The sequence below is a fragment of the Plantactinospora veratri genome (assembly GCF_036421995.1).
Classification (GTDB): Bacteria; Actinomycetota; Actinomycetes; order Mycobacteriales; family Micromonosporaceae; genus Plantactinospora; species Plantactinospora veratri.
Genome location: NZ_JAZGQL010000001.1, coordinates 114,242 through 171,912 on the forward strand (window position 1 = coordinate 114,242; position 57,671 = coordinate 171,912).

A 57,671-nucleotide genomic window follows, 5' to 3' on the forward strand; every position below is an offset into this window, starting at 1 on the left:
CCGGAGGGCAACTGGATCAGCCGCGCGCCCTCGCTCAAGCGCAAGGCGATCCTGCTCGCCAAGGTGCAGGACGAGGCCGGGCACGGGCTCTACCTCTACGCCGCCGCCGAGACCCTCGGGGTGAGCCGGGACGAACTGGTCGAGCTGCTGCTCGCCGGCCGGCAGAAGTACAGCTCGATCTTCAACTACCCGACGCTGACCTGGGCCGACGTCGGCGCCATCGGCTGGCTGGTGGACGGCGCGGCGATCGTCAACCAGGTACCGCTGTGCCGCTGCTCGTACGGGCCGTACGCCCGGGCGATGATCCGGATCTGCAAGGAGGAGTCCTTCCACCAGCGGCAGGGCTACGAGATCCTGCACACCCTCGCCCACGGCACCCCCGAGCAGCACGCGATGGCCCAGGACGCGGTGGACCGCTGGTGGTACCCGTCGCTGGCGATGTTCGGCCCGCCGGACGGCGACTCGACGCACTCCCGGCAGTCGATGGCCTGGAAGATCAAGCGGTTCTCCAACGACGAGCTGCGGCAGCGCTTCGTCGACATGTGCGTGCAGCAGGCCGGCGTGCTCGGCCTCACCCTGCCCGACCCCGACCTGCGGTGGAACGAGTCCCGGCAGGCGCACGACTACACCCAGCCCGACTACGCCGAGCTGATGCGGGTGATCTCGGGCGACGGGCCGTGCAACCGGCAACGGATCGCGCACCGCCGCCGGGCGGACGCCGACGGTGCCTGGGTACGCGAGGCCGCGCAGGCGTACGCGGCCAAGCGGGCCGCCGAGCGTACGGCGGTGCCGGCGTGACCGCCCCGAGCCAGGGTCGGGCCGGCTGGCCGCTCTGGGAGGTCTTCGTCCGGGCCCGGCGTGGACTGTCGCACACCCACGTCGGCAGCCTGCACGCCCCGGACGCCGAGCTGGCGCTGCGCAACGCCCGGGACCTCTACACCCGGCGACAGGAGGGCGTCTCGATCTGGGTCGTACCGGCCCAGGCGATCACCGCCTCCAGCCCCGACGAGAAGGACGCCTTCTTCGAGCCGGCCGCCGACAAGGTCTACCGGCACCCGACGTTCTATCCGGTACCCGACGGGGCGGCGCACCTGTGAACACCACCGGCGCACCCGCACACACCACCGTGGAGTACCTGCTCGGACTCGGCGACGACGCCCTGGTCGCCGCGCAGCGGCTCGGCGAGTGGGTCACCGCCGCACCGGAGCTGGAGGAGGACGTCGCGCTGGCCAACATCGCCCTGGACCAGCTCGGCGCCGCCCGGCTGCTGCTCAGCTACGCCGGCGAGCTGGAGGGGGTTGGCCGGGACGAGGACGCGCTGGCGTACCTGCGCACCGACCGGGAGTACCGCAACTGCCTGCTGGTCGAGCTGCCCAACGGCGACTTCGCGACGACGATGGCGAAGCTGCTCTTCCTGGCGGCGTACCAGCTCCCGCTCTACACCGCGTTGAGCGGCTGCGCCGACCAACGGCTCGCCGCCATCGCCGGCAAGGCCCGCAAGGAGGTCGCCTACCACCTCGACCACGCCAGCCTCTGGACGGTACGCCTCGGCGACGGCACCGAGGAGTCGCACCGGCGGATGCGGGCGGCGGTGGAGGAGCTGTGGCCGTACACCGGTGAGCTGTTCGTGGCCGACCCGGCCGCGCCGGTCGACCCGGCCGGGCTGCGCTCCGCCTTCCTGGCGAACGTCGAGCCGGTGCTGGAGACCGCGACGCTGCCGCGCCCGGCCGACGGCTGGGGGCCGACCGGCGGCCGGGCCGGGCTGCACACCGAGCACCTCTCCTTCCTGCTCGCCGAGATGCAGGTGCTGCACCGGGCGCATCCGGGAGCCCGTTGGTGAGCGCGGGCGGATCCTCGCCGGCCCGCCGGGCCGCGGCGGCGGTGGTCGACCCCGAGCTGCGGGTGCTGACCATCGAGGACCTCGGCGTGCTGCGGGACGTGACCGAGGACCCGGCGACCGGACGGGTCACCGTGACCATCACCCCGACCTACACCGGTTGCCCGGCGATGGACGTGATCCGGGCCGACATCCGGACCGCGCTGGCCGCCGCCGGGTATCCGGAGGCCGAGATCGTCACCGTCTTCGCCCCGGCCTGGACCACCGACTGGATCTCCGAGGCCGGCCGGGCCAAGCTGGCCGCCGCCGGGATCGCCCCGCCGGGGGTGTTAGGCGGGGGCCCTTCTACCACCGAAAGCGATATGCGGGGGCCCTTCCTTACCGGCCCGGTGGCGGTGGCGTTGAGTGTTCGGTGCCCGCGCTGCGGTGCGGCGGACACCGAACAGGTCAGCCGGTTCGGCTCGACCGCCTGCAAGGCGCTGTGGCGGTGTCGGGCCTGTCGGGAACCCTTCGACCATCTGAGGGCGTTTTGAGCGTAACGATCAACCGGCCGGTCCGTCGCCGGCCGGTCTTCCACCCGCTGCCGGTCCGGGCGGTCGACCGGCTCACCGAGGACGCGGTCGCGGTCACCTTCGAGGTACCGGCCGCGTTGCGGGAGACCTTCGCCTTCCGGGCCGGGCAGCACCTCACGGTACGGCGGGTGCTGACGGACGGGGCCGAGGTGCGGCGGTCGTACTCGATCTGCTCGACCCCGGCGGAGCTGGCCGCGACCGGACGGCTGCGGATCGGGGTACGGGAGGTGCCGGGCGGCGCCTTCTCCAGCTTCGCGGTCTCGGCGCTGCGGGCCGGCGACACGGTGGAGGTGCTGCCGCCGCTCGGGACGTTCGGCACGGCGTTCGCGCCGGACCGGGTCCGGCACTACGCCGGAGTGGTCGCCGGGTCAGGGATCACCCCGGTGCTGTCACTGGTCGCGACCGCGCTCGCCGTGGAACCGGCCAGCACCTTCACCCTGGTGTACGGCAACCGGCACGGCCGCACCGTGATGTTCGTGGAGGAGCTGGCCGACCTGAAGGACCGCTATCCGGAGCGGCTGCACCTGGTGCACGTGCTGTCCCGGGAGCCGGGCGAGGCGCCGTTGCTCTCCGGCCGGGTCGACGCCGAGCGGCTCGGCCGGCTGCTCGACACCATCGTGCCGGCCGAGCGGATCGACGAGTGGTTCCTCTGCGGCCCGTACGGGATGGTGCTCGACGCGCGGCAGGTGCTCACCGGGCGCGGGGTGCCGGAGCGGGCGGTACACGCCGAGCTGTTCCACGTGGACGCCCCGCCCGCGCCGCCGGTCCGGCCCGCCGCCACGGCGACCGACGCCGGCACCGAGGTGACGATCCGGCTGGAGGGCCGGGCGTCGAGTTTCCGGATGGGGCGGGACGAGCGGGTGCTCGACGCGGCCCTGCGGGTCCGGGGCGAGCTGCCGTACGCCTGCAAGGGTGGGGTCTGCTCGACCTGCCGGGCGAGGGTGGTTTCCGGCGAGGTGTCGATGGCCCGCAACTACGCCCTCGAGCCGGACGAGGTGGCCGCCGGGTACGTGCTGACCTGCCAGGCCAGCCCGGTCACCGACACGCTGGAGGTCGACTACGACGGCTGAGGCCGGCTCTCCGGTACCCGCCCGGGTGGGTGAAGAAATTCTTCGATGGCCGTTGCTCCATTGAAGAATGTGTACTACCAAGGTATCCATGAGGATGCTCCGTACACGTCGCGCCCGCGCCGGACTCGCCTCCCTCGCGGCGGTCGGCCTGCTCGCCACCGCCCTGCCCACCCCGCCCGCCGTGGCCGGTGGCGCCACCCCGGCCGACGCCGGTGACGGCGCGGTCACCGCCGCCGACCCCTTTTCGGCGTACACCCGGTTCAACATCCCGGCCGAGGACGGCACCCGGGACCGGACCATCGAGGACGAGCTGGTCCGGCTCGCCGACGGCGCACCGGCCGGCGGCTACATCCGGGGCATCATGTACAGCTGGAGCTCCCCGGTGGTGGCCGAGGCGCTGAAGCGGGCCGCGGCCCGGGGCGTGATCGTCCGGATCGTGCTGGACGAGACCGGCGGCGGGGTCAACACCGGCGCCGACAACGCCGCGATGGCGGTGCTCAACTCGGCCAACCTCGACGACCTGGTGATCTGCGGCAAGACCTCGTCGACGGTCGCCGGCTCGACCGCGTGCATCGGCAACAAGAGCAACTCGATCAACCACAACAAGGTCTTCACGTTCTCCACCAGCGGCACCATGAAGCGGGTCGTCTTCGTCAGCTCGCAGAACCTCACCTTCAGCCAGAACAACCTCTTCAACAGCGCGCTGGTCGTGCACGAGGACTACGACCTGTACGACCACTTCACCGCGTACTTCAACGACATGCGGGCGCAGCGGAAGAACAACGACTACTTCAACGCCGCCAACGGCTACTACAAGTCGCCGAACACCGCCGTCACCGTCTACCACTCGCCCCGGGCCGACAGCGACACCCTGGCGAACCGGCTGGCCGAGGTGAACGCCTTCGCCAGCGGCTGCGCGGTGGACGTGGCGCACGCCCAGTTCACCGACGCCCGCCCGCAGGTCGCCGCCGAGCTGCGCCGGATCGGCCGGATGGGCTGCAGGGTCCGGGTCGTCTACGGCTCGATGGGCAGCACCGCGTACGCCACCCTGAACGGGCAGCCGAACGTCTCGCTGAAGAAGTACCACGACGCCGAGGCGAGCAACTACGACGGCCGGGTGGTGACCGTGCACTCGAAGAACATCATCATCCGGGGTACCTTCGCCGGGGTCGCCGGGCGCAGCGTCGTCTTCACCGGCTCACACAACGTCACCGACCCGGCGCTGACCGATCACGACGAGACCCTGGTGAAGATCGAACACCCGACCGTCTGGAACGACTTCCACAACAACTTCGAGACGCTGTGGAGCCGGGCCAAGTGCGTCAACCCCGACAACGGAAGCTGCACCACCTGAACGCCGTCTCCCGGCGGCGGAGCCGTACCCGGGGTTGTCGGTGCTCACATCTGTGAGCGTGTCTGGGGCGCGCAATTCGGGCGGCGTACCCTCGGGATGTGACGGTGAGCCGGGAAATCGACAGCATCCTGCAACGTGGCGCGGACGGCGGGCGGATCTCGCCCGAGGAGGCGCTGCTGCTCTACACCGACGCGCCGCTGCACCCGCTGGGTGAGGCGGCCGACGCGGTACGGCGGCGGCGTTATCCGGACAACATCGTCACGTACCTGATCGACCGCAACATCAACTACACCAACGTCTGCGTGACCGCCTGCAAGTTCTGCGCCTTCTTCCGGGCACCGAAGCACAAGGAGGGCTGGACGCACCCGACCGAGGAGATCCTGCGCCGCTGTGCCGAGGCGGTCGAGCTGGGTGCGACCCAGGTGATGCTCCAGGGCGGCCACCACCCCGACTACGGCGTGGAGTACTACGAGGAACTCTTCTCCTCGGTCAAGCGGGCGTACCCGCAGCTCGCCATCCACTCCATCGGGCCGAGCGAGATCCTGCACATGGCGAAGGTCTCCGGGGTCAGCCTGGAGGAGGCGATCAGCCGGATCAAGACCGCCGGGCTGGACTCGATCGCCGGTGCCGGCGCCGAGATGCTGCCCGAGCGGCCGCGCAGGGCGATCGCCCCGCTGAAGGAGTCCGGGGCCCGCTGGCTCGAGGTGATGGAACTCGCACACCGGCAGGGCGTCGAGTCGACCGCCACCATGATGATGGGGACCGGGGAGACCAACGCCGAGCGGATCGAGCACATGCGGATGATCCGCGACGTGCAGGACCGTACCCGGGGCTTCCGGTCCTTCATTCCGTGGACGTACCAGCCGGAGAACAACCACCTCAAGGGGCGCACCCAGGCCACCACCCTGGAGTACCTGCGGCTGATCGCGGTGGCCCGGCTCTTCTTCGACACCGTGCCGCACCTCCAGGCGTCCTGGCTGACCACGGGCAAGGACGCCGGACAGCTCGCCCTGCACATGGGGGTGGACGACCTCGGCTCGATCATGCTTGAGGAGAACGTCATCTCCTCGGCCGGTGCCCGGCACCGCTCCAACCTGCACGAGCTGATCTGGATGATCCGTTCGGCCGGCCGGATCCCCGCGCAGCGGGACACCCTCTACCGGCACCTGGCGGTGCACCGCACCCCGGCCGACGACCCGACCGACGACCGGGTGGTGTCGCACTTCTCCTCGATCGCGCTGCCGGGTGGCGGCGCGGGCCGGAGCCTGCCGCTCGTGCAGGCCCGCTGAACTACCCTCGTCCATTCGGCCACCGCCGGCTGGGCGAGGGGCCGGTCCTTGGCTCCGATCCGGCGGCAGAACGTCGAGCACGTCGGATAAATGCCCCTGTGACCAGGACATTCTTGGAATTCTGCCGCCTTCGGGCGGTCATAACGGTTGGATCAAGGGGAGCGCGACCGGGCCCGTCGAACCGATAACGTGCCGGCACACGCACCCGCTGACCGTCGTGGACGGACCGGCCCCCGGGTCGGGACGCGGCGTACCGGGGTCGTCCTCTATCGGTCCAGGAGGGCCGTTCACATAACGCAAGGCATCGCGGGCGGGGTGGGAGACCACCTCGCCCGTGGTGTGTTCCGGCCCCGTGGTGTGTTCCGGACCCGGTTGCGGTGGGTGCCGGGTGGCCGTCGGGAGCCTCCGGTCGTGCTCCGACGGGCTGCCGGCTCGCCCCGGGCCGAGCGGCCTGGCAGGTGGCTGGCAGACTGTTCCGGCGTGAGCCGTACCCCGTCCGGACGCCGGGCCAGCCTGGACAAGCAGCCGCACGAGGTGGCGGCGATGTTCGACGAAGTGGCGTCCCGGTATGACCTGACCAACACCGTGATCTCGTTCGGCCAGGATCGGCGGTGGCGCCGGGCCACCCTGGCCGCCCTCGAACTACACCCCGGCGACCGGGTGCTGGACGTCGGCGCCGGCACCGGGGTCTCCACCGCCGAGCTGGCCACCTCCGGGGCGTACGCGGTGGGCCTGGATCTCTCCATCGGGATGCTCCGGGCCGGTCGACGGAGCCGGCCCGAGGTGCCGTTGCTGGCCGGTGACGCACTCCGGCTGCCGTTCCCGGACCAGACGTTCGACGCGGTCACCATCTCGCTGGCGCTGCGCAACGTCGTCGACACCGAGGCGGCGCTCCGGGAGATGGCCCGGGTCACCCGGCCCGGTGGCCGGCTGGTGGTCTGCGAGTTCAGCACCCCGACCAACCCGGTCTTCCGGACGGTCTACCTCTCCTACCTGATGCGGTCGCTGCCGACGGTGGCCCGGGCGGTGGCGAGCAACCCGGACGCGTACGTCTACCTGGCCGAGTCGATCCGGGCCTGGCCGGACCAGGCAGGGCTGGCCGGGCAGATCGGCCGGTCCGGATGGCACCGGGTCGGCTGGCGGAACCTGACCGGTGGCATCGTCGCGCTACACCGAGCGGTACGTTCCTGATCATCGTTTTCATGGTGCTTTAGTCGGGTTTGATCCGCAAGGCGGCTTTATAGGCCGTAGGCTGCGCCCATGGCGGGGGCAGACCGGCGGGTCGACGGCGACGAGCAGCCGGCCGAGGAGCAGCCGGGGGGCGCGGGCCCGCCGGACGCGCGGCAGCGCAGCGACGACGCTCCGGAGGGCGCTGCCGCCGAGCCGGCCCGGGACGCTCGCACCGGGTCCGACCGCGACGCGACGGGGCCGAACCGCGACACGGCCGAGCCGGCGCCGGAGGCGGGGGATCCGGAGACCGTCGATCCGGAGACCGAGGCGGCCGAGCTGATCGCACAGATCCGGGAGCTGGCCGGGCCCGACCCGGTAGCGGTCCGGACCGTCGTCGCCGACGTACTGGCCGCGCTCGACCGGGTCAGCGGTGGTGCGCTGCGGGAGCAGTTGCCGTACGAGCACGAGCGCGTCCCGGACGACGACCCGGCGGCGGCCGGCGGCTATCCGGTCGAGCCGCATCCGGTCGAGCCGAACCCGCCGGAACCGCATCCGACGCAGCCCCGGCCTGGACCGCCCCAGCCGGGTCGTCCCGGGCCGGCCGATCCGCATCCGCCGGCGCCCGAGCCCGGACAGCCGCATCCGGCCGAGCCGCACCCCACCGACCCGCATCCGGTGCGGCCCCGACCGACCGACCCGCATCCGGCCGAACCCGGGCCGGTCACTCCGGGGCCGATCGAGCGCCGCCCGGTGCAGCGCAGCGGCGAGGACCGGACCTGAGCCGGGCCGTCTGTCGAGCCGGGGTGCGAACGGGACGGCGGGGCGATGCGGCGTCCAGACGGCGCCTGACCGGGCGGGGCGACGGCACGCGACCGGGCCGGTATCGGGCGCGGGAAGGTAGCCAACACCCCTACCTCGACAACTTAGGTTCACCTAACCGGTTGCCGGCCGCTTCGCGGCTCTAGACTCCTCCCCTGACGAGGCTTGTGAAGCATTTCACGAGCGATCGGGAGGGGAGGCGCGGATGACCACCGTCGACAACGACGCGGACGTCATCGTCGTCGGCGCCGGTCCAGGTGGATCGACGACCGCCTATCACCTGGCCCGACACGGCGTACGCGTGCTGCTGCTGGAGAAGACCGAGTTCCCCCGGGAGAAGGTCTGCGGCGACGGGCTCACCCCCCGGGCCGTCAAGCAGCTCGTCAAGCTCGGCATCGACACCTCACCCGAGGCGGGCTGGCTGCACAACCGGGGGCTGCGGGTCATCGGCGGCGGCGTCCGGCTCGAACTCGACTGGCCCGAGCTGGCCAGCTTCCCCAACTACGGTCTGGTCCGGACCCGGCTCGACTTCGACGACCTGCTGGCCAGGCGTGCCGTCGAGGCCGGCGCGCAGCTGCGTACCGGAATGAACGTGACCGGCCCGGTGCTCGACGACGCCGGCCGGGTGGTCGGCGTCACGGCCGAGAGTGGCCCGGACAAGGCCCCGGCGACGTTCCGGGCCCCGCTGGTGATCGCCGCCGACGGCGTCTCCGGGCGGCTCCCGCTGGCGCTCGGCCTCAACAAGCGGGAGGACCGGCCGATCGGCGTCGCCGTCCGCCGCTACTACCGCTCGCCGGCCAAGCACGACGACAACTACCTGGAGTCGTGGCTGGAACTGCGCAGCAAGGAACACCCCGACAAGCTGCTGCCCGGGTACGGCTGGATCTTCGGCATGGGGGACGGCCGGGTCAACGTCGGGCTGGGTGCGCTGAACTCGTCGGCGGCGTTCGGCAAGACCAACTACCGCCGGCTGCTGGTCGACTGGCTCGCCGGCACCCCGGCCGAGTGGGGCATGACCGACGAGACCAACGCGGACGGGCCGATCCTCGGCGCCGCCCTGCCGATGGGCTTCAACCGGGTGCCGCACTACACCCGCGGAGTGCTGCTGGTCGGCGACTCCGGCGGCATGGTCAACCCCTTCAACGGCGAGGGCATCGCGTACGCGATGGAGTCCGGTGAACTCGCCGCCGAGATCGTGGTGCAGGCACTGGCCCGCCCGGCGGGAGCCGAGCGGGAGCGCGCGCTGGCCGGCTACCCCGCCGAACTGAAGGCCCGGTACGGCGGTTACTACCGGCTCGGCAACATCTTCGTGAAGATGATCGGCAATCCGCATGTGATGCGGATCGCCACCAAGCACGGCATGCCGCATCCGACCCTGATGCGGTTCGTGCTCAAGCTGCTGGCGAACCTGACCGATCCGCGCGGCGGGGACGCGATGGACCGGGTCATCAACGCGATGACGAAGGTGGCTCCGGCCGTGTGAGCCGCCGCCGGCCCCGGCAGGGGCACCAGTGGCACCCCGGGCAGCGTCGCCCGGACGACTGTGAATAGTGTGAATTTGGAAATTGACCGAGGGCCGGGAAGGACGAGCAGGGGAAAACGATGTCGCTCTCGCCGTACGTACCCATCATCGGGCTGTTCGCCCTCGCCGCGGGGTTCGCGCTGTTCTCCGTCGCCGCGGCGCGCTTCGCCGGCCCCCGGCGCTACAACAAAGCCAAGCTCGAGGCGTACGAGTGCGGCATCGAGCCGAGCCCGCAGCCGGTCGGCGGCGGTCGGCTCCCGATCAAGTTCTACCTGACGGCGATGCTGTTCATCGTCTTCGACATCGAGATCATCTTCCTGTACCCGTGGGCGGTCAACTTCGACGTCCTCGGGCTGTTCGGCTTCGTGGAGATGGTGCTGTTCATCGTCGCGGTCTTCGTCGCGTACGCCTACGTCTGGCGGCGTGGCGGCCTGGACTGGGACTGAGGGAGGTCGTCAGATGGGTATCGAGGAGAAGCTCCCGTCCGGAATCCTGCTCACCTCGGTGGAGAAGCTGGTCAACTGGTCCCGGAAGTCGTCGTTCTGGGGCGCCACCTTCGGCCTGGCCTGCTGCGCGATCGAGATGATGGCGGCCGGTGGCTCCCACTACGACCTCGGCCGGTGGGGCATGGAGGTGTTCCGCGCCTCGCCGCGACAGGCGGACCTGATGATCGTGGCCGGCCGGGTGAGCCAGAAGATGGCCCCGGTGCTGCGCCAGATCTACGACCAGATGGCCGAGCCCCGCTGGGTGATCTCGATGGGCGTCTGCGCCAGCAGCGGCGGCATGTTCAACAACTACGCGATCGTGCAGGGCGTCGACCACGTCGTACCGGTCGACATGTACCTGCCCGGCTGCCCGCCCCGGCCGGAGATGCTGATCGACGCGATCCTCAAGCTGCGCGAGAAGATCGGCCACGAGCCGCTCGGCCCGAACGGCCGCAAGATGCTGGAGGCCCGCCAGGCACGCGGCGCCGTACCGCTGGTGGCGCCCGGTTCGATGCCCTCGTCCTACCGCAACGACAAGGCGCGGCGGGCCGAGTGGACCCGGGCGGTCGCCGAGGGTCGCGAGGAGCAGCTCCGGATCGAGAACTGGATGAAGGCGCAGAACCACCTGGTGGAGAGGGCTGACCGGTGAGCGAGCCGAACGGCACCGAGCCGAAGAAGAGCCCCAGCGAGCGGCCGGGCGGCGGCGTGCCGGTGGCCCGGCCGCCGGTCGGGGCGACCAGCGGGGCGCCCGCCGAGTACCCGCCGGCCACGGCGGCCGGACGCGGCATGTTCGGCATCCACGGCAGCGGCGACACCTCCGGCTTCGGCGGGCTGGTCCGGCAGCGGGTCGCGGTGGTGAGCAGCCCCCGGCCGTACGGCGGCTACTTCGACGAGGTCACCGACGCGCTGGAGGAGGCGTACCCGGGCTTCGCCGACGCGATCGAGAAGGTCGTGGTCGACCGGGGGGAGCTGACCCTGCACATCCGCCCCGAGCGGATCGCCGAGGTCTGCCAGGTGCTCCGGGACGAGCCGGCGCTCCGCTTCGAACTCTGCTCCTCGGTCTCCGGAGTCGACTACCTCGGCTCCGACGCCCGCCGGCTGCACGTCGTCTACCAGCTCACCTCGATGACCTACCGCCGGCAGCTCCGGCTGGAGGTCGCGGTGACCGCCGAGGAACCCCGGGTGCCGAGCGTCACCTCGGTCTACCCCACGGCGGACTGGCAGGAGCGGGAGACGTACGACATGTTCGGCGTCGTCTTCGACGGCCACCCCGGCATGACCCGGATCCTGATGCCGGACGACTGGGAGGGCCACCCGCAGCGCAAGGACTACCCGCTCGGCGGCGTGCCGGTCGAGTACAAGGGCGCCGTGATCCCACCGCCCGACCAGCGGAGGACGTACCAATGAGCACCTCGACGAACCCGAGCTACGCCGAGTCCCGGGAGACCACCGAGGGCCGGGTCTTCACCGTCACCGGTGGCGACTGGGACCAGGTGGTCAGCGGGCACGACCCGATCAACGACGAGCGGATCATCGTCAACATGGGTCCGCAGCACCCGTCGACGCACGGTGTGCTCCGGCTGATCCTGGAGCTGGAGGGCGAGACCGTCCGGGAGGCCCGGGCGGTGGTCGGCTACCTGCACACCGGGATCGAGAAGAACCTGGAATACCGCAACTGGGTGCAGGGCAGCACGTTCGTCACCCGGATGGACTACCTCTCGCCGCTGTTCAACGAGACGGCGTACAGCCTGGCGGTGGAGAAGCTGCTCGGCATCACCGACGAGGTGACCGAGCGGGCCAACACCATCCGGGTGCTGATGATGGAGCTGAACCGGATCTCCTCGCACCTGGTCTGGATCGCCACCACGGCGATGGAGCTGGGCGCGGTCAACGTGATGCTCTACGGCTTCCGTGAGCGCGAGTACGTGCTGGAGATCTTCGAGCTGATCACCGGCCTGCGGATGAACCACGCGTACGTCCGGCCGGGCGGGGTCGCCCAGGACGTCCCGGACGAGGCGATCGTCAAGATCCGCGAGTTCCTGAAGCTGCTGCCGAAGCGGCTGAAGGAATACGAGGACATGCTCTCCGGCCAGCCGATCTGGCTGGAGCGGACCAAGGACGTCGCCGTGCTCGACGTGACCGGGTGCCTGGCGCTGGGCGTCACCGGTCCGGTGCTCCGCTCGGCCGGGCTGGCCTGGGACCTGCGCAAGACCATGCCGTACTGCGGCTACGAGAACTACGAGTTCGACGTGCCGACCACCGAGAGCGGCGACGTCTGGGGCCGCTACCTGGTCCGGATGGCCGAGATGCGAGAGTCGCTCAAGATCGTCGAGCAGGCCCTCGACCGGCTCCGCCCCGGACCGATCATGGTGGCGGACAAGAAGATCGCCTGGCCGGCGCAGCTCGCCATCGGCGTCGACGGCATGGGCAACTCGCTGGAGCACGTCGCCAAGATCATGGGTCAGTCGATGGAGTCGCTGATCCACCACTTCAAGCTGGTCACCGAGGGCTTCCGGGTGCCACCGGGCCAGGTCTACGTCGGGATCGAGTCGCCCCGTGGCGAGCTGGGCGTGCACGCGGTCTCCGACGGGGGCACCCGGCCGTACCGGGTGCACTACCGCGAGCCCAGCTTCGTCAACCTCCAGGCGCTGCCGGCGATGGCCGAGGGCGGCCTGATCGCGGACGTGATCGCGGGCGGCGCGTCGCTGGACCCGGTGATGGGTGGGTGTGATCGCTAAATGACTCAGTCTCAGTTTGGCAACGCGGCGTCCCGGCTGGACGGTCTGGTGACCGGGCCGGGCGAGGTGCCGACGCAGCGGAACGGCAGTGGTGCGCGCAGCGCCGACCTGCACGCGAAGCTCGACGAGCGGGCGGCCGAGATCGTCGCCCGCTACCCGGCCGACCGGTCCCGTTCGGCGCTGCTGCCGCTGCTGCACCTGGTGCAGTCCGAGGAGGGGTACGTCTCCCCGGCCGGCGTGGAGTTCTGCGCCGACGTCCTCGGGCTGAACAAGGCGCAGGTCGGCGCCGTGGCCACCTTCTACACCATGTACAAGCGCCGGCCCACCGGCGACTGGCTGGTCAGCGTCTGCACCAACACCATGTGCAACGTGCTCGGCGGGCAGCAGGTCTACGACACGCTGACCGAGCACCTCGGGGTCGGGCACGACGAGACCACCCCGGACGGCAAGATCACGCTGGAGCACGCCGAGTGCCTCGCGGCCTGCGACTACGGCCCGGTGATGACCGTCAACTACGACTTCTTCGACCAGGTCGACCCGGACGCGGCGGTCGCGGTCGTCAACGAGCTGCGCGCGGGCGGCCGCCCGCAGCCCAGCCGGGGCGCCCGGCTCTGCACCCTCAAGGAGATGTCGCTGCAACTGGCCGGCTTCGCCGACCCGCGCGAGGAGGCGGTCGCCGACGGGCTGGCCGGCGACCCGACGCTGGCCGGGCTGCGGCTCGCCCAGCAGCACGGCGTCTCGGTGGCCGGCTACGACCCGAACACCCCGATCAAGGGCAGCCAGACCGGTGACAAGCCGGCCCCGGCCACCACCCGGCCGGCCGCCGCCACCGGCAGCACCGCGCCGGACGTGAAGTCGCCGGACGACAAGTCGCCACAGATCCGTACCGCCGAGACCCGGAACCCGGACGCGAAGACCGCTGTCCCGGACGCGCCCGGGACGACGCCGCCGGTCGACGGCGCACCGGCCGGACCGGGCGACGCGAAGTCCGCCGAGGCGGCCGGGACCGCCGCCAACCAGCCGGCCAGCGACGGCAAGCCGGCCGGCGACGGCGGTACGGACGCGCAGGAGCGCTCGCTGAAGTCGGCGACGAGCGAAGAGCAGGCTGCGAGCGCGAGGAGTGAGCCTGCGAGCCCCGCAGTCGCGAGCGAAGAGGAGGCTGAGAAGTGACCACGACGCCTCGGCGGGAGACGCTGGAGAAGCTGACCCCGGTGCTCACCAAGCGCTGGCTGTCGCCGGACGCCTGGCGGCTCGACGTCTACGAGCGGCTGGACGGCTACGCGGCACTGCGCAAGGCGCTCGCCGCGCACCCGGACGACCTGATCCAGCTCGTCAAGGACTCCGGCCTGCGCGGCCGGGGCGGTGCCGGCTTCCCGACCGGACTCAAGTGGGGCTTCATCCCGCAGGGCGACGGCAAGCCGCACTACCTGGTGGTCAACGCCGACGAGGGCGAGCCGGGCACCTGCAAGGACCTGCCGCTGATGACCCACGACCCGCACTCGCTGGTCGAGGGCGTGATCATCGCGTCGTACGCGATCCGGGCCAACCGCGCCTACATCTACATCCGGGGTGAGGCGGTGCACGCGGCCCGGCGGCTGCGCAACGCCGTGCAGGAGGCGTACCGGGCCGGCTACCTCGGCAAGGACATCCTCGGCACCGGCTTCGACCTGGACCTGGTGGTGCACAGCGGGGCCGGGGCGTACATCTGCGGCGAGGAGACGGCACTGCTGGACTCGCTGGAGGGGTTCCGGGGCCAGCCCCGGCTGCGCCCGCCGTTCCCGGCGACCCACGGCCTCTACGCCTGCCCGACCGTGGTCAACAACGTCGGCACCATCGCCAGCGTGCCGTACATCGTGCTGGGCGGGGCCGCCTGGTGGAAGAGCATGGGCACGGAGAAGTCCTCCGGGCCGATGATCTACTCCCTCTCCGGCCGGATCAACAACCCGGGGCAGTACGAAGCCGGGCTCGGCATCACGCTGCGCGAGCTGATCGAGCTGGCCGGCGGCATGCAGGCCGGGCACGAACTGCGGTTCTGGACCCCGGGCGGCTCGTCGACCCCGCTGCTCACCGCCGAGCACCTCGACGTGCCGCTCGACTTCGAGGGGGTGGCGGCGGCCGGCTCGATCCTCGGCACCACCGCGACCCAGATCTTCTCCGACCAGGACTGCCCGGTCTACGCCACCTACCGGTGGCTGGAGTTCTACCACCACGAGTCGTGCGGAAAGTGCACGCCGTGCCGGGAGGGCAACTACTGGATGGTCCGCACCTACCGGCGGATCCTGGCCGGCCAGGGCACCCACGAGGACCTCGCCACCCTGCTGGACACCTGCGACAACATCCTCGGCCGCTCCTTCTGCGGCCTCGGTGACGGCGCGACCAGCCCGGTGACCTCCTCGCTGAAGTACTTCAAGCAGGACTACCTCGACTACATCGAGGGCCGGACGGCTCCCAAGCTGTCGGAGAAGACCCTGGTAGGAGCCCACTGATGAGCGCGAGGAGTGAGCGTCGCGGCGCCCGGCGTGCGTGCGCCGCCGCAGCAGGCGAGCCCCGCAGTCGCGAATGGAAGGCGGCCCGGTCATGACAGATGTGGCCAAGCAGACGGACACCGTCACGCTCACCATCGACGGCATCGAGGTGACCGCGCCGAAGGGCGCGCTGCTGATCCGGGTCGCCGAGAAGCTCGGCATCGAGATCCCCCGGTTCTGTGACCACCCGCTGCTCGCCCCGGCCGGCGCCTGCCGGCAGTGCCTGGTCGAGGTGGAGGGGCAGCGCAAGCCGGTCGCCTCCTGCACCCAGACCGTCGCCGACGGCATGGTGGTACGCACCCAGCTCACCTCCCCGGTCGCCAAGAAGGCGCAGGAGGGGATCATGGAGCTGCTCCTGGTCAACCACCCGCTCGACTGCCCGATGTGCGACAAGGGCGGCGAGTGCCCACTACAGAACCAGGCCATGTCCACCGGCCGCACCGACACCCGCTTCCACGAGCACAAGCGGGAGTACGAGAAGCCGGTCAACATCTCCACCCAGGTCCTGCTGGACCGGGAGCGCTGCGTGCTCTGCCAGCGCTGCACCCGGTTCTCCGAGGAGATCGCCGGGGACAAGTTCATCGACCTGATGGGCCGGTCCAGTGCCGAGGAGATCAACGTCTACCGGGACGAGGTCTACGGCGGCGAGGAGGGCGATGAGGGCGACGTCCCGTTCAACTCGTACTTCTCCGGGAACACGGTGCAGATCTGCCCGGTCGGCGCGCTCACCGGCGCGCAGTACCGGTTCCGGGCCCGCCCGTTCGACCTGGTCTCCACCCCGAGCGTCTGCGAGCACTGCTCGGCCGGCTGCGCCCAGCGCACCGACCACCGGCGCGGCAAGGTGATGCGCCGGCTGGCCGGCGATGACCCGGCGGTGAACGAGGAGTGGAACTGCGACAAGGGCCGCTGGGGCTTCCGGTACGCCTTCGCCAACGAGCGGATCACCAAGCCGATGGTCCGGGACGCCCGGACCGGTGAACTGCGCGAGGCGTCCTGGAGCGAGGCGTTCGCCGTCGCCGCCGACGGGCTGCGCGCGGCCCGGGACGCCGGTTCCGGGGTCGGGGTGCTCACCGGCGGCCGGCTCACCGTCGAGGACGCGTACGCGTACGCCAAGTTCGCCCGGGTGGCGTTGCAGACCAACGACATCGACTTCCGGGCCCGCCCGCTCTCGGCCGAGGAGGCCCAGTTCCTGGCCAGCACGGTGGCCGGGACGACCGAGGTGACCTACGCCGACGTCGAGCGGGCACCGGCCGTGGTGATCGCCGGGCTGGAGCCGGAGGAGGAGTGCCCGATCCTCTTCCTGCGGCTGCGCAAGGCCTACAGCAAGCGTGGGCTGAGGGTGCTGGCGCTGGCCCCGTTCGTGACCCGGGGGCTGGCCAAGCTCGGCGCGACGGTGCTGACCGCCGCCCCCGGCGACGAGGCCGGGCTGCTCGCCGGGAACGCCTCGGTCGCCGAGGCGCTGCGCCAGCCCGGCGCGGTGCTGCTGGTCGGCGAGCGGCTGGCGACGGTGCCGGGTGGCCTCTCCGCCGCCGCCGAGCTGGCCGAGCGTACCGGCGCCAAGCTGGCCTGGGTGCCCCGGCGGGCCGGGGACCGCGGCGCGGTCGACGCCGGCTGCCTGCCGAACCTGCTTCCCGGTGGACGGCCGGTGACCGACGCGGCCGGCCGGGCCGAACTCGCCGGCGCCTGGGACCTGGCCGCCGGGGTCATCCCGAGCCAGCCCGGCCGGGACACCGACGGCATCATCGCGGCGGCCGCCGACGGCTCGCTCGGCGCGCTGGTGGTCTCCGGGGTCGACCCGGCCGACCTGGCCGACCCGAAGCTCGCCGACGCGGCACTGGAGAAGGTGCCGTTCCTGGTCAGCCTGGAGCTGCGGCACAACGCGGTCACCCGCCGCGCCGACGTGGTCTTCCCGGTCGCCCCGGTGGTGGAGAAGGCCGGCAGCTTCCTCGACTGGGAGGGCCGGCTGCGCACCTTCGAGGCGGTGCTGGACACGGCCGCGATGTCCGACGCCCGGGTGCTGGACGCGATCGCCGCCCAGCTCGACGTGCGGCTCGGCACCGGCGACGTGAACAGCATCCGCCGCGAGCTGGGCGGGCTCCCGGCGACCCAGGCCAACCGGACCGCCGCCCCGGCCGTCGAGCCGGCCCCGCCGGTCCGGCCCGGCCCGGGCGAGGCGATCCTGGCCACCTGGCACCACCTGATCGACGCCGGCACCCTGACCGAGGGCGACCCGGCGCTCGGTGGCACGGCCCGGCCGCCGGTGGTCCGGCTCGGCAAGGCCACCGCCGAGGCACTGGGGGTGGCCGAGGGAGACGCGGTGACGGTCGGCACCGACCGGGGCGCGCTGACCCTGCCGGCGGCGATCACCGACCTGCCGGACGACGTCGTCTGGCTGCCGACCAACTCGCCCGGCGCGAGCGTGCGGCGCAGTCTCGGTGTCACCTCCGGTGCGGTCGTCCGGCTCTCCGCCGGCCCGGCCACCCCGGTCGCCGCCGACGCCGCGGGCCAGCCGGGACCGCTGTTGAACAGCGCTGGAGGTACCCGATGAAGTTGGTGTATCTGGCCCAGGATCCGACCTTGCAGGACTTCGGCAAGGACACCTGGTGGCTGGTCCTGATCAAGATCGTGGCGGCGTTCGTCTTCGCGGTCCTGGCGACGCTGCTCGGTGTCTGGTTCGAGCGCCGGGTGGTGGCCCGGATGGCGCAGCGGCCCGGCCTGAACCAGATCGGCCCGTTCGGTCTGCTCCAGACCCTCGCCGACGGCCTCAAGATGGCCTTCAAGGAGGACATCCTGCCCCGGGCGGCCGACAAGGTCGTCTACTTCTTCGCGCCGACCATCTCGGTGATCTGCGCGGTGACCGCGCTGTCGGTGGTGCCGTTCGGCCCGATGGTGAGCATCTTCGGCGAGCGGACGCCGCTCCAGGTCACCGACGTCTCGGTCGCCGTACTGGTGCTGCTGGCCTGCTCCTCGATGGGCGTCTACGGCATCGTGCTCGGCGGCTGGGCCTCCGGCTCGACGTACCCGCTGCTCGGCGGGCTGCGCTCCACCGCCCAGATGATCTCGTACGAGGTGGCGATGGGTCTCTCCATCGTCGCGGTCTTCATGACCGCCGGCACGATGTCGACCAGCGGCATCGTCAGCGCCCAGGCCGACGGCACCCGGCTCAACCTCTTCGGCGTGGTCGACCTGCCCGCACCGGGCTGGTACGCGATCCTGCTGCTGCCGAGCTTCATCATCTTCTTCATCTCCACCGTCGGTGAGACCAACCGGGCGCCGTTCGACCTGCCCGAGGCGGAGTCGGAGCTGGTCGCCGGCTACATGACGGAGTACAGCTCGCTGAAGTTCGCGCTCTTCATGCTCAGCGAGTACGTCGCCATGGTGACGATGTCGGCGGTCACCACGACGCTCTTCCTCGGCGGTTGGCGGGCTCCCTGGCCGATCACGCTCTGGGAGGGCGCGAACTCCGGCTGGTGGCCGCTGCTCTGGTTCATGGGCAAGGTCATCGGTCTGGTCTTCATCTTCATCTGGCTGCGCGGCACGCTGCCCCGGCTCCGCTACGACCAGTTCATGCGGCTGGGCTGGAAGGTGCTGCTGCCGATCAACCTGGTCTGGATCCTGGTCCTGGCCGGCATCCGCACCCTCCAGAAGGAGGACCTCGGCGACTCCACCCGCTATTCGGTGATCGCCGGTGCGGTACTGGTCGTCCTGCTGGTGACGCTCCTCTGGCCGAGCAAGAAGCGGCCGCCGCAGCGCACCCTCCAGGAGAAGGTCAACCGGCGGCCCGCCGGCAGCTTCCCGCTGCCGCCGATGGATCTCCAGGTGCCACCGAGCCCCCGGATGAGACGGACGGTCGCCGAGCGGGAGCCGGCGAACGTGGGAGCCGGACAGCCGGCGGGAGCCGGACAGCCGGTCGACGCCGGACACGACGAGAAGGAGGTGTGACGTGGGCGCGATCACCGGATCGTTCAAGGGTTTCGGGGTCACCTTCTCGCACATGTTCAAGAAGGTCGTCACCACCGACTACCCGTTCAAGCCGCCGGTCTCGGCTCCGCGCTACCACGGGCGGCACATCCTCAACCGGCACCCGGACGGGCTGGAGAAGTGCATCGGCTGCGAGCTGTGCGCCTGGGCCTGCCCGGCCGACGCGATCTACGTCGAGGGTGGCGACAACACCGAGGAGCAGCGCTTCTCGCCGGGTGAGCGGTACGCCAGCACGTACCAGATCAACTACGCCCGCTGCATCTTCTGCGGGCTCTGCATCGAGGCCTGCCCGACCCGTTCGCTGACCATGAGCAACGAGTACGAGCTGGCCCGGGACAACCGGCAGGACCTGATCTTCACCAAGGAGCAGCTGCTGGCGCCGCTGCTGCCGGGGATGGAGCAGCCGCCGCACCCGATGCGGCTCGGTGACACCGAGAAGGACTACTACGTCGGCGCGCTGACCAACCCGGGCACCTCGGCCGGCGCGGAGCGGGCGCCCTGGTCCGAGACCGGCACGGTCGACGGCTCCGGTACGACGGGAGAACAGCCGTGACGACATCAGCGGTGCTCGCCGCCGCCGGTGGGGTGACCGGCGGGGAACAGGTGACCTTCTGGATCCTGGCCCCGGTCGCCCTGATCGGCGCGATCGGCACGGTCTGGGCGCGCAACGCGGTGCACTCCGCGCTCTGGCTGGTGCTGACCATGCTCTGCCTGGGCGTCTTCTACGTGCTCCAGTCAGGGCCGTTCATCGGCATGGTGCAGATCATCGTCTACACCGGCGCCATCATGATGCTCTTCCTCTTCGTGCTGATGCTGGTCGGCCGGGACGCCTCGGACTCGCTGATCGAGACGTTGCGCGGCCAGCGGATCGCCGCGATCCTGCTCGGCCTCGGCTTCGGCGCGCTGCTCGCCAGCGGGATGTGGCGGGCACTCGGCCAGGCGGACGCGGCCGGCCTGGAGCAGGCCAACGCGAACGGCAACGTGCAGGGCATCGCCGCGCTGCTCTTCACCAGGTACGTCTTCGCCTTCGAGGTCACCTCGGCGCTGCTGATCACCGCGGCGGTCGGCGCGATGGTGCTGGCCCACGTCGAGCGGCGCCGTGAGGACCGGATGGACCAGATCGCCACGATGAAGGCCCGGTTCCGCCCCGGCAACTACCCGGGACCGAAGCCCGGCCCCGGCGTGTACGCCACCTCGTCCTCGGTCGCCACCCCGGCCCGGCTGCCGGACGGCGGGCTGACCGAGCGGAGCGTTCCGCAGATCCTGCCGCAGCGCGAACTCTCCGCCGAGGAGAGGGCGCTGAAGGGGACGGAGAAATAAGATGTCGGACTTCCTGTCGGTGTCGCCGAACCACTACCTCATCCTCGCCTGCCTGCTCTTCACGGTCGGCGCGGTCGGGGTGCTGATCCGGCGCAACGCGATCGTCCTCTTCATGTGCATCGAGCTGATGCTCAACGCGGCCAACCTCGCGCTGGTCACGTTCAGCCGGATCAACGGCGACCTGAACGGTCAGATCATGGCGTTCTTCGTCATGGTGGTGGCCGCCGCCGAGGTCGTGGTCGGACTGGCCATCATCATGACGATCTTCCGGACTCGACGCTCGGCGAGCGTCGACGACGCCAACCTGTTGAAGTACTAAGAGGGGCCCACCAGTGGAACATTCTGTGGAGTACGCCCACGCCACGGGGTTGCTGGGCAGCGTGTGGCTGCTGGTGGCCATCCCGCTGGTCAGCGCGGCGATCCTCCTGCTGCTCGGCCGGCGTGCCGACCGGTGGGGGCACTGGCTCGGCGTGGCCAGCGTCGGCGCCATCTTCGTGCTCGGTCTGACCTACTTCTTCTCGCTGCGGGGCCTTGCGAACCGCTCGGTCGAACTGAGCCTCTGGGATTTCATCGCGGTCGGTGACCTGCACGTCGACTTCGGACTGCTCTTCGACCCGCTGGCCGCGGTCTTCGTACTGCTGATCACCGGCGTGGGCTTCCTGATCCACGTGTACGCGGTCGGCTACATGGCGCACGACGCCGGCCGGCGGAAGTTCTTCGGCTACTTCAACCTCTTCGTCGCGGCGATGTTGCTGCTGGTACTCGGCAACAACTACGTGATGCTCTACGTCGGCTGGGAGGGCGTCGGTCTGGCGTCGTACCTGCTGATCTCGTTCTGGACCGACCGGCCGAGCGCGGCCACCGCCGGCAAGAAGGCGTTCCTGATGAACCGGGTCGGCGACGCCGGCCTGGCGATCGCGATCTTCATCATGTTCGCCACCCTCGGCAGCACCCAGTACGTCGACGTCTTCAACGGCGCCGGGGCGCTCGCCGGTGGCACGGTGCTGGCGATCGGCCTGCTGCTGCTGCTCGGCGCGACCGGCAAGTCCGGCCAGTTCCCGCTCCAGGCCTGGCTGCCGGACGCGATGGAGGGCCCGACCCCGGTCTCCGCGCTGATCCACGCCGCCACGATGGTGACCGCCGGCGTCTACCTGATCGCCCGGTCCAACCCGATCTTCTCGCTCGACCCGACGTTGCAGACCGTGGTGGTCAGCGTCGGCGCGCTCACCCTGCTGATGGGCTGCATCATCGGTGCGGCGAAGGACGACATCAAGCGGGTCCTGGCCTGGTCGACGGTGAGCCAGATCGGCTACATGTTCCTCGGCGTCGGGCTCGGCGGCGGGGCGTACGCGCTGGCCATCATCCACCTGCTCGCGCACGGCTTCTTCAAGGCCAACATGTTCCTCGGGGCCGGCTCGGTGATGCACGGCATGAAGGACCAGGTCGACATCCGCCGGTTCGGCGGGCTGTCGAAGTACATGAAGATCACCTGGATCACGTTCGGGCTCGGCTGGCTGGCGATCATCGGCATGTGGCCGTTCTCCGGCTTCTTCACCAAGGAGCCGATCATCGTCGAGGCGTTCGCCCGCGACGACTGGACCGCCTGGCTCTACGGCGGTGCCGCGCTGCTCGGCGCCGGGCTGACCGCCTTCTACATGACCCGGCTCTTCGTGCTCACCTTCCACGGGCCGAAGCGCTGGACGGAGGACATCGAGCACCCGCACGAGTCGCCGCCGGTGATGACCGTGCCGCTGATCCTGCTCGGTCTCGGCTCGGTGGTCGCCGGTGGCCTGATGGCGACCCCGGTCGCCGACTGGCTGACCCCGGTCCTCGGGCACGGCGAGCACCACGAGCCGGTGCTCTCGCACACCGTGATCACCGTGCTCTCGCTCGGCCTGACCGTGCTCGGCGCCGGCCTCGCCTGGCTGCTGTTCCGCAACGGCACCGCGCTCGCGGAGCAGCCGGCCGGCCCGGTGGTCCGGGCGGCCCGGCGCAACCTCTACACCGACGCGTTCAACGAGGCGGTCTTCGAGAAGCCGGGCATCTTCCTCACCCGGGCACTGGTCTTCCTGGACAACCGGGGCATCGACGGGCTGGTCAACGCGCTCGCCGCCGCGGTCGGCGGTGGATCGGGCCGGTTGCGCCGGCTCCAGACCGGCTACGTCCGGTCGTACGCGATGTCCATCATGACCGGCGCGGTACTGGTGGTGGCGGCGTTCCTGGCGGTCCAACTGGGGTGGTTCGCGTGATCCACCACAACGCACCGGTCGCACCGAACCGGCCGGGCGACCTCGACCGGCCGGGCACTGACGACGGAGGTAAGGCCGAATAATGTCCGACTTCCCCTTCCTCTCGGTGCTCACCGTCGCGCCGCTGGTCGGCGCGCTGGTGGTGGTCTTCCTGCCGGCCAGCCGTGGCGAGCTGGCCAAGCGGATCGCCCTCGGCTGGTCGCTGGCCGTGCTGGTGCTCTCCGTCTTCATGTGGATCGCCTTCGAAGCCGGCGGCGACCGGCTCCAGCTCCGCGAGTCGTACTCGTGGATCCCGCGCTGGGGGGTGAACTTCACCTTCGCCGCCGACGGCATCGCGCTGGTCATGCTGATGCTGATCGCCCTGCTGGTACCGCTGGTGATCCTCGCCTCCTGGCACGACGCGGAGAAGTCGAAGCGCTCCGTGCCGGTCTACTTCGCGCTGCTGCTCTTCCTCGAGTGCACGATGATCGGCGTCTTCGCCGCCGCCGACGTCTTCCTCTTCTACGTGTTCTTCGAGGTCATGCTCGTCCCGATGTACTTCCTGATCGGCAGCTACGGCGGCCACCAGCGGCAGTACGCGGCGGTGAAGTTCTTCCTCTACTCGCTGGTCGGCGGGCTCTTCATGCTCGCCGCGGTGATCGGGCTCTGGGTGGTCGGCGGCAAGACCTTCGACTGGCAGGCGCTGACCCAGGTGGACATCTCCACCGGCACCGAGCGTTGGCTCTTCCTCGGCTTCTTCCTCGCCTTCGCGATCAAGGCGCCGTTCTTCCCGTTCCACACCTGGCTGCCGGACGCCGGTGGCGCCGCGCCGGCCGGAGCCGCCGCACTGCTGGTCGGGGTACTCGACAAGGTCGGCACCTTCGGCATCCTGCGGTACTGCCTGCCGCTCTTCCCCGAGGCGTCGAAGTGGTTCGCCCCGTACGCGATCGCGCTGGCGCTGATCGGGATCATCTACGCGGCGCTGCTGGCGGTCGGGCAGAACGACCTGAAGCGGCTCGTCTCCTACACCTCGATCGCGCACTTCGGCTTCATCGGCGTCGGGCTCTTCGCCTTCACCACCCAGGCCGGCACCGGCGCGGTGCTCTACATGGTCAACCACGGCCTCGCCACCGGCCTGCTCTTCCTGGTGGTCGGCATGCTGGTCGCCCGGCGGGGCTCCGCGCTGATCACCGACTTCGGTGGCGCCGGCAAGCTGGTACCGCTGCTCGCCGGGGTGTTCTTCTTCGCCGGTCTCGCCTCGCTGGCGCTGCCCGGCACGGCACCGTTCATCTCCGAGTTCCTGGTGCTGATCGGCACCTACACGGTGAACAAGCCGGTCGCGATCATCGCCACCGTCGGGATCATCCTGGCCGCCGCGTACGTGCTCTGGATGATCCAGCGGACCACCCAGGGCACGCTGAACCCGGCGCTGTCCGGGGTGGAGGGGATGCGGCGGGACCTGTCGGTGCGGGAGAAGGTCGTGGTCGCCCCGCTGATCGCGTTGCTGCTGCTGCTCGGCTTCTACCCGAAGCCGGTCACCGACGTCATCAACCCCGCCGTCCAGGCCACCATGGAGCAGGACCTCGGCAAGCAGGACCCGGCGCCGACGGTGGGCACCGTCCAGGAGGCACACCGGTGAGCCGGCTGCCAGTCGCGTACGTAAGGAAGGTCCGATAATGGATCTCAAGCTGCCGGACATCGACTACGCGGCTCTGGCACCGATCCTGGTGCTGTTCGGAGCCTCCGTGCTCGGCATCCTGGTCGAGGCGTTCGTACCCCGGAAGAGCCGGCACCTGACCCAGCTCGTCCTCGGCCTGCTGGCCGTGACCGGCGCGCTGGTCGCGGTGGTGCTCAACGCGCACGACCGGCTGGTCACCGCCGGCTCGGCGGTCGCGGTCGACGGCCCGACGCTCTTCCTCCAGGGCTCGATCCTGGTGCTCGCCGGGATGGCGCTGCTGCTGATCGGCGAGCGCACGGTGCAGCGCGGCGGCGCGTTCGCGGCGCACGCCGCGATTCCGGTCGGGTCGCCGGAGGACCATCGGCAGGCCGCCGACTCCGAGGGTGCGACGGAGGTCTACCCGCTGACCCTCTTCGCCGTCTCCGGCATGCTGCTCTTCGTCGCCGCGAACGACCTGCTGACGATGTTCATCGCGCTGGAGGCGTTCTCGCTGCCGCTCTACCTGCTCTGCGCGCTGGCCCGGCGCCGGCGGCTGCTGAGCCAGGAGGCGGCGCTGAAGTACTTCCTGCTCGGCTCGTACGCCTCGGCGTTCTTCCTCTTCGGCATGGCGCTGATCTACGGCTTCACCGTCGGTGCCGGCGGCACCGGCTCCGGTGGCGGGGTCGACTTCGGCACCATCCGGACCGCGGTCACCGACTCGGCCGCCAGCGAGGTACTGCTCTTCGGTGGGCTCGCGCTGCTCTCCATCGGGTTGCTGTTCAAGATCGCGGCGGCGCCGTTCCACGTCTGGACCCCGGACGTCTACCAGGGCGCCCCGACCCCGATCACCGGCTTCATGGCCGCCTGCACCAAGGTCGCCGCGTTCGGCGGTCTGCTCCGGGTGCTGCACGTGGCGTTCTCCGGTGCGAGTTGGGACTTCACCCCGGTACTCGGCGTCATCGCGGTACTGACCATGCTGGTCGGGGCGGTCCTCGCGGTCACCCAGACCGACATCAAGCGGCTGCTCGCGTACTCCTCGGTGGCGAACGCCGGCTACCTGCTGGTCGGTGCCCTGGTGCTCTCCAGGGACGGACTGTCCAGCACGATGTTCTACCTCGTCGCGTACGGCTTCACGGTGCTCGCCGCGTTCGGCGTGGTGACGCTGGTCCGGGACTCGGACGGCGAGGCGACCCACCTGTCCCGGTGGGCCGGGCTGGGCCGGCGCTCGCCGCTCTATGCCGGGATCTTCACCTTCCTGCTGCTCGCCTTCGCCGGTATCCCGGCGACCAGCGGTTTCACCAGCAAGTTCGCGGTCTTCGGGGCGGCTCTCGACGCCGGCCAGGTCTGGCTGGTGATCGCGGGCGTGCTGACCAGCATGATCCTCGCCTTCCCGTACCTGCGGGTGGTGGTGCTGATGTGGCTCTCCGAGCCGGGCGAGTCGACTCCGACGGTGTCGCTGCCGGGCGGGCTGACCGCTGCGGCCCTGATGATCGGGGTCGTCGCCACGCTGGTCCTGGGGGTCGCGCCGGCACCACTGCTGGATCTCGCCAACGGCGCCGCCGAATTCGTCCGATGACCGGTGACCCCCACGCCCCTTCCGAGGTCGACCGCCCCCGACCAGGGGTTGGCCGGCGGGTGTGGCATGGTTGAAGGCGTGGGGGGAACGGCTGGCGGCATGGCGGCCCTCGGGCTCGACACGATCGGGCTCGAGTTCGCGGATGCCCGCGTGGAAGCATCGGTGGCCAGTGTGCTGGCCAGGGTGGAGTCGGAGCTGCGCGACAACGTCGCCAGCGCCGACCCGATGGTGGACGAGGCGGCCCGGCACCTGATGGATGCCGGCGGCAAGCGGTTCCGGCCCCTGCTGGTGGCGCTCGGCGCCCAGTTCGGTGATCCGGTCGCGCCGCACGTCGTACCGGCGGCGGTGGTGATAGAACTCACTCACCTCGCCACGCTCTACCACGACGACGTGATGGACGAGGCGCCGGTGCGCCGGGGTGCGCCGAGTGCGAACTCCCGCTGGGGCAACTCGGTGGCGATCCTGGTCGGCGACTATCTCTTCGCCCGGGCCGCGGACCTCGCCGCCGACCTCGGCACCGAGGCGGTCCGGTTGCAGGCCCGGACGTTCGCCCGGCTGGTGCACGGGCAGATCGCCGAGACCGTCGGCCCGCGCGACGCCGACCCGGTGGCGCACTACCTGCACGTGATCGCCGAGAAGACCGGTTCCCTGATCGCCACCTCGGCCCGGTTCGGCGGCATGTTCGGCGGCGCCCCGGCCGCACACATCGAGGCGCTGGCCGGTTACGGCGAGACCATCGGGGTCGCCTTTCAGCTCTCCGACGACCTGCTCGACATCTCCTCCGAGTCGGTGCAGTCCGGCAAGACTCCCGGCACCGACCTGCGGGAGGGCGTGCCGACCCTGCCGGTGCTCTACGCGCTCGGCACGGACGACGGCGACGCCGCCTCGGTACGCCTGCGGGAGATTCTCGCGCTCGGCCCGATCACCGACGACGCGCTGCATGCCGAGGCGCTCGGTCTGCTCCGCGAGTCCCCGGCGCTGAAGCGGGCCCGGGAGACGGTCCGCAGCTATGCCGAGGAGGCCCGCTCCTGCCTCGCCCCGCTGCCCGACAGCGCACCCCGGCAGGCCCTTGAGTCGCTCTGCGACTTCATCGCCGACCGCACCGGCTGAGGACGCCGATTCCCTGGCTTCAGGGCGCCGCTCTCCGGCTCGGGACGCGGTCCCGGGGTGCGAGGCACCGGCGGCCCGGTTCCGCGGGCTCAGGCGACGGCGGAGCCCGTACCGCCAGGTTCCCGGGGTTCGGTGGAAATCCGGCCCGGCCGGCGCTGCCGGGGCACCCGGACCGGCCTGGCCGGCGGTGGGACCGTGCCGTCCGCCCGGCGGCGGAGACTGGCCAGCAGCATCCGCCGGCCGGCCAGCATCAGCGCGGCGGCGAGCAGCATCGCCGCCGCCGCGACCAGCCACATCGTCGGGTACCCGAGGTGCTCGGCGAGGGTGCCGAGGCTGAGCGGGCCGAGGCAGCCGCCGGCGTACACCCCGGTCTGGGTGATCGAGGTGGCGGTGGTCGGCGCCTGCGGATGCAGCCGGACCACCGCGAAGTTGAGCAGCCCGGGCCAGGCCCAGCCGAGGCCGAAGGCGAGCACCACGCCGACGACCAGCGCCTGCGGGGCGGCCAGGTGCAGCAGGCCCAGCCCGCCCGCACCGACCACCAGCATCGCGGCGACGGTGTTGAGGTGTCCGCCGGAGCGGCGGTCGGCCAGCGCTCCCATCAGGATCCGGGAGAGCAGGCAGACGGCGCCGCCCAGGGTCAGCACCAGCCCGGCGAGCCCCGGCGAGAGGCCCCGGGCCGCGGCCGAGTCGACCAGGAAGGTGCCGAGGGCGTTCGCGGCCCCGGCGGCCAGGGTGCCGGCCACGCCGAGGACGACCAGCGGCCCGTTCGCCCGGCCGCCGCGCCCCCGTGCCGGGTCCGCCGCCCGCCCCGCGCCGACGGGTACGACCGGCAGGATGGCCAGCGCCAGTACGGCGGCGGCGACGAACGCCCAGCGCCAGCCGACGGTCAGCGCCAGGGCCGGTACGGCGGCTCCGGCCAGCAGCGTTCCGGCCGGGATGGCGGCCTGCTTCACCCCGAAGGAGAGTCCCTGCCGGCCCGGCGGCACCCGGTGCGCCAGCGTGGCGTTGCTGGCCATCTGGCCGAGCGGGTTGGCCAGGGCGACCACCGCCAGCAGGGCGACCAGCACCGGATAGGAGCGGGCCACGGCGGCGACCGCCAGCATGGCCGCCGCGACCAGCAGCAGGCTGGCCCGGGCGACCATGGTCGGGCCGTACCGCTCGACGAGGGCGCCGGACGGGACGGAGGCGAGCGCGCTCACCCCGAAGTAGACGGCGACGGCCAGCCCCAGGCCGGCGGGGGAGAAGTCCAGCTCGGCGCCGAGTTGGACGGCGAGCCCGCCGATCAGGAAGACCGGCAGTACCCCGGCGACCGTGATGACAGTGGCGGCGAGCACCGTACGGGTCGGCCGGTCGAACGTTGCGTCCTGTGGGGTGTCATCGGTTAGATCGGCCATTTGGGACGAGCCTACGCGAGCCGCCCGTACGAACCGATCGTGTCGGTGGCTGTACGCACGGTCGCCGTAGATCTGGCATCCTCAATCCGATCGGGCATTTCGCAGGCGCCCGGTTTTTCATATTCTGTAAGTCCCCGGCGGCGGAGGTGGTTGTGCGCGACCCCTTGGCGGAACCTTCGGACCTGATCCGCAGCGTGTCGCGTGCCCTGCGCGTGCTCGAAGCGGTCGGACGGGCACCGAAGGGCCTGACCGTGAAACAGATTGCCCGGCGTTGCGAGTTGACTGTGGCCACCACGTACCACCTGGTGCGCACACTCGCCTACGAGGGCTACGTGATCAGGCGGGAAGACGGCACGTACATCGTCGGATTGGAGGTGGCGGACCGGTACCGCGAGCTGGTCACCGCGTTCCGTGGACCGCCGGCGGTGGGCGAGTCGCTGCGTCGGGCCGCCTCGGACACCGGCTACAGCCACTACCTGGGGCGGTTCGTCGGCGGGCAGGTGGCGATCACCGCGCTCGCCGAGGGGCCCCGGTCGCCGTACCTGGAGGACCTGGTCCCCGGCTTCGACGAGGGCGCCCACGCCACCGCGCTCGGCAAGGCGCTGCTGGCCACCCTCACCCCGGAGCAGCGCTTCCGCTATCTGCGCGAGTACGGGATGCGGCCGTTCACCTCGGCCACCCTGGTCGCCGCCGACGCGTTCGAGGCGGACCTGGCGGCCGGTGACCGGCGCGGCATGCACCTGGAGCTGGGCCAGTTCCGGCACGGTGTCGCCTGTGCGGCCGTGCTGGTCACCCCGGACAAGGACATGGAACGCCGGGTGGTGCTCGCCTGCGCGCTGCCGGCCGCCGAGATGATGACCTCGGCCCGGGTGGTCCGGGCCAAGCTGCTGGCGGTGGCCCGCGCCGTCGCCGACGGCCTCGCCACCGAGACCTGACCCGGTCCCCGAACCGGAACGTGGTCTCCTGCTGCCCCGGGAGGGGGAGCAGGAGACCACGGCGGAGTCGACCGCGGGTCGCGGCGGTCAGCTTCCGACGACGTCGCCGTCGAGGCGCCAGGTGACCACCACGCCGGGCTTGGCGAAGTCGCCGTCCGGCCAGTTCGACGCCGGGTTCGCCAGCGACGCCCCGGACAGCTCGCCCGGGTGCTGCACGGCGACGAAGACCGAGCGGTTGTCGGTGGTGATGAACGGCCCGCAGGTCTCCGCGCCGAGCGGCACGGTGAGGAACTGCTTGAGGTGGCCCCGCTCCGGACCCTCGACGGCGGTGGCGAAGAGCCCGTCGTTGCTGCCCAGCGCGTTGCCGTCGGTGGAGATCCAGAGGTTGCCGGAGCCGTCGAACGCCACGTTGTCCGGGCAGGAGATCGGGGAGACCTTGCTCTTGTCGTAGCCGGCGAAGTACGTCGACGCGTCCGCCGGGTCGCCGCAGACGATCGGCACCGACCAGGCGAACGTCTCCGAGGTGTTGTCGTTCCGGTCCTCGACCAGCTCCAGTACGTGCCCGTGCTTGTTGTTGCCGCGCGGGTTCGCCTCGTCGGCGGCCGGGTTGGTCCCGACGCCCCGGTTGGTGTTGTTGGTCAACGCCACGTACACCTTGCCGGTGAGCTGGCTCGGCTCGACGTCCTCCGGACGGTCCATCTTGGTCGCGCCGACCGCGTCACCGGCGAGCCGGGTGAAGGTGAGCACGTCGGCGGCGGTCATGCCGGGGACGTACGAGGTGTTGCCCCGGACCAGCTTGATCCACCTGCCCCGGCCGTTGAACGCACCGTCGGCCGGCAGCCTGCCCGAGCCGTCGATCTCACCGGCGCTGGTCTGGTCGAGCTTGGCGACGTAGAGGGTGCCGGACTCCAGCAGGGTCAGGTTGTGCTCCCGGGCGGTCCAGGAGTCGCCCTTCTTGAACTTCTTCTCCGAGACGAACTTGTAGAGATAGTCGAACCGCTCGTCGTCGCCCATGTACGCCACGACCCGGCCGTCCCCGGCCACGATGACGTTCGCGCCCTCGTGCTTGAACCGGCCCAGCGCGGTGTGCTTGCGCGGCCTCGACTCCGGGTCGAACGGGTCCACCTCGACGACCCAGCCGAACCGGTGCGCCTCGTTCGGGTGCTTCGCCAGGTCGAACCGCTCGTCGGCGCGCTCCCACTTCCGGCTGTCGGACGGATAGCGGGCGGTGGTGCTGATGCCGTACCGGGCCAGTTTCGGCTTCAGCGTCTCCGGCGCGGCGTCGGCGCCCACGAAGTACTGGTTGAAGTTCTCCTCGCCGGAGAGCACCGTGCCCCACGGCGTGATCCCACCGGCGCAGTTGTTCAGGGTGCCGATCGCGGTCCGCCCCGACGGGTCCGCCGCGGTCCTCAGCCAGGCCGACCCGGCCGCCGGGCCGGTGAAGTCGAACTTCGTCGTGTGCGCGGTGATCCGCCGGTTGTACTTCAGCCGGCCCTCGCGGACCGGCTTCCACTCGCCGGTCCCGCCGACCCGCTCCAGCTCCACCACCGAGAGCCCGTGCGCGGCCATCGCCACCCGGATCTGCTCGACGCTCATCGCGTCGAAGGTGGTGAAGTTCGGGAACATCAGGTTCTCGTTGGTGTACTCGTGGTTCACCACCAGCAGCGCCCGCTCGCCCCTGCGGTCCAGCGGGAGTACCCCGACGAAGTCGTTGTTGTAGCCGAACTGCTGCGACTGCCGGGCCGCCGTCTGCCGGTGCACGTCCAGGCCGGGCGCGCCGGGGAGCACCGGGTCGCCCCAGCGGATCACCACGGAGTGGTCGTACCCGTTCGGCACCACCAGGCTGTCGAGCTTGTTCGGCGGGATCGGCTTGAAGGTGAGCGCCGCGTTGCCGGGCCGCCGGGCCGGGGTGAAGCTCTGCACCTCCGGCAGGGTCGCGCCGGCCCCGTCCCGGGGGGCGGCCGCCGCCGGGGAGCCGGCGAGCGCGCCGGCCGCGGCGCCGCCGAAACCGAGTACCAGCGCGCCGACCGCGCCGGCCCGGACGACGCCACGCCGGCTCACCCCGGCCTGGACCACGTCACCGAAGTACGGGTTGTCGGACTCGTTCGGCACCGGGTGCGCACACGCGTTTCCACAGCGGTATATGCAGGTCATGGCGTCACGCCCGCCGTGGCCCGCCGGGCCGAGCAGGGGAAGCGGCCGGGGTCGCTCGGTCATGGAGATGGAGCCTCCTCGTGTCAGGGATGCGCGCCCTTGACGCCTCGGGTAATGCGTACGGGGACGCGTGCCTGCCGGACGCTAGGAGTACGCCGTGAGCGGCATCCGGCAGTCGGATGAACCGCCGGTGAACACCTCCAGGCAGCGGCCCGTTCCGCAGGGCCGCCGCCCGTCGGGCCGAAGCCGGGTGGGCTTCGCCACCGCCGTTGAACCGTCCGGCCACCGGATGCGTGAATCCAGGAGCCGGGGTCGGTCGGAGCCCAGCGGGCGGGAGGCGACGAGCCATCAGCGACCAGGACGCCGAACTGCTGCGCGCCATGCACGACGAACACGCTGACGCGCTGCTCGCGCACGCCCTGCGACTGACCGACGGCGATCGGCAGCGCGCCGAGGACCTGGTGCAGGAGACACTGCTGCGGGCGTGGCGGCATCCGGAGGCGCTCGACCCGGACCGGGGTTCGGTGCGGGCCTGGCTCTTCACCATCGCCCGCAACCTCGCCATCGACGCCTGGCGGCGGCGCAGCGCCCGGGTCGGCGAGGTGATCACCGACGATCTGCCCGAGCCGCCGCAGGGGGTCGACGAGGCGGACCGGGCGGTGGAGGCCTGGACGGTGGCGGAGGCGCTCAACCGACTCTCGCCGCCGCACCGGGAGGTGCTGGTGGAGTGCTTCTACCGGGGCCGGTCGGTGACCGAGGCGGCGGCCCGGCTGGGCGTACCGCCGGGGACGGTGAAGTCGCGGACGCACTACGCGCTGCGGTCGCTGCGGCTGGTACTGGCGGAGATGGGGGTGACCGGGTGACGAATTGCGAGTACGCCCACGACGACGGGGCGTACGTGCTGGGCGCCCTGTCTCCCGCCGAGCGGGCCGGGTACGAACGGCACCTGGCCGGCTGCCCGACCTGCCGGGAGGCGGTCGCCGAACTCGCCGTACTGCCGGGACTGCTGGGGCGACTCGATCCGGCCGGGCTGGAGGAGATCGCCCCGGTGCCGAGCGCCGGTGAACGGCTGCCGAAGCTGCTCGACGAGGCCCGGGCCCGCCGGCACCGGGAGCGGCGCCGCGGCCGGCTCCGCACCGGCGGGTTCGCCCTGGTCGCCGCCGCCCTGGCCGCCGTGCTCGGCTTCGGCGTCGCCGTACCCGTGATCGGCGGTGGGAAGACCGGCACCGACGTCGAGGTGCGGATGGTCGCGATGCAGCCGGTACACGGCAACGTGCCGGTCAGCGCCGAGATCGGCTTCGACGGTAACCGGTGGGGCACCGCGGTCACGATGCGTTGCCAGTACGCGAAGACCCGGGACTACACGAAGGCGTACACGTTCCGGCTGGTGGCGCACGGCCCGAACGGCGAGACGGAGCAGATCGGGTCCTGGCTCGCCGCCCCCGGCGACGACGCCACCTTCACCGGCGTCACCCGGTTCACCAGGTCCGAGCTGATCCGCCTGGAACTCCTCCGGTACGACAACACCCCGCTGCTCGCCTACGACGTGCCGTAGCGCCGGTCGACTGTGGAACGTCGACAGGGTCTTTGGTCCCGGGACCCGGGCGGGTCGTTGGTCCCGGGCATTGGGGCGCTCGGGCCCGGGTGCGGCGGCGCCGCAGCGAGCAGAGTGATGGGTGTCAGGACAAGGGTCGACCTCGGAGGTCACGATGACCACCCGCCACTCCATCCGCCCGATCACCACTGTGCTGGAGCGGGCCGACTCGCCCGGCGCGATGTTGAGCAGGACCGGCGCCAAGGCGCTCGCCGTGCTGCGCATCTCGACCGGCTTCGTCTTTCTCTGGGCCTTCCTGGACAAGACCTTCGGCCTCGGCTACTCGACGCCGGGCGAGCGAGCCTGGATCAACGGCGGCTCGCCGACCGAGGGCTTCCTCTCGCACGTCTCGGTGGGACCGTTCGAGTCGGTCGCGCACAGCATCGCCGGGACCTGGTGGGCGAACTGGCTCTTCATGCTCGGCATGCTCGGCGTCGGCGTCGCGTTGATCGCCGGCATCGGCCTGCGGGCCGCCGCCGCCTCGGGCGCACTCATCATGGTGCTGATGTGGTTCGCGGAGTTCCCCCTCGCCCAGCACAACAGCGCCGGTGAGCCGACCGGCTCCACCAACCCGTTCATGGACTACCACCTGGTCTACGCCCTCGTGCTGGTCGTGCTGGCCGCGACGTACGCCGGGCACACCTGGGGGCTGGGCCGGATGTGGGCGCGACTGCCCTTCGTGCAGCGCCACCGCTGGATGATCTGACCCGATCCGGGTCGCCCGGCGGCGGCCCACAACCCCCCACCCGTCTCGCGGACCGTCCCCCCACCGGTCCGCGAGACCGGTTATTTCGTGATCCCGTAGCGTCTGGCTCGCCATAGCCGGCCAGGCGCTACGGGATCACGAGGTCGCCGCGTTGCCGGCGTTGGGCAGGCTCAGCGGGGGCGGTCGACGCGGCCCTCGGTCCAGATGGGTTCGTCGGTCTCGACGACCCGGCCGTCGGCGCCGAAGAGCAGGTAGCGGTCGGTGTGCGCGGCGAACCAGCGGTCGTGGGTGACCGTGAGGACCGTGCCGGCGAAGCCCTCCAGGCCGCGTTGCAGCGCGTCGGCGCTGGCCAGGTCGAGGTTGTCGGTCGGCTCGTCGAGCAGCAGCAGGGTCGCCCCGGCCAGTTCGAGCAGCAGGATCTGCAACCGGGCCTGCTCGCCGCCGGAGAGGCTCTGGAACGGCTGGTCCCGGGCGGGTGCGATCTCGTAGCGGGCCAGTGCCGCCATCGCGTCGTTGCGGAGCAGGGCATGCTCGGTCATCAGGATCTCGGCGGGGGTGCGGCCGTACAGGTCGGGGCGGGCGTGGGTCTGGGCGAAGAGCCCGGGTACGACCCGGGCACCGAGCCGTACCTCACCCCGGTGCGGCACCTGCTCGGCCCCGGACAGCAGCCGGAGGAACTGGGACTTGCCGGAGCCGTTGGAGCCGAGTACGGCGACGCGCTCGCCGTACCAGATCTCCAGGTCGAAGGGGCGCATCAGGCCGGTCAGTTCGAGTTGCCGGCAGACGAGGGCCTGTTTACCGGTACGTCCGCCGCGCAGCCGGATCCGCACGTTCTGCTCCTTCGGCGGTCGGGTCGGCGGACCGGCGGACTCGAACCGGGCCAGTCGGCTCCGTGCCGCCCGGTACGCCGAGGCGAGCGCGTCGTTGCGGGCCGCGCCCTGCCGGGCGAGGTGCACCAGGTGCCGGAGCCGGGCGTGCTCGGACTCCCAGATTCGGCGGCGTTCGTCGAGCCGGTCGATCCGGTCCTGCCGGGCCGCCGGATAGCTGGCGAAGCTTCCGCCGTGCACCCAGACCTGCCGGTCCTCGACGGTGACGATCCGGTCGGCCGCCTCGGCGAGCAGTTGCCGGTCGTGCGAGACCAGCAGCACCGTCTTGGTGCTGGCCCGGAGCTGCCGCTCCAGCCACTGCTTGCCCGGTACGTCGAGGTAGTTGTCGGGCTCGTCGAGCAGCAGCAGCCGGTCGGGGCCGCGCAGCAGGGCCTCCAGCACGAGTCGCTTCTGTTCGCCGCCGGAGAGGGTGTTCACGTCCCGCCCGGCGGCCCGCTCGTACGGCAGCCCGAGCGCCGCCGTGGTCACCGCCTCCCAGACGACTTCGAGGTCGTAGCCGCCGGCCTCGACGTACTCGGTGACGGCGTGCGCGTAGCGGAGTTGGGCCGGTTCGTCGTCGCGTTCCCGCAGTGCGCGCTCGGCCCCGGCGCGTTCGGCGGCGGCCCGCCGGATCCGGTCGGGCGCCACCGACAGCAGCAGGTCGCCGACGCTGCGGTGGTCGCGGATCGTGCCGATGAACTGGCGCATCACGCCGAGCCCGCCGGTGGTGACGATCTCGCCGGCGGTCGGGGCCAGATCGCCGGCGATCAGCCGGAGCAGGGTGGTCTTGCCGGCGCCGTTCGGCCCGACGAGTGCGGCGGTGACCCCGTCGGCGACCCGGAACGACACGTCGTCGAGGAGCGGGCGCCCGTCCGGCAGCCGGTGGTGCAGGTGTCGGATCTCGACGTGTGCCACGGGGACCTCCCGACCGGGCCTCTAGACCAACGTTCTAGAGTCTAGAACAACGTTCTAGAGCCGGAACGCCGGACTAGACTCCGGTCATGGCAGGAGTGTGGTTGCGACCTCCGCGTTCCCCGGGCCGCAGCGGGCCGCCGCTGCACCGGGACCGGATCGTCGGTGCGGCGATCGAACTGCTCGACCGAGAGGGCGTCGGCGGGCTCACCATGCGCCGGCTGGCCGAGCGGCTCGGCGCCGGCTCCACCACGCTCTACTGGCACGTCACCAACAAGGACGACGTACTCGACCTGGCTCTGGACCAGATCTTCGGCGAGGTCGCCCTCCCCGAACCGCCGACAACCCGGCGGGACTGGCGGGGCGACGTCGAGACACTGCTGCTCGGCTGGCGGGCCGCGATGCTCCGGCACCCGTGGTCGGCGGCGCTGGTCGGCCGGCCGTTGCTCGGGCCGAACGTGCTGACCCGGACCGAGTTCCTCCAGACCGCGCTGCGCCGGGCCGGGCTGGTGGAGCCGGACCTGAGCGCCGCCACGCACGCGCTGGCCAACTACGTCATCGGGGCCGCCGTCACGCTCTCGTCGTGGCAACGACTCGACGATCCCGAGTCGCGGCAGGCCGCCCGGGCGCACCTCGCCGCCCAACGGGAGCGCTATCCCACCCTGGTCGAGACCGGGCACCTGGACGACCGGGACGAGGACGACACCTTCCGGCGCGGCCTGGCGTACCTGCTCGACGGCCTCCCCACCGACCGCGGCCGCCGGTCAGCGGCGGGGGACCGCCGGTCCGGGACGGTCAGCGGCGGCGGAGCTTCTGGCGCAACCGGGCGGTGACCCGGCCGGGGGTGACCGGCACGACCGAGATCATCAGGCGGCCGGACTCGTCCCGGACCGGGGTGAGCAGGCAGAGCCGGGCGCCCCGGCGGCGTACCAGCGGCACCGCCCGGTCCAGCCTCGGCGCCCGCAGCGCCGCCGCGCCACCCGCACCCGCCGCACTGTGCGCGCCCAGCGCCCGCCCGGGGTCGAAGGGGCCGGCCTGGGCCGAGACGATCCGGCGCCGGCCGGTCGGGCCGGTGCCGGCGAGCAGGTCGGCGGCGCGGAACCTGATCCGTACGCTGCTGCCCGCCTCGCCGCTGGCGAGCAGCACCGTCTCGGCCCGGACCTCCTCCGCGCTCACCGACAGGGGATCGGCACCGTGCCCCGCCAGGTCCGGCAGCGGCGAGTACGCGGTGATCGTCAACACCCGCTCGCCCCGCTCGTCGTGCTCCCAGCCGAAACCGGTGGCGTCGAGCTTCGCCGGCCACTCCGGCACCGCCGTCACGTCGAAGCAGGAGTCCGGCAGGCCACGCGCCGGGTCCCGGAACCCCGGGTACGCCGCATACCGCCGGACGCCCTCGACCACCGTGGCCGGCACACCGACCTCGGCGTCCCGCCGGATCACCGCGAGCAGGTCGTCGAGGCTGCCGTGCCGGGTCAACGCGAACCGGATCCGGGTCTCCGCCCCCAACTGGTCGGCGATTTCCCCGCTCAGGTGCTCCGCCACCAGCCGCCCGACGCCGTCGTGCACCGCCTGCTGGCTTTCCCGGTCGAGCCGGAGCAGGTCGTCCTCGACCAGTTTGGCGACCTCGTGGTCGAACCGGCGCACCATGATCGCGTCGCGCCGCTTGCCCGGCTCGATCAGGTCGGCCACGAACGCCAGGTTCGCCTCGACGGTACGCAGCCGCTCCAGGTGCCGGCTCAGATAGGTGATGTTGGTGGCACCGAACCGGCGTACGGCGTAGTAGAACTCGTAGTCGGCCAGCACCGAGATGCGCCGGGCCCGGTAGCACGCCTCCAGGGTGAACGGCAGGTCGCTGGCGATCCGCAGCTCCTCGCGGTAGCGGATGCCGTACCGGTCGAGCAGTTCCCGGCGGAACAGTTTGGTGTTGGCCAGCGAGCGCGGCAGCGGTGAGTCGAAGAGGTCCACGTCGACGGCGTTGCGGGCGAAGATGTCCTGGTAGATGTGCCGGCTGTTGACCCCGACCACCTTGCCGAGCAGCACGTCCGACTCCCAGGCGTCGGCGGCGGTGACCAGCCGTTCCAGTGCCTCGGGGCCGAGGTGGTCGTCGGCGCCGACGAAGAAGACGTACCGGCCGGTGGCGGCGTCGAGACCCCGGTTGCACGGGCCGGCCGGCCCGCCCGAGTTCGGCTGGTGGATGACGGTGAAGGTGCCGGGATAGCGGGCGGCGTACCGGTCCAGCTCGGCGCCGCTGCGGTCGGTCGAGCCGTCGTCGACCGCGACGACCTGCATCCGGGACAGCCCGATGGTCTGCCGGACCAGCGAGTCCAGGCACCGGGTCAGATAGGGCATGGTGTTGTAGACCGGCACCACCACGCTGACGTCCGGCGTGCTCATCGGTGCGTCGCCCTCCATTCTCCGCAGGTTCACCCGCCCGATTCCCCGAATTCACCAATTCGATTTCCGGGCCCCGGACGAATTGACGGCGAGTGTACGTCACCGACCCGCCCCGGCACTCCGCCACCGTTGTTCATCCGGTGTTCACCCAATTCGCCGAAGCCCTGCCTGGCGGCTCCGACATCGGTCGGTCGGATACCGCCCGACCAATGTACGCGCATTCTCCGCCTTAAATTAACCCGCGCACCCGGTACGGCCAATAACGTTCACGTCCGGTATTGCCCGACAGGAATCCCCCCGACGAGTTAGCGGGTCTTCATGTCCTCCACACCTGACGTCAGCGTCGTGATCCCCACCCGCGGTCGGCCGGACCTGGTGACCCGCGCGGTCCGCAGCGTACTGGCGCAGACCGTGACCGATCTCGAAATCGTCGTCGTGGTCGACGGCCCGGACGAGGAGACCCGGCAAGCGCTGGCGGCCTTCGGCGACGACCGGCTCCGGGTGGTGGCGCTGCCCTCTTCGGCTGGGGCGCCGAACGCCCGCAACGTCGGCGTCGGCGCGGCGCGGGCCCGCTGGACGGCCCTGCTCGACGACGACGACGAGTGGCTGCCGACCAAGCTCGCCGTGCAGTTGGACCTGGCGGAGAGCGCCCGGGTGGCGATGCCGATCGTCGCCTGCCGGCTGCGCAACCGGACGCCCCGGGCCGAGTTCGTGATGCCGCGCCGGCTGCCGGCGGTCGGCGAGCCGCTGACCGAGTACCTCACCGTCCGGCGCGGGCTGTTCCACGGCGACGGCTTCATCCAGACCTCGACCATCCTGGCCCCGACCGAGCTGCTGCGCCGGGTGCCGTTCACCGTCGGGCTGCGCCGCCTCCAGGAACTCGACTGGACGTTCCGGGCGCTCGGCCACGCCGATGTCGGCCTCGTCTACGCCGCCGAGCCGCTGGTGATCTGGCACCAGGACGAGGACCGTCCCCGGATCACCTTCGACACCGACTGGGCGGAGCAGTTCGAGTGGCTGCAACGGATTCGGCCGCTGCTCACCCGTCGGGCGTACGCTGCGCTCACGATGAGCGTGATCAGCTCGATGGCGGCACCGACCCGGAGCGCGACGGCGTTCCGTACCCTGCTGGCCGAGGCGCGCCGGCACGGGCAGCCGGGATTCTTCGACTACCTGGCGTTCGGGCAGATCTGGCTGGTCCCGCCGCAGCTCCGGCGTACCCTGCGGGACCGGATCCTGCGCCGGCCCGGTGCCGGCCGCACGGCCGCGCCGACCCGGCCCGCTCCGGCCGCCACCACGGATGCCCGGCGGCCGGTCGGCCCGGCCCGGCGGGTCTCCGGCGACTCCGGCCGGCCAAGCGAGATCGGCGCGTGAGCGCCCCGCTCCCGTCCGCCGGGCCAGGTGCGGCGCCCACCGTGGTGATCTGGCGCAGTGGGCTGCTCGCCGGCTCCGAGACGTTCATCCGCAACCAGGGTCTCGCGCTGCCCCGCTGGCAGCCGAGATTCCTCGGCGCCACCCGGGTCGGCTCGCCGCTGGCCGCCGACACCGACGTGATCGCCTATCCGGACGGCGGCCGGGACCGCCGGGCCTTCCTCCGGCTCCGGCTGACCGGCGAGTCGCCGAGGCTGCGGCGGCTGCTGGCCGAGCTGCGCCCGGCGGTGGTGCACGCGCACTTCGGCAACGACGGTTGGCTGATCAGCCGGACGGCCGGGCAGCTCGGGGTACCGCTGGTGGTGACCGTGCACGGCTACGACGTGACGCGGCAGCCGCACGCGCCCGGCCTGCGCGGCATCCGGTACCGGCGCAACCTGCGCCAGGCGTTCGACCGGGCCGCACTGATCCTGGCGGTCAGCGGGTTCATCCGGGAGAGGGCGATCGCGGCCGGCGCGCACCCGGCGAAGGTCCGGGTGCACCACACCGGGGTACCGATCCCGGCCGAGGTGCCGGACGTGCCGAAGCGGTGGGACGTCGCCTTCGTCGGCCGGTTCGTCGAGAAGAAGGGCGTCGACGACCTCGTCGAGGCGCTCGGCACCCTGCACGACCGGCGGCCCCGGGTGCTGCTGATCGGCTCCGGGCCGCTGGAGTGGCCGGTCCGGGAGCGGGCCGCCGCCCTCGGCCTGGACGCGACGTTCCTGGGCGCGCAGGAGCCGTCCGCGGTCGCCCGTCACCTGGCGGAGTCGAAGGTCTTCGTCTCGCCGTCCCGGACGGCCCCGGACGGGGACGCCGAGGGGCTGCCGACGACGATCCTGGAGGCGGCGAGCCTGGGGCTGCCGACGGTCTCGACCTATCACAGCGGGATCCCGGAGGCGGTGCTGCCCGGCGAGACGGGCCTGCTCGGCCCGGAGGGGGACCGGGCGGCCCTGGCCGGCAACATCCGGCAGCTCCTGGCCGACGACGACCTGCGGACCCGGCTCGGCGCGCGGGCCCGCCGGCACGTGGCCGAGCACTTCGACCTGCACCGGCAGACCCGGCTGCTCGAGGAGCTGTACGAGTCGGTGGCGGTCGGTCGTACCACCGCACCGGCCACGGCAGCGTCCCGCGACCCGGCCTGACGGGCGGGGCGCCCGACGCGGTCAGCGGGCGGCGGTCGCCGCCGCCGGCTCCGGGGTGGCGGCCAGCAGCGCGGTACGGGACCGCCGGACGTTCCGGATCGCGTCCGCCGTGAAGACCACCAGGGCCAGCCAGACCAGCGCGAAACCGGCCAGCCGGGCCGGTGGCATCGGCTCGTGGAAGACGAGTACGCCGAAACCGAGCTGGAGGATCGGCGCCAGGTACTGCAACATGCCGAGCGCGGTCAGCGAGAGCCGGTTCGCCGCACCCGCGAACATCAGCAGCGGGATGGCGGTGGCCGCACCGGCCAGCATCAGCAGGGCGGTGTGCCCGGCGGAGACCTGACCGAAGCTGGACTCGGAGTGCCAGGTGAGCCAGCCCAGATAGCCGAGTGCCGGCAGGGTGAGCGCCGCCGACTCGATGAACATCCCCTCGGCGGCGGGCAGCCCGAGCCGCTTCTTCACCAGGCTGTAGCTGCCGAAGCTCGCCGCCAGGGTGAGCGCCAGGTAGGGCAGCCGGCCGTAGTCGAGGGTCAGTACCGCCACCGCGACGCCGCCGATGCCGAGTGCCACCCACTGGGCGACCCGCAGCCGCTCGCGCAGCACGGCTACCCCGAGCAGGACGACGACCAGCGGGTTGATGAAGTAGCCGAGCGCGGTCTCGACGACCCGTTCCGAGTTGACGCCGTAGATGTAGGCGCCCCAGTTGACCGCGATCAGCGCGGCGGCGAGCCCGATCCCGGCGAGCTTGCCCGGGCGGTGCCGCAGCTCGCGCAGGAAACCCCAGTTGCGGGCCACCGCGAGCAGCAGCGCCACGAAGACCACCGACCAGACCACCCGGTGGGCCAGGATCTCGACCGGCCCGGCCGGCTCCAGCAGCCGGATGTAGAGCGGGAAGAAACCCCACATGGTGTAGGCGCCGAGGCCGTAGAGGTATCCGCGCCGTACCTGGTTCATCGCTCCACCGTAAGGGGCAGATCGGGATCGGAGCCCTTTCCCGTGAGCGGTCTCACCGGATCCGGTACCGTCCCGTGGCCCGCACCGAGCCGGTTACCGCCACCGGCGCAGAACTCGTATCCGTCGACGTCTCCTGTCGTGGTCAGCACCCTGCGACGCTATCCCCGCCCGGCCCGGCCGCTCCGAACCAATTCCCGACCAGTGGTTGGTGTCGGTGCGGGTCGACGACCGGCCGGTGCCGGGGCGGGGTGAACGGCTCAGTCGCGGTCCAGCAGCAGGCCGAGCAGCCAGGTGACCACGCTCACGAAGAGCGCGCCGAGCACCGCCGCCGGCCAGAACCCGTCGACGTCGAACGGCAGGCCGAGTGCACCGGCGATGGCGCTGGTGAGCATGAACAGCAGCGCGTTCACCACCAGCGCGATCAGGCCGAGCGTGAGCAGGTAGAGCCCGCAGCCGAGGGTCTTGATGATCGGCTGGAGCACGCCGTTGACCACCCCGAAGATGACCGCCACCAGCACCAGCGTGATCACCGCCTCGCCGATCGAGTCGGTACCCAGGGTGATCCCCGGGATGAGCAGCGTGGCGAGCCAGAAGGCCAGGGCGGTGCTGCCGAGCCGGACGAGAAGACCTGTCAGGAAACCCATGCCCGCAGATGGTGCCACGTGATCCCAAAGCCGCCCAGATCAAATCCTGCCAGGACCGCGGCCGGGACCGCCCCGGCGGGCGCGGCTACCGGGCCGGCGGGCCGATCAGTTGGGCCTCGATCGGGGTGGCCGAGAGCAGCGCCCAGCGCAGCACCCGACGGTTGATCACCCCGACCATGTCGGCCCGGATCCGGGTCAGCCAGTCCGCCGAGTCGCCCAGCCCGAGCGCCACGCCGGCCAACTGCGCCTCGTGCGGACGCAGCGGCTGCAACACCACCAGGTCGGCCCGGGAGACGGCGTCGACGTCGACCGGGGCGAGTTCGTCGCGTACGACAAGGCTGGTCTGCCAACCCGGCCCCGGCTGCGAGTCGGCGGCCACCGGGCCGACGTCGACCACCACCAGCAGCGGGTGCAGTTGGGTGCCGGGCGGGCCACCCACCGGCCGCCCCGGCGGGATCATCGCGATCGGCGAACCCGGCCCACTGGCACCACGGACGAACGGCTCCCAGGCGCGCGGCCGGGCCGTCTGCACCACGATCCGGGCGCCGAGCGCCATCGCCCGCAGCGCGATGAGCTGCGCCGCGCGTACGCCGCCGATCAGGACCACCCGGGTGGTCTCGGCCCGGAACAGCCGGGCGACCACCGCCGCGCCGTGCCGGTTGGCGCCGAGCATCAACCCGGCCAGACCGATCGGCAGGTCGAGCGAGTCCACGGAGGAGGACGGCAGGGTGGTGGCCGGTGCCGGGGCGGTCGGGCCGGCGCCAAGCACCCCCAGCGGCAGGGTGGCGGCGACGCCGTCGAGCTGTTCGCCGTCCAGCCGCCGGGCCACGGCGTGCTCGGCGGAGAGCAGCCGGCGCAGCGCCTGGACGGCGGTACCGAGCGTCTGAGGGCTGTCGGCGGCCACCCGTACCGTGACGTCCACCCGGATGTTGTCGGTGCCGCCGCCCGCCCACGGCCCGGCGCTCACCGAGACCGTGGTCGCGGTCGCCGGCAGCGCCAGCAGCCGGGGCACGAACCGGCGGCCCGCCTCGGTCCGCAGGTCCGGCCAGCGGCGCAGCCGGAAAGTCGTCTGCAACAGGCCGCCCAGGCTGACACCCTGCCAGTTCTCCCGGGCCGGTTGCGCGCCGTCGTGGTGCACCGTCTCCGCGAGTACGCCGAGCGCGGCGCGTTCGCCGAGCACCCGGGTCGGCACCGGGGTGAGCCGGCGGCGCACCTTGCGTACGGCGCTGGAGAGCGCTCGGCGCAGGTCGTCGTCGGACCACCCGTCGGCGCGCAGCACCCGGACGGCGAGCAGGGCCCGCTCGTGCCCGAGCAGCCGCCCCTCGGTGAGCTGCCGGTACGACGTCGCCGGGGTGCCGCCACCGGCGCTAAGCGTCGGCGCCGGAGCGCCGGTGAGCACCAGTTGCACCCGCATCGGCGGGGTCTCCGCGCTGGCTGCCGGGAGCAGGCCGGCCGGGGAGAGCAGCGACTGCGGGCTGTCGGCGAGCATGCCGACCTGGTCACCGAGTTCGAGGACGGCGGTGAGGCCGTAGGCGTCGCTGACCATGCAGGCGGCGTCGCCGGCGAGGTCGACCGGCAGCACCACCGCGCCGGGGTTGACCAGGTCGAGCAGGGCCTCAGGCGGCGCGGCCTGCGGCAGTGTCCGCTGCCGCGAGGAGTAGCGCAGCCCGATGGCGATCCACTCGAACAGCCAGCGCCGACGCATCCGGAGCCAGGTCAGCACCACCAGGGCGACGGCGAGCAGCGCGGCCCCGGCGAGCAGCAGCGGGCCCTGGCTGGCGGCGGCGAGCACGAGGGCCAGCGCCACCTGGAGGGCCACGATCTGCCCGGCCCGTACGCCGAACAGGCCGGACCGGGACGGTGTGGACGATGCCGGCAGTGGCGCCGGTGGCGACCGGTCGATCCGGCTGCCCGGGGTGCCGGTGGGCCGGGTCCGGTTGTCTGCCGCAGTTAGCGTCACCGCGATAGCCTCCCCTGGATGGGCGTCGGCCGTGGGCCCGCCCCCCGCAATTCGCTCAGGGGCCTATCGTATGGGCCGGACCAACCGGAGAGGGGGCCCGCATGCCGTCGCGGCAGGACCAGTTGCATTCCTACCAGTTCATGGTCCAGCGAGTGGTGGGCGCGCTGGTGATGCGGGAGACCGATCCCGCGCAGTCGCCGTTCCGGCGGGCGGCCGGTGCCACCCTGGCCAGCGTGCTGATCGCGCTGATCGGGATCGGCGGCTCGGTGGTCTACGGGGTCTTCGTCGGCGGTGGTGCGACGAAGTGGAAGGACTCGGCGGTGGTGATCGTCGAGAAGGAGTCCGGCGCGCAGTACGTCTACATCAGCGACACCCAGACCCTGCATCCGGTGCTCAACTACGCCTCGGCGCTGCTCATCGTCGGCCAGCCCGCCCCGAAGACGGTGTCGGTGTCGCGCAAGTCGCTGGAGGGCCAGCCGCGCGGCGTGACGCTGGGCATCCGCGACCTGCCGGAGTCGCTGCCGCCGAACAACCGGCTGCTCTCCGGCGGCTGGACGATCTGCTCGGAGCCGCGTACCGGTGGCGGCGGCGGGCAGCCACAGTCGACACTGCTGATCGGCAGGGCGGCGCCCGGCGGCCGGGAGCTGGGCGACGAGGGCCTGCTGGCGGAGCACCCCAACGGCCAGCTCTTCCTGATCTGGCACAACCGCCGGCACCTGATCCAGAATCCTGACCTGATCATCAGCGCGTTGACCTGGGGCAGCCAGCGGCGGGTGCCGGTGGCGCCGGCCCTGCTCAACGCGCTGCCCGCCGGGGCGGACCTGGACGAGATCCGGATTCCCGACGCGGGTGACCCGTCCGAGGCGGTGCAGGGCGCGAAGATCGGCGAGGTCTTCCTGGTCGAGCGGCAGGGCGGCGGCGGCCAGTACGCGGTGGCCAAGCGCGACGGCCTCTACAACATCACCGAGGTGCAGGCCAACATCCTGCTGACCAAGGACGTCGTGAAGCAGGGCGAGGAGACCAAGCTCTCCCAGGGCGAGTACGGCGCGATGCCGAAGAAGGGCGACCTGGTGCCCGGCAACGACGCGGCGGCACCGGCGACCACGCCGCAGATCGCACCGGCGGAGGGGGGTGTGATCTGCGGCGACGTCCCCGACGACCGTGGGGTGCAGGGCATCCGGATCGGCGCGGACATGTCCGGGATCCCCGACCCGCCCGCCACCTCGGCACAGTCGGCGCGCGGCGGTGCGCTCGCCGACCAGGTGGTGCTGGAGCCGGGTCGCGGTGTGGTGGTCGAGGCGACCGCCTCGCCCGGTGCCACCGGCGGGGCCATCTCGGTCGTCACCGACCAGGGCCGGCGGCATCCGGTGACCAGCGGCGAGGTGCTGGGCAACCTCGGCTACGGCGCCGCCAAGCGGGTACGGATGCCGAGCACCCTGGTCACGCTCATTCCGGACGGACCGGCGCTGGATCCGGCGAAGGCCCGGGACCGGGCCGGCGTGCAATAGGGCGAGCGGAGAAGTGCGCTGGTGGGAGAGAATATCGGTGACCGTCGGTAGCCGACGGTCCGGTTCATTGCGGTACGGGTTTGTCCACAGGGTGCCCAGAGGGGGTATCCAAGCCTTGCCCTGGCCCGCTACCGTCGGCTACGGAAGTAATTGCCAAGTTGTGCCGTGACCCTGCGGGGGTGGCGGACACGAGCCGGGGGTCCACAGTGGGCGTCCCGGGTTGACGACGAGTTAAGGGAGCGGGGTGACTTCGGGGGTGTCCCAGACGCAGGCAGAAGCCGCGGTGATGGAACAGACCGCCACGAAGTTCGAGTCGGTCGACCAGTCGCTGCAGAGCATGCTCAGCAGCCTGATGGGCGAGCTCGAGGTGTTGCAGAGCGCGTGGCGTGGTGCTGGTGGCCGCTCGTTCGAGCAGGTCAAGCAGCAGTGGTCGCAGAACCAGGAGCAGATCCACCGCGCGCTGCGCGAGACGGCGACCGCGATCCGTACCTCCGGCCAGCAGTACGACGCGTCCGACACCGAGGCGTCGAGCCGGATGAACGCCACCAACGCCGGCGGCATGACGCTGCCGCTCTGATTTGACCGGGGAGGGAAGATCCGATGAGTGACGGCCTTCTTGTCGTCAATTTTGCCGCGTTGCAGCAGGCCAGCGCGGATATCCAGAAGGCGCTGAACACGCTCGACTCGCAGCTGGACCAGCTGGAGTCGGACGCCGCGCCGCTGGTCAACACCTGGGAGGGCGAGGCGCAGCAGGCGTACTTCCAGCGCCAGACCAAGTGGCGTCAGGGTGCGCAGGAAATGTCCACCATGCTGCGTGACATCAAGATGGCGTTGGACGAGTCCGCCGCCGACTACCTCAGCACCGAGAAGAAGAACACCGGCCTGTTCCAGTAAGGCCTTCCCGCACCACCCAGACTGCCCCGGGCTGCCGCGATCCGCGCCGCACCCGGGGCATCTGCTTGCGCGTACCGCCTCCGGGCGCGTCGGCACCCTGCCGGTGGCGAGGGCTAGGACGCCTCTCGGGAGGGTTGCCGGGACGCCGGGGCGGCGGGACGCCAGCCGCGGCGCGCTCCCCGGGGCAGTACGACGGCGAGCAGCAGCGCCAGCAGTGCGACGGTGCCGGCGAGGCCGGCGACCCAGAGCGCCCGCTCCTGGCTCTCCGAACGCCGCTCCGCCCGGGCCACCTCCACCGGGTCGACCCGGTGCGGTGGCAGCCCAGCGGCCTCCTGACGCCGGGCCGGTGCCGCCGTGTCGGTGACCGCCCGGTACGGGTTGAGCAGCCCGGCCCCGTAGGCGTCTCGGTCGGAGCCCGGCACCGGATCGGTGGCGGCGAGCAGCCGCTGTGTCACCTGCCGCGCGTTCAGCTCGGGCCAGTACTGCCGGATCAGTGCCACGGTGGCGGTCACGAACGGGGTGGCGAAACTGGTGCCGTTGTCCAGCAGGTGCCCGCGCTCCGGTGCCGCGATCACGACGTTGCCACCGGGGGCGACCAGGTCGACGTAGTCGCCGCGCTGCGAGAACTGGGAGACCAGCCCGTCCTCGCCGACCGAGCCGACCCCGATCACCCCGTCGTACGACGTCGGGTACGGCCTCGGGTTCTTGTCCGTGTAGAGGTTTCCGGCGGCGGCGACGATCACCACGTCCTTCTCCAGGGCGTACTCCACCGCCCGCTTGAGCGTTGGGTTGTCCTGGTAGTAGACGATCGAGAGGTTGATCACGTCCGCCCCGTTGTCGACCGCCCAGCGGATCGACTCGGCAAATTTTTCGACGGTTACGCTTTCGCCCGATTCCTTCCCCTCGATGACCTTCTTCTCGGAGACCCGTACCGGAAGGATCTTGACCTGCGGTGCCAGTCCCCGGAAGGGGACCCCCTCCCGGGGGGTGGCGGCGATGATGCTGGCCGCGCCGGTGCCGTGCCGGACGCAGTCCCGCGTACCGTCCAGGCCGGGGTTGAGGTAGTCCCGCCCGGGCAGCACCCGTCCCTTCATCTGCGGGTGCGTCTTGTCGACGCCGGAGTCGATCACGGCGACCGTCACGCCGGCTCCGGTGGCCAGCGGTGCGAGCCGCTCAGGGGCGTACCGCTGTTGCGCCCACGGCATCGTGGTGATGGGCTGGGCGGGTGGGGTGTTGTTGTCACAGCCGGGCAGGACCCGCTGGGCGACCGGCGGGGCGAGCGGTGCCGCCGTGGCCGGGCCGGCGGCGATCGGCGGGACCACCAGTATGGTGACGGCGCCGATCAGCGTGAGTCGTATTGTCCGGCCAGGCATCGGTCGCCTCCGAAATTGGTTCGGTCCGCCATCGGGCCGGATCGTCAACGCTTCGACCCGCCCACCGGATGCTATCGGTGGATCGTCGGCGACGGCATCCACCGCCGGCCAAGCATTGTGATCCGGTCCCCACCTTGTAGGTTGTACGCGATGCTTGTGGCCTGTTCGGCGAGAGGGAGGTGGCCGTGACCGAATGGGAGCCGGCCACCGAGACCGAGGCCGCGATGCGGGACGCACTGCGCGCGGGCGACCAGGAACTCTATTTCCGCATTCTCGCCCGTACCGATCTGCTGCTGCCGGTCTCCGCCGAGGCGCTCGCCGGGCGTGCGCCGATGGGTTGGGGCACCTGGACCACCGGCGGCCGGACACACGTACTCGCATTCACCTCCACCGCCGCCCTGCGCGCGTGTCTTGCCGAGAACGCCGGATCGACCCGACGGGCAGCCTATCCGGAGTTGGCGGCCGGCTGGCCCAACCCGGAGTGGTGGCTCGCGGTCAATCCGGGCCTGCCGATCGAGGGATACCTGCCCGCCTGGTTCGTCTCCCAGCTTTCCCGGGGCGATGTACGACTCCCCGGTCGCAGCATGGGCGCGCGGGCGCGGCTGGAGCAGGTCGAGCGGGCCGCCCGGGCCCGGGCCACGGCGGCCGTGCCGCGTCGCCCGCCGGAGGGGCCGCCGCACCGGGCCGAGCCCGAGCCGGCCGGGGCGTTCCGGCCGGTCGAGCCGGACGGGATGCCGTTCCGACCGGCTGGGTCCGACGGGTTGCCGCTGCGTTCGCCCGGCACGGCGCGGGAGTCGGCCGAGTTCTTCCGGCCGGTGGACGCGGATTCGCCGGGGCTGCCGCCGCGGTCACCCGAGGCGTTCCAGGAGCCGGTCGAGGCGTCTCAGGAGCCGACCGAGTCGTACCGCGAGCCGGCCGAGTCGTACCGCGAGCCGGCCGAGTCGTCCTGGTCGGTCGAGTCGTCGCGGGAGCCGGTCGAGTCGTTCCGTGAGTCGATCGATACGTACCGGGAGCCTGTCGAGTCGTCCTGGCCGGTGGAGCCGGTGCGGGAGCCGGTCGAGCAGTCCCGGCCCGACGAGACGGCGACCGAAGCCGCTCCGACGATGATGCCGCCGGCCGGCGAACCAGCCGCGACGGCCCCGTCGTCGGACGATCCGACAGTATTCCCCTCGTCTCCGGCACCGGCACCGGTCCCGCCGACCGGCACCCCGGCCACGGTGCCGGTGATCGCCCCGACGCCGGCCCGCAGCGGGTTGGGCGGAGAGTTCGGCAGCCAGATCTCCGAGGACACCTCGGCGGGCTGGATGACACCGGCGGGACCGGGCCGACCCACCTCGGCGAGCAGGGCGAACGGGAGTTCCGGCGCGGAAACGCCGGCTGCTCCGCCGTCCTCGGTGTCCGCGCCGCCGTCGAGCGATGCGCCGGCCGCTCCGCCGCCGGCCTGGCACGGTCCCGTCGGCCAGCAGCTCGACCGGCCCATCGAGGCGGTGGAGACTCCGCAGGAGCGGCCCGGTGGTCCGGTCGCCCAGCGGACGCCGCCGCCGGAGGCTCCGGCGCCGCAGCCCTGGACGGCAGCACCCGGGCACGCCGAGCCGTCGCTGTTCACCCCGGTATCCCGGCGCCCGGCCGACGACGCACCGGCCGATCCGGTTTCCGCGAGCCGGCCCGCCACCGATCCGGTTTCCGCGAGCTGGACTGCGGCCGATCCGGAAGCGACCGGCCCCGAAACCGTCGGAGCCGGTCCGACCGAGCCGATCCGGACCGGCACGGGCCTCAGCCAGTCGTTCGACGGCCACTCGTTCCCGACAGGCTCTCTGACGATGGGCTCGCTGCCCACCGAGAACCTCACCGCCGCCCCGACACCCAGCGAGCAGTTCTCCACCGGCCCGGCCGGCATCGGAGAGGCCACCGCCGGCCGACCGGCGCGCGAGCAGTTCTCCGCCGGTCCCGGTGTCCGTGAGCGGTTCGGCGCGGCCTCGTCGGTCACCGGACAGTTCTCCGCCGGTCGAGTCGCCGAGCAGTTCTCCGCCGGCCGATCGGCCCGGGCGCAGTACGCCGCCGGTACCCCCGTCGACGAGCAGTACGCCGGTGCCCAGGTCACCGAACGGTTCCCCGTCGGCCCGCAGGTCACCGAGCAGTTCGATTCCGCAACGGCTGCGACCGAACCGATCTCCACTGGAATGCCCCCGACGCACCAGACTCCCGCCGGAGCGGCCCCGACCGAACCGACCCCGGCCGGGGCGGCCGGCGGCCGGCAGCCGGACGCTGTCCCGGGTACGAGCGGACCCGCCGCGCCCGAGGCGCCGGCCGGCGGCGTCGTCGCCGAGGCACCGGGCGGGGCCGATCCGGCCCCCGCCCGCCGGCTACCGTCGGATTTCACCCCGGCCAACGAGGTCGAGCAGAGCCTGCTCGACGCGGCCGGTGACGGCAGTACCGACACGTTCCTCTCCACCCTGCTGCTCGCCAGGGTGCTGTTGCCGGTGGCGTTCAACTCGGCCCCGGGCGCCCGACCCGGTGACGACGGTTTCGAGTGGCGTACCGAGCTGCTGGACGGGGAGCGCTACGTCGTGGTGTTCACCTCGCCGGAGCGGCTCGGTGACCACCTGCCCGAGACCATCGACACGGTCGAGGTCAAGTTCGCCCGGTTGATCCGGCGGTGGCCGGACGACAACTACTCGTTCGCGGTCAACCCGGGCACCCCGGTCGGGGCGAAGCTGCCGGGTGGGCAGATCGTCGCGCTGGCGAACTGGGCCGCCGAGGTGGGGCTCGGCGACGACACCGGCGAGCCGGCCCCGCAGGCTCCGGCCGAGGAGGAGGCGCCCCGGTCGACGTACGCGCCGGCTCCGGAGGACCCGGGGCGGCCGACGATGATGCAGAAGACCATCGCCCCCAGCCAGCTCTCCTACTATCTCGACCGGGGCTACGACCGGGTGTCGGGCTTCGTGCACCGGGCGTCCGAGGTCGCCCACCTGCGCACCCCGGCGAAGCTCTACGCCGCGCTCGGCCTCAACCACCCGGGGTCGCCCTTCGACCGGGACGCCGAGGAGATCTACGTACTCCGCTGGCCGGCGTACCGGCCCAGCCTCTACCGGATTCCGTACGGTGGGCAGAACGAGGCCGCCATGCGGGCGATGGAGGGCTGGGTGATCGAGCGGCCGCCGTTCCGGGGCAACGGGTTCGCGCCCGGCGAGAGCAGTGACGTGGTGGCCGAGTTCAAGGTGGACAGCGTACGGCTGCCGCACGGCGCGCAGTTGCACCGGATCGGTCTCGACGGCACGGAGCGGCTGGTGGCGACGCTGGACTGCGACGTACCCGTCTGGCGTCGGGCCGAGGAGGACTGATGCGCGACGGTTACGTTGCCCAGTGGCGCGGCCGGGAATACGATGCCAGCCCGGCCGGTGACGACGTGCGCCTCTACCAGGCGGAACCGGGCGAGGGCTTCGAGGAGGTCCGTCCCGGGCGGTACGTCCGGGTGGTGGCCGCGGCCGAGGTCGGCGAACTGGTCTACGTCCGGACCAGGTGCTCGTGGCAGGGCCAGCCCTTCATCGTGCTCGCCCAGCACGACAACTGGCTGCGGGTGGAGTACACCGGCGGCCGCTGGCCGGTCGCCGAGGCGATGGGGCTGGAGGCGTTCGACTTCGGCGTCTACCAGGGCTGGGCACCGGCGGCCGAGGTGACCGACCTGCGCGAGAACCGCGCCTAAGGCGTTCTCCGGGCGGCCGCCCGGCGGCCCGGGCCGGGGACGGTCGGCACGGCCGTCAGGACTTGGCCCAGCGCAGCACCTCGCCCAGCACCAGGTCGGTCGCCTCGACGTGCGGGAAGTGGCCGACGTCGTCGAGCAGCCGCCACTCGTACGGGGCCACCACGTAGCGGCTGGAGCCCTGGGCGGTACGCGGCAGCGACGCCTGGTCCAGGGCGCCGTGTAGTTGCAGGGTCGGGGTGACCAGCGGCTTCTGCATCAGCTTGACGAACCGGTAGCCGTGCAGCCGGAGCACCGACCGGAACGCCCACCGGTAGCCCTCCATCGCGCAGAACGCCGCCTGCGGGATCCGCATCGCCTGCCGGCAGCGCTCCGCGTAGTCGGCGAAGCCGGGGCTCTCGACCCAGCGCGGCCCGCCCCAGCGTTGCAGGAAATAGCCGACCAGCGCCGCGTCGTCCCGGGTCAGCACGTGCTCGTAGCGGGGGATCTGGAACTTCAGCGCCGGGGTGGCCGCCGCGAACTGGCCGCGCGGGTCGGCGAAGATGCCGGCGCGCAGCCGCAGCGGGTGCGGCGCGGCGAGCACCACCAGCCGGCGGACCAGGCTGGGATGGAAGGAGGCGGCGGTCCAGGCGATCATGCCGCCGGCACCGGCACCGACGAGTACCGCCGAGCGTTCGCCGAGGGCCCGGATCAGTCCGGCCACGTCGGCGGCGAGGGTGTAGCCGTCGTACCCCCGGGGCGGCTTGTCGCTGGCGCCGTAGCCGCGCAGGTCGACGGCGACGGCCCGGTAGCCGGCGTCGGCGACCGCCGGCAGCATCTCGTGCCAGGCCCACCAGAACTCGGGAAAGCCGTGCAGGAAGAGCACCAGCGGCCCGCTGCCGGCCTCGACGACGTGGAACCGGCTGCCGTTAGCGCCGACGAAGCGGTGCGTCCAGGGCCCCTCCACCAGTACGCAGGACTCGTCGACGACGGACCTGCGGCCGGCGCCGCGCTCGCTCATCCGGCCCTCCCCGGTGTGCCGGCGGGCCCGGCCGCCGTGGCCGGTCGACTGCGCCGGTCGGCGTTCCGGGCGTCGGGACGCAGCCGGCTGCCGCCGCCGCGCCGCTCCTCGCTGACCTGGCCGGTTCGCTCCGTCATGTCGACAGCCTAGGGCCACCGGTGCGGGACGGATCCGCCGCAACCTACGGATCAGGGGATCGTCCGGGAATTTCCCGGGCCGCCCGCGCCGGGGCCGGGGGCTCCTGACTACGGGATCAGTAACGCCGGTGACGTCGACCGGGCCGGCCGGTTAGCGTGCTGGCATGACTTCCGCCCGTCGGCTAGACCACTCCGACCTGCCGGTGCCACTGGTCCGGGTGCAGGGCACCCCGGCCGAGTGCGGTGCCGGGTACGGTGCTGCGGCCCGCGACCTGATCACCGCGAACCTGGAGTTCTACCTGCGCCGGTTCCGCGACGAGGGCGGGTTGGACGACGCGGCGGTGACCGCCGCCGGCCGGGCCTTCCGGGAGGCGACCCGCCGGCACCATCCCCGGGTCGCCGAGCTGCTCGACGGAGTGGCCGAGGGGGCCGAGGCCGAGGTCGAGCGGATCTACGCGTTGAACGCGCGTACCGAGCTGATCTACGGCCGGCACCGGGACGGCGGGTCCGTCCCGCCGCCGGACGCCGGTGCCGGTGGGTGTACCGCCGCCGGAGTGCTCGGCACCCACACCGGCAACGGCCACCTGCTGCTCGGGCAGAACTGGGACTGGCATCCGGACCAGCGGGACGTGATGTTGCTGTTGGCCACCCGGGACGAGCGCGGGCTGACGGTGCTGACCCTGACCGAGGCGGGCATGGTCGCCAAGACCGGGCTGAACTCGGCGGGTGTCGGTGTCTGCGTGAACATGCTCGGCTGCGATCGGGACGGGCTGCCCGAGGTCGGGGTCGAGCCGGGGGTGCCGTACCACGTGCTGCTGCGGGCGGCGTTGGAGGCGGAGAGCCTGACCGAGGCGCTGAAGGCCGCCTTGCGGGGCAACCGGAACAGCTCGATCAACCTGCTGCTCGGGCAGGCGGCGGAGGCCGGCGGCGAGTTGATCGACCTGGAGCTGGTACCCGGGGACGCCGGCTGGCTGCACCCGGTGGACGGGTACCTCACGCACGCCAACCACCTGGAGACGGGCTTGCCGGTCTACGACACGATCAAGGATTTCGGCGGCTCGTCGCTGTTCCGGTCCGCCCGGGCCAGGCGGCTGTTGGCGCCGAAGGCGGCGGTCGGCAAGGTCGGCGAGGGTGACCTCGCGGCGCTCTTCCGGGACCATGCGAGTTTTCCGCACGCCATCTGCCGGCACGTCGACGAGCGGATGCCGCCGGCCGAGCGCTCCGAGACGGTCTACTCGGTGCTGCTGGACCTGGACGACCGTCGGTTCGGCATCGCGGCCGGGCCGCCCTGCGAGCACCGGTACGGCTGGCTGGACCTGGCCGCCGGCTGACCGCGTCGGGCGCGGACGCGAGCGGGGCCGGAAGCGCTGCGCGCGCGTCCGGCCCCCGCCCGGGTAACTCGGCTCGGTCGCCCCCCCCTCACTTTGTGTTCTTGATGATCGCCAGGTCACTGATGAGGCGGTTCTCCAACAGCAGCTCGATCTTGGTGCCGGTGCCGGCGACCTTGACCGAGTTCATCGGGTTCTGCGCCGACCAGTACCGGTTCGGGTCCGAGTCGTTGAAGACCGTCACCGGGTTCAGCTTCGGCACCGTGGTCGCCACCCCGTTGAGGTGGAACGTCTGCGCCGGCTTGGCGAACCGGCTGAACGTGGCGTCGTAGCTGCTGCGCCGGTTGGTGACGTTGCCGACCCCGGGCACCGTGATCGGGCCGGGCCGGACGTCGACCGGCAGGTTCAGGCCGAAGCCCGGGTGCACGATGGTGTCGTTGTCCTCGTACGCGTAGTTCACGTACCAGACGAGCAGACCCTGCGGGTTCTTGAACCGCTCCACCCAGTCCGGCTTCGAGTTCTGCCAGCCGAAGTTGTACGGACCGGTCTCCAGGGTCTTGTCGTACCCGTAGTAGGTCCGGTATTCGGCGATGTAGAAGCGCGGACGCAGCTCGGTGACCGAGCCGACCGAACGGGTGAAGCCGCGGGCGGTCCACTCCGGCTGCTCGGTCTCCGCCCCGTCGGTCCAGACCGGCGTACCGTTCTTGACCAGCGAGATGTTGTCGAAGAACGCACCGGCGAAGTTGGTGCCGTTGTCGCTCTGGTAGCGGTAACGGAACTGCACCGTCTTGCCCAGGTACGCGGCGAGGTCGTAGTTCAGGTCGACCCACTCGTCGTTCGTGGAACCGTCGATGCCGGCCTCGCCCGGCTCGATCAGCGGGTTGGTCAGCTTGGCCCAGGTGGACCCGCCGTCCGTCGACACCTCGGCGAAGAGGTAGTCGAAGTTCTCCTCGATCTCGTACCACGCCTTGGCGTTGACCGAGGCGCTGGTGGCACCGCTGAGGTCGAGGGTCCGGGTCAGCGTGTTGTTCAGGTTGTCACCGGTACCGCTCCACCACTCGCGCTCGCCGGCGAACGGAGTGTTGTACGGGATGGTGACCTCCTGGCCGGGTAGGTTCACCACGGTCGCCTGGGCGAGACCGTCGGTGTCGCCGGCCGCCCCGAGGGTGGCGTACGTGGTGCCGCTGTCCCAGTCCACGGTCGAGTAGTTCAGCCAGCCCAGGTAGAGCTTGGACCACGGATCCATGTAACCGGGCTTGGTGCCGATCTCCTGCTTGCCCTCGTTGAGCCAGGAGCCGGAGGCCATCAGGCTCCAGAACCCGACGCCGTTGTCGCCGCCCTGGGTGTCGTACAGGTCGGGCAGGCCGAGGTCGTGGCCGTACTCGTGGGCGAAGACGCCCAGGCCGCCGTTCTCCGGCTCCGTGGTGTAGTCACGGATCCAGAGCCCGCTGTCGCCGATCTGCACCCCGCCGGCCTTGTTGAACTCCGGCCCGGCCGAGCCGGCCAGGTCGGTGAAGGCGGCCCAGCGGTGCGACCAGATCGCGTCCGCGCCCTGCGCGCCGCCGCCGGCCTCCTCGCCCTCACCGGCGTGCACCGCCTGGAAGTGGTCGACGTAGCCGTCGGCCTCGTTGAAGTCGCCGTCACCGTCGTGGTCGTACCGGTCCCAGACGTCGAACTGCGCGAGGTACTGCTTGATCTGCTCCGGGGTCTTGCCCGCCGCGACCTGCGACTCGTACCAGGCGGTGGCGGTGTCCTTGACGAAGTTCCAGTAGCCGTCCCGCTCGGCGATCTCGTTGCTGCCGTACCGGGCCTCGTTGAACGGGACCTTGACCCAGTCGCTGACGTCGCCGCCGACGGTGTACCGGCCGCCCGACTGCTTCAGGTAGAAGTCGGCCATCGACTCCTTGCCCTCGGCGTAGAAGAGGTCCAGGTACGACTGGCGGTTGTAGTCGGCACGCCAGATCGTGCTGTTGTCGTCGGTCGCGCCGCCGTCGTAGACCCGGTCCGGCTGCTTGATCTGGTTGTGCAGCGGGCCGTCGGTGCCGCCGGTACGCGGGTCCTTCTGGTTGCCGAACTCGACCAGGATGCTGAAGATCGGGTCGCTCTTCGGCGGCTGCTGGTATTCGACGAACCGGTCAGCCTTGATCTGGATGACCTTCGACCCGTTTCGGGTCTGTAGCTTGGCCTTGCCGGAGAGCAGGGCGGAGATGGCCTCCCTGCGGACCTGCTGGTGCTCCTCCGCGAGCGGGTCGGGCAGGTTGTCGGCCCGGTGGGCCGCACCCTGGGGTTCCCGGTCCACCGGGGCAGGCGCCGCCGGAGCGGCGGACGCCGGCACGGCGACCGCGCCGGCGGCCAACAGCGCGGCCGTGGCACCCGCCAGACCGGCTGTGACTCGTCTCCTCAAAGGTCCTCCTCCTTTGTGGAAGTGTTACAAGACAGGCCGGCTGTTGGCGGGCGCTGTCATCAGAAGCGACCACCACAATTGCAGATCGACCGAACCCTGTCACGGGTCGAGCACGGCTCGTCGGGGTAGTCGGATCCACGTCTAATCAGGGCGAAAGCATTCTAACGGTCACCTATTTTCGGACATGCGAATGTCACGATTCGGCCACAGCGGGAACCCTGGCCGTTCGTACCACGTCCGCGCGGCGGTAACCGTGTATGTGAAGCCGGCTCCGCGCACCGGCTCGTACCCGCTGACCAGCCCGACCACTCCGGCCCGGACGACGATGGGCGGACCCGGAGCGGGTCCGCCCATCGTGTTGCCTGCGGTCTCGGCGGCGACCGCCGCCGGCCCGGCCGGCGCCGGTTCAGTCCTCGTCGGACTTGCCGGAGTGCATGCCGGAGGAGATCAGGTCCATCACCGAGGAGTCCTGCAACGTCGTGACGTCACCGAGCGAGCGGTTCTCGGCCACGTCGCGCAGCAACCGGCGCATGATCTTCCCGGAGCGGGTCTTCGGCAACTCCGGCACCAGCATGATCTGCCGGGGCTTGGCGATCGGGCCGAGGGTCTTGGAGACGTGCTCACGCAACTCGGCGATGAGCGCCTCGCCCGCGTTCCCCTCGCTGTCGACGGAGCCGCGCGGGATGGTGAAGGCGACGATCGCCTGCCCGGTGGTCGGGTCGGTCGCGCCGACCACCGCCGCCTCGGCGACCGACGGGTGCGAGACCAGCGCCGACTCCACCTCGGTGGTCGAGATGTTGTGCCCGGACACCAGCATCACGTCGTCGACCCGGCCGAGCAGCCACAGGTCGCCGTCGTCGTCCTTCTTCGCACCGTCACCGGCGAAGTAGAGCCCCTCGAAACGGGCCCAGTAGGTGTCGATGAACCGCTGGTCGTCGCCCCAGATGGTGCGCAGCATCGACGGCCACGGCTCGGTCAGCACCAGGAAGCCGCCGCCACCGTTCGGCAC

At 71.6% G+C, this 57,671-nt stretch carries 50 protein-coding genes (2 of these 50 running past the window's edge); 38 read left to right on the forward strand and 12 right to left on the reverse strand.

Features of this window, described 5'->3' with window-relative positions; all coding sequences use genetic code 11:
• The 25 genes from paaA to V1634_RS00620 all read left to right on the forward strand — a co-directional run.
• Positions 1–798, forward strand: the 3' portion of a protein-coding gene (gene paaA, locus V1634_RS00500) for a 1,2-phenylacetyl-CoA epoxidase subunit PaaA (RefSeq protein WP_331205727.1). It extends 273 nt beyond the left edge of the window; the window shows 798 of its 1,071 coding nt (coding positions 274–1,071); its start codon lies off the left edge, out of view; it ends in the stop codon at positions 796–798.
• Positions 795–1,097 carry a 1,2-phenylacetyl-CoA epoxidase subunit PaaB gene (gene paaB / locus V1634_RS00505; protein ID WP_331205728.1) on the forward strand — a complete coding sequence of 101 codons (303 nt, stop codon included), beginning with the start codon at positions 795–797 and terminating at the stop codon, positions 1,095–1,097. Before paaA ends, paaB begins: the two co-directional genes overlap by 4 nt.
• Complete coding sequence (gene paaC / locus V1634_RS00510) at positions 1,094–1,840, forward strand: 1,2-phenylacetyl-CoA epoxidase subunit PaaC (RefSeq protein ID WP_331205729.1); 747 nt, start codon at positions 1,094–1,096, stop codon at positions 1,838–1,840. Before paaB ends, paaC begins: the two co-directional genes overlap by 4 nt.
• Positions 1,837–2,370, forward strand: coding sequence for a 1,2-phenylacetyl-CoA epoxidase subunit PaaD (paaD, locus tag V1634_RS00515; RefSeq protein WP_331205730.1), 534 nt, complete (start codon positions 1,837–1,839; stop codon positions 2,368–2,370). Before paaC ends, paaD begins: the two co-directional genes overlap by 4 nt.
• The gene (paaE, locus tag V1634_RS00520) at positions 2,367–3,479 is read left to right on the forward strand and encodes a 1,2-phenylacetyl-CoA epoxidase subunit PaaE (RefSeq protein ID WP_331205731.1); all 1,113 of its coding nucleotides are present in this window, start codon (positions 2,367–2,369) and stop codon (positions 3,477–3,479) included. The genes paaD and paaE overlap by 4 nt, the downstream gene beginning before the upstream one ends.
• 94 nt (positions 3,480–3,573) lie before the next feature.
• A complete protein-coding gene (locus tag V1634_RS00525; RefSeq protein WP_331205732.1) occupies positions 3,574–4,833 on the forward strand; it encodes a phospholipase D-like domain-containing protein in 1,260 nt (419 codons plus the stop codon).
• Positions 4,834–4,931: 98 nt separating this feature from the next.
• Complete coding sequence (gene mqnC / locus V1634_RS00530) at positions 4,932–6,122, forward strand: cyclic dehypoxanthinyl futalosine synthase (RefSeq protein ID WP_331205733.1); 1,191 nt, start codon at positions 4,932–4,934, stop codon at positions 6,120–6,122.
• A 480-nt stretch (positions 6,123–6,602) separates the two neighbouring features.
• Entirely contained in the window at positions 6,603–7,313 is a 711-nt protein-coding gene (locus V1634_RS00535; protein WP_331205734.1) for a demethylmenaquinone methyltransferase, read from the forward strand.
• Between the two features lie 69 nt (positions 7,314–7,382).
• Positions 7,383–8,072 carry a hypothetical protein gene (locus V1634_RS00540; RefSeq protein ID WP_331205735.1) on the forward strand — a complete coding sequence of 230 codons (690 nt, stop codon included), beginning with the start codon at positions 7,383–7,385 and terminating at the stop codon, positions 8,070–8,072.
• Between the two features lie 244 nt (positions 8,073–8,316).
• Positions 8,317–9,594, forward strand: a complete 1,278-nt coding sequence (locus V1634_RS00545; protein WP_331205736.1) for a geranylgeranyl reductase family protein — start codon at positions 8,317–8,319, stop codon at positions 9,592–9,594.
• 119 nt (positions 9,595–9,713) lie between these two features.
• Complete coding sequence (locus V1634_RS00550; protein WP_107262150.1) at positions 9,714–10,079, forward strand: NADH-quinone oxidoreductase subunit A; 366 nt, start codon at positions 9,714–9,716, stop codon at positions 10,077–10,079.
• Between the two features lie 13 nt (positions 10,080–10,092).
• Positions 10,093–10,767, forward strand: a complete 675-nt coding sequence (locus V1634_RS00555) for a NuoB/complex I 20 kDa subunit family protein (RefSeq protein WP_107262152.1) — start codon at positions 10,093–10,095, stop codon at positions 10,765–10,767.
• On the forward strand, positions 10,764–11,525 hold the full coding sequence (locus tag V1634_RS00560) for an NADH-quinone oxidoreductase subunit C (protein WP_331205737.1): 762 nt from the start codon (positions 10,764–10,766) through the stop codon (positions 11,523–11,525). The genes V1634_RS00555 and V1634_RS00560 overlap by 4 nt, the downstream gene beginning before the upstream one ends.
• On the forward strand, positions 11,522–12,856 hold the full coding sequence (locus V1634_RS00565) for an NADH-quinone oxidoreductase subunit D (RefSeq protein ID WP_331205738.1): 1,335 nt from the start codon (positions 11,522–11,524) through the stop codon (positions 12,854–12,856). Before V1634_RS00560 ends, V1634_RS00565 begins: the two co-directional genes overlap by 4 nt.
• Entirely contained in the window at positions 12,857–14,026 is a 1,170-nt protein-coding gene (nuoE, locus tag V1634_RS00570) for an NADH-quinone oxidoreductase subunit NuoE (protein WP_331205740.1), read from the forward strand. It abuts the gene before it with no gap.
• Positions 14,023–15,342: an NADH-quinone oxidoreductase subunit NuoF gene (gene nuoF / locus V1634_RS00575; RefSeq protein ID WP_331205741.1), complete on the forward strand. Its 1,320-nt coding sequence runs from the start codon at positions 14,023–14,025 to the stop codon at positions 15,340–15,342. The genes nuoE and nuoF overlap by 4 nt, the downstream gene beginning before the upstream one ends.
• Before the next feature lie 91 nt (positions 15,343–15,433).
• The gene (locus V1634_RS00580; protein ID WP_331205742.1) at positions 15,434–17,929 is read left to right on the forward strand and encodes an NADH-quinone oxidoreductase subunit G; all 2,496 of its coding nucleotides are present in this window, start codon (positions 15,434–15,436) and stop codon (positions 17,927–17,929) included.
• A 2-nt stretch (positions 17,930–17,931) separates the two neighbouring features.
• Positions 17,932–19,323, forward strand: a complete 1,392-nt coding sequence (gene nuoH / locus V1634_RS00585) for an NADH-quinone oxidoreductase subunit NuoH (RefSeq protein WP_331206084.1) — start codon at positions 17,932–17,934, stop codon at positions 19,321–19,323.
• A gap of 1 nt (position 19,324) precedes the next feature.
• Positions 19,325–19,915, forward strand: coding sequence for an NADH-quinone oxidoreductase subunit NuoI (gene nuoI / locus V1634_RS00590; RefSeq protein ID WP_331205743.1), 591 nt, complete (start codon positions 19,325–19,327; stop codon positions 19,913–19,915).
• Positions 19,912–20,682 carry an NADH-quinone oxidoreductase subunit J gene (locus tag V1634_RS00595; RefSeq protein WP_331205744.1) on the forward strand — a complete coding sequence of 257 codons (771 nt, stop codon included), beginning with the start codon at positions 19,912–19,914 and terminating at the stop codon, positions 20,680–20,682. Before nuoI ends, V1634_RS00595 begins: the two co-directional genes overlap by 4 nt.
• 1 nt (position 20,683) lies before the next feature.
• Positions 20,684–21,001 (forward strand): NADH-quinone oxidoreductase subunit NuoK, encoded by a 318-nt coding sequence (gene nuoK, locus V1634_RS00600; RefSeq protein WP_199187664.1) that lies wholly within the window; start codon positions 20,684–20,686, stop codon positions 20,999–21,001.
• A gap of 13 nt (positions 21,002–21,014) precedes the next feature.
• On the forward strand, positions 21,015–22,931 hold the full coding sequence (nuoL, locus tag V1634_RS00605; protein WP_331205745.1) for an NADH-quinone oxidoreductase subunit L: 1,917 nt from the start codon (positions 21,015–21,017) through the stop codon (positions 22,929–22,931).
• 82 nt (positions 22,932–23,013) lie between these two features.
• Complete coding sequence (locus V1634_RS00610) at positions 23,014–24,549, forward strand: NADH-quinone oxidoreductase subunit M (protein WP_107262171.1); 1,536 nt, start codon at positions 23,014–23,016, stop codon at positions 24,547–24,549.
• 34 nt (positions 24,550–24,583) lie between these two features.
• Positions 24,584–26,143: an NADH-quinone oxidoreductase subunit NuoN gene (nuoN, locus tag V1634_RS00615; protein WP_331206085.1), complete on the forward strand. Its 1,560-nt coding sequence runs from the start codon at positions 24,584–24,586 to the stop codon at positions 26,141–26,143.
• A 66-nt stretch (positions 26,144–26,209) separates the two neighbouring features.
• Positions 26,210–27,253 (forward strand): polyprenyl synthetase family protein, encoded by a 1,044-nt coding sequence (locus tag V1634_RS00620; protein WP_407951685.1) that lies wholly within the window; start codon positions 26,210–26,212, stop codon positions 27,251–27,253.
• A gap of 89 nt (positions 27,254–27,342) precedes the next feature.
• Here the strand turns inward: V1634_RS00620 and V1634_RS00625 are convergent, their stop codons facing one another.
• On the reverse strand, positions 27,343–28,647 hold the full coding sequence (locus V1634_RS00625; protein WP_331205746.1) for an MFS transporter: 1,305 nt from the start codon (positions 28,645–28,647) through the stop codon (positions 27,343–27,345).
• 152 nt (positions 28,648–28,799) lie between these two features.
• On the opposite strand from V1634_RS00625, the gene V1634_RS00630 reads away from it, so the two are divergent.
• Entirely contained in the window at positions 28,800–29,582 is a 783-nt protein-coding gene (locus V1634_RS00630; RefSeq protein WP_107262179.1) for an IclR family transcriptional regulator, read from the forward strand.
• A gap of 87 nt (positions 29,583–29,669) precedes the next feature.
• Here the strand turns inward: V1634_RS00630 and V1634_RS00635 are convergent, their stop codons facing one another.
• Complete coding sequence (locus tag V1634_RS00635; RefSeq protein WP_331205747.1) at positions 29,670–31,799, reverse strand: PhoX family protein; 2,130 nt, start codon at positions 31,797–31,799, stop codon at positions 29,670–29,672.
• A 284-nt stretch (positions 31,800–32,083) separates the two neighbouring features.
• Between V1634_RS00635 and V1634_RS00640 the strand changes: the two genes are divergently transcribed.
• The 3 genes from V1634_RS00640 (at position 32,084) to V1634_RS00650 (ending at position 34,036) form a co-directional block, all read left to right on the forward strand.
• On the forward strand, positions 32,084–32,599 hold the full coding sequence (locus V1634_RS00640) for a sigma-70 family RNA polymerase sigma factor (protein WP_331206087.1): 516 nt from the start codon (positions 32,084–32,086) through the stop codon (positions 32,597–32,599).
• Positions 32,596–33,291, forward strand: a complete 696-nt coding sequence (locus V1634_RS00645) for an anti-sigma factor family protein (protein WP_331205748.1) — start codon at positions 32,596–32,598, stop codon at positions 33,289–33,291. The genes V1634_RS00640 and V1634_RS00645 overlap by 4 nt, the downstream gene beginning before the upstream one ends.
• 154 nt (positions 33,292–33,445) lie before the next feature.
• Positions 33,446–34,036, forward strand: coding sequence for a DoxX family membrane protein (locus V1634_RS00650; protein ID WP_407951686.1), 591 nt, complete (start codon positions 33,446–33,448; stop codon positions 34,034–34,036).
• Positions 34,037–34,206: 170 nt separating this feature from the next.
• Here V1634_RS00650 and V1634_RS00655 read toward each other — a convergent pair whose 3' ends face one another.
• Positions 34,207–35,817 carry an ABC-F family ATP-binding cassette domain-containing protein gene (locus tag V1634_RS00655; protein WP_331205749.1) on the reverse strand — a complete coding sequence of 537 codons (1,611 nt, stop codon included), beginning with the start codon at positions 35,815–35,817 and terminating at the stop codon, positions 34,207–34,209.
• A gap of 86 nt (positions 35,818–35,903) precedes the next feature.
• On the opposite strand from V1634_RS00655, the gene V1634_RS00660 reads away from it, so the two are divergent.
• Positions 35,904–36,647 carry a TetR/AcrR family transcriptional regulator gene (locus tag V1634_RS00660; protein WP_331205750.1) on the forward strand — a complete coding sequence of 248 codons (744 nt, stop codon included), beginning with the start codon at positions 35,904–35,906 and terminating at the stop codon, positions 36,645–36,647.
• Here V1634_RS00660 and V1634_RS00665 read toward each other — a convergent pair.
• Positions 36,610–38,208 carry a glycosyltransferase family 2 protein gene (locus tag V1634_RS00665; RefSeq protein ID WP_331206089.1) on the reverse strand — a complete coding sequence of 533 codons (1,599 nt, stop codon included), beginning with the start codon at positions 38,206–38,208 and terminating at the stop codon, positions 36,610–36,612. The two genes, V1634_RS00660 and V1634_RS00665, sit on opposite strands and share 38 nt — an antisense overlap.
• 318 nt (positions 38,209–38,526) lie before the next feature.
• Between V1634_RS00665 and V1634_RS00670 the strand changes: the two genes are divergently transcribed.
• The gene (locus tag V1634_RS00670; RefSeq protein ID WP_331205751.1) at positions 38,527–39,582 is read left to right on the forward strand and encodes a glycosyltransferase family 2 protein; all 1,056 of its coding nucleotides are present in this window, start codon (positions 38,527–38,529) and stop codon (positions 39,580–39,582) included.
• Entirely contained in the window at positions 39,579–40,760 is a 1,182-nt protein-coding gene (locus V1634_RS00675) for a glycosyltransferase (RefSeq protein ID WP_331205752.1), read from the forward strand. The genes V1634_RS00670 and V1634_RS00675 overlap by 4 nt, the downstream gene beginning before the upstream one ends.
• Before the next feature lie 21 nt (positions 40,761–40,781).
• On the opposite strand, the gene rarD is transcribed toward V1634_RS00675, so the two are convergent.
• From rarD to eccE, 3 genes are all read right to left on the reverse strand, one after another.
• Entirely contained in the window at positions 40,782–41,714 is a 933-nt protein-coding gene (rarD, locus tag V1634_RS00680; RefSeq protein ID WP_331205753.1) for an EamA family transporter RarD, read from the reverse strand.
• 257 nt (positions 41,715–41,971) lie between these two features.
• The gene (locus V1634_RS00685) at positions 41,972–42,358 is read right to left on the reverse strand and encodes a phage holin family protein (protein WP_331205754.1); all 387 of its coding nucleotides are present in this window, start codon (positions 42,356–42,358) and stop codon (positions 41,972–41,974) included.
• 85 nt (positions 42,359–42,443) lie between these two features.
• The gene (gene eccE, locus V1634_RS00690) at positions 42,444–44,318 is read right to left on the reverse strand and encodes a type VII secretion protein EccE (RefSeq protein WP_331205755.1); all 1,875 of its coding nucleotides are present in this window, start codon (positions 44,316–44,318) and stop codon (positions 42,444–42,446) included.
• A 101-nt stretch (positions 44,319–44,419) separates the two neighbouring features.
• On the opposite strand from eccE, the gene eccB reads away from it, so the two are divergent.
• From eccB to V1634_RS00705, 3 genes are all read left to right on the forward strand, one after another.
• Positions 44,420–45,826 carry a type VII secretion protein EccB gene (gene eccB / locus V1634_RS00695; protein ID WP_331205756.1) on the forward strand — a complete coding sequence of 469 codons (1,407 nt, stop codon included), beginning with the start codon at positions 44,420–44,422 and terminating at the stop codon, positions 45,824–45,826.
• Between the two features lie 256 nt (positions 45,827–46,082).
• A complete protein-coding gene (locus V1634_RS00700) occupies positions 46,083–46,403 on the forward strand; it encodes a WXG100 family type VII secretion target (RefSeq protein ID WP_107262201.1) in 321 nt (106 codons plus the stop codon).
• Positions 46,404–46,426: 23 nt separating this feature from the next.
• The gene (locus V1634_RS00705) at positions 46,427–46,720 is read left to right on the forward strand and encodes a WXG100 family type VII secretion target (protein WP_331205757.1); all 294 of its coding nucleotides are present in this window, start codon (positions 46,427–46,429) and stop codon (positions 46,718–46,720) included.
• 113 nt (positions 46,721–46,833) lie between these two features.
• Here V1634_RS00705 and mycP read toward each other — a convergent pair whose 3' ends face one another.
• On the reverse strand, positions 46,834–48,093 hold the full coding sequence (mycP, locus tag V1634_RS00710) for a type VII secretion-associated serine protease mycosin (RefSeq protein WP_331205758.1): 1,260 nt from the start codon (positions 48,091–48,093) through the stop codon (positions 46,834–46,836).
• Positions 48,094–48,278: 185 nt separating this feature from the next.
• Here mycP and V1634_RS00715 point away from each other — a divergent pair, with 185 nt between their 5' ends.
• Positions 48,279–51,434: an SseB family protein gene (locus V1634_RS00715; protein WP_331205759.1), complete on the forward strand. Its 3,156-nt coding sequence runs from the start codon at positions 48,279–48,281 to the stop codon at positions 51,432–51,434.
• Positions 51,431–51,796, forward strand: coding sequence for a hypothetical protein (locus V1634_RS00720; RefSeq protein ID WP_331206090.1), 366 nt, complete (start codon positions 51,431–51,433; stop codon positions 51,794–51,796). Before V1634_RS00715 ends, V1634_RS00720 begins: the two co-directional genes overlap by 4 nt.
• Positions 51,797–51,851: 55 nt before the next feature.
• On the opposite strand, the gene V1634_RS00725 is transcribed toward V1634_RS00720, so the two are convergent.
• Both V1634_RS00725 and V1634_RS00730 read right to left on the reverse strand, forming a co-directional pair.
• Positions 51,852–52,793 carry an alpha/beta fold hydrolase gene (locus V1634_RS00725; protein WP_107262209.1) on the reverse strand — a complete coding sequence of 314 codons (942 nt, stop codon included), beginning with the start codon at positions 52,791–52,793 and terminating at the stop codon, positions 51,852–51,854.
• A complete protein-coding gene (locus V1634_RS00730; protein ID WP_331205760.1) occupies positions 52,790–52,930 on the reverse strand; it encodes a hypothetical protein in 141 nt (46 codons plus the stop codon). The genes V1634_RS00725 and V1634_RS00730 overlap by 4 nt, the downstream gene beginning before the upstream one ends.
• Positions 52,931–53,094: 164 nt before the next feature.
• On the opposite strand from V1634_RS00730, the gene V1634_RS00735 reads away from it, so the two are divergent.
• A complete protein-coding gene (locus tag V1634_RS00735; RefSeq protein ID WP_331205761.1) occupies positions 53,095–54,261 on the forward strand; it encodes a C45 family peptidase in 1,167 nt (388 codons plus the stop codon).
• Positions 54,262–54,349: 88 nt separating this feature from the next.
• Here V1634_RS00735 and V1634_RS00740 read toward each other — a convergent pair whose 3' ends face one another.
• A complete protein-coding gene (locus tag V1634_RS00740; RefSeq protein WP_331205762.1) occupies positions 54,350–56,662 on the reverse strand; it encodes an immune inhibitor A domain-containing protein in 2,313 nt (770 codons plus the stop codon).
• Positions 56,663–57,068: 406 nt separating this feature from the next.
• Positions 57,069–57,671, reverse strand: the 3' portion of a protein-coding gene (gene acs / locus V1634_RS00745) for an acetate--CoA ligase (RefSeq protein ID WP_331205763.1). 1,365 nt of this gene lie beyond the right edge of the window; 603 of the gene's 1,968 nt are visible here — the last part of the coding sequence; its start codon lies off the right edge, out of view; it ends in the stop codon at positions 57,069–57,071.

Coding starts and splice junctions, on each gene's coding strand:
- V1634_RS00525 (WP_331205732.1), top strand. CDS start 3,574: ATGCTCCGTACACGTCGCGCCCGCGCCGGACTCGCCTCCCTCGCGGCG.
- V1634_RS00540 (WP_331205735.1), top strand. CDS start 7,383: ATGGCGGGGGCAGACCGGCGGGTCGACGGCGACGAGCAGCCGGCCGAG.
- V1634_RS00545 (WP_331205736.1), top strand. CDS start 8,317: ATGACCACCGTCGACAACGACGCGGACGTCATCGTCGTCGGCGCCGGT.
- V1634_RS00550 (WP_107262150.1), top strand. CDS start 9,714: ATGTCGCTCTCGCCGTACGTACCCATCATCGGGCTGTTCGCCCTCGCC.
- V1634_RS00555 (WP_107262152.1), top strand. CDS start 10,093: ATGGGTATCGAGGAGAAGCTCCCGTCCGGAATCCTGCTCACCTCGGTG.
- V1634_RS00565 (WP_331205738.1), top strand. CDS start 11,522: ATGAGCACCTCGACGAACCCGAGCTACGCCGAGTCCCGGGAGACCACC.
- nuoE (WP_331205740.1), top strand. CDS start 12,857: ATGACTCAGTCTCAGTTTGGCAACGCGGCGTCCCGGCTGGACGGTCTG.
- V1634_RS00580 (WP_331205742.1), top strand. CDS start 15,434: ATGACAGATGTGGCCAAGCAGACGGACACCGTCACGCTCACCATCGAC.
- nuoK (WP_199187664.1), top strand. CDS start 20,684: ATGTCGGACTTCCTGTCGGTGTCGCCGAACCACTACCTCATCCTCGCC.
- V1634_RS00610 (WP_107262171.1), top strand. CDS start 23,014: ATGTCCGACTTCCCCTTCCTCTCGGTGCTCACCGTCGCGCCGCTGGTC.
- V1634_RS00620 (WP_407951685.1), top strand. CDS start 26,210: ATGGTTGAAGGCGTGGGGGGAACGGCTGGCGGCATGGCGGCCCTCGGG.
- V1634_RS00625 (WP_331205746.1), bottom strand. CDS start 28,647: ATGGCCGATCTAACCGATGACACCCCACAGGACGCAACGTTCGACCGG.
- V1634_RS00635 (WP_331205747.1), bottom strand. CDS start 31,799: ATGACCGAGCGACCCCGGCCGCTTCCCCTGCTCGGCCCGGCGGGCCAC.
- V1634_RS00650 (WP_407951686.1), top strand. CDS start 33,446: ATGACCACCCGCCACTCCATCCGCCCGATCACCACTGTGCTGGAGCGG.
- V1634_RS00660 (WP_331205750.1), top strand. CDS start 35,904: ATGGCAGGAGTGTGGTTGCGACCTCCGCGTTCCCCGGGCCGCAGCGGG.
- V1634_RS00665 (WP_331206089.1), bottom strand. CDS start 38,208: ATGAGCACGCCGGACGTCAGCGTGGTGGTGCCGGTCTACAACACCATG.
- V1634_RS00670 (WP_331205751.1), top strand. CDS start 38,527: ATGTCCTCCACACCTGACGTCAGCGTCGTGATCCCCACCCGCGGTCGG.
- rarD (WP_331205753.1), bottom strand. CDS start 41,714: ATGAACCAGGTACGGCGCGGATACCTCTACGGCCTCGGCGCCTACACC.
- V1634_RS00685 (WP_331205754.1), bottom strand. CDS start 42,358: ATGGGTTTCCTGACAGGTCTTCTCGTCCGGCTCGGCAGCACCGCCCTG.
- eccB (WP_331205756.1), top strand. CDS start 44,420: ATGCCGTCGCGGCAGGACCAGTTGCATTCCTACCAGTTCATGGTCCAG.
- V1634_RS00705 (WP_331205757.1), top strand. CDS start 46,427: ATGAGTGACGGCCTTCTTGTCGTCAATTTTGCCGCGTTGCAGCAGGCC.
- mycP (WP_331205758.1), bottom strand. CDS start 48,093: ATGCCTGGCCGGACAATACGACTCACGCTGATCGGCGCCGTCACCATA.
- V1634_RS00725 (WP_107262209.1), bottom strand. CDS start 52,793: ATGAGCGAGCGCGGCGCCGGCCGCAGGTCCGTCGTCGACGAGTCCTGC.
- V1634_RS00730 (WP_331205760.1), bottom strand. CDS start 52,930: ATGACGGAGCGAACCGGCCAGGTCAGCGAGGAGCGGCGCGGCGGCGGC.
- V1634_RS00735 (WP_331205761.1), top strand. CDS start 53,095: ATGACTTCCGCCCGTCGGCTAGACCACTCCGACCTGCCGGTGCCACTG.